The organism is Micromonospora sp. ATCC 39149 (genome assembly GCF_000158815.1).
Classification (GTDB): domain Bacteria; phylum Actinomycetota; class Actinomycetes; order Mycobacteriales; family Micromonosporaceae; genus Micromonospora.
In genome coordinates, this window is sequence record NZ_GG657738.1 from 3,524,912 (window position 1) to 3,581,453 (window position 56,542).

The 56,542-nt window shown below is 73.3% G+C and carries 48 protein-coding genes, 2 tRNA genes and 1 pseudogene (1 of these 51 only partly in view); 35 read left to right on the top strand and 16 right to left on the bottom strand.

Features of this window, described 5'->3' with window-relative positions; translation table 11 throughout:
* Positions 1 to 114: 114 nt before the first annotated feature.
* From dnaN to MCAG_RS14970, 4 genes and pseudogenes are all read left to right on the top strand, one after another.
* Positions 115 to 1,248, top strand: a complete 1,134-nt coding sequence (gene dnaN, locus MCAG_RS14955; protein ID WP_007073826.1) for a DNA polymerase III subunit beta — start codon at positions 115 to 117, stop codon at positions 1,246 to 1,248.
* 39 nt (positions 1,249 to 1,287) lie between these two features.
* Positions 1,288 to 2,160, top strand: coding sequence for a phosphogluconate dehydrogenase (NAD(+)-dependent, decarboxylating) (gnd, locus tag MCAG_RS14960; RefSeq protein WP_007073827.1), 873 nt, complete (start codon positions 1,288 to 1,290; stop codon positions 2,158 to 2,160).
* Between the two features lie 16 nt (positions 2,161 to 2,176).
* Entirely contained in the window at positions 2,177 to 3,310 is a 1,134-nt protein-coding gene (recF, locus tag MCAG_RS14965) for a DNA replication/repair protein RecF (RefSeq protein WP_007073828.1), read from the top strand.
* Between the two features lie 67 nt (positions 3,311 to 3,377).
* Positions 3,378 to 3,996, top strand: a pseudogene (locus MCAG_RS14970) (DUF721 domain-containing protein).
* A 47-nt stretch (positions 3,997 to 4,043) separates the two neighbouring features.
* Here the strand turns inward: MCAG_RS14970 and MCAG_RS14975 are convergent.
* The gene (locus MCAG_RS14975; RefSeq protein WP_007073830.1) at positions 4,044 to 4,598 is read right to left on the bottom strand and encodes a hypothetical protein; all 555 of its coding nucleotides are present in this window, start codon (positions 4,596 to 4,598) and stop codon (positions 4,044 to 4,046) included.
* Between the two features lie 520 nt (positions 4,599 to 5,118).
* On the opposite strand from MCAG_RS14975, the gene gyrB reads away from it, so the two are divergent.
* The 6 genes from gyrB to MCAG_RS15000 all read left to right on the top strand — a co-directional run bounded on the left by gyrB (position 5,119) and on the right by MCAG_RS15000 (position 11,169).
* Positions 5,119 to 7,065 (top strand): DNA topoisomerase (ATP-hydrolyzing) subunit B, encoded by a 1,947-nt coding sequence (gene gyrB, locus MCAG_RS14980; protein WP_007073831.1) that lies wholly within the window; start codon positions 5,119 to 5,121, stop codon positions 7,063 to 7,065.
* Positions 7,066 to 7,194: 129 nt separating this feature from the next.
* Positions 7,195 to 9,717 (top strand): DNA gyrase subunit A, encoded by a 2,523-nt coding sequence (gene gyrA, locus MCAG_RS14985; protein WP_007073832.1) that lies wholly within the window; start codon positions 7,195 to 7,197, stop codon positions 9,715 to 9,717.
* A 3-nt stretch (positions 9,718 to 9,720) separates the two neighbouring features.
* Positions 9,721 to 10,632 (top strand): DUF3566 domain-containing protein, encoded by a 912-nt coding sequence (locus tag MCAG_RS14990; protein WP_007073833.1) that lies wholly within the window; start codon positions 9,721 to 9,723, stop codon positions 10,630 to 10,632.
* Positions 10,633 to 10,804: 172 nt separating this feature from the next.
* Positions 10,805 to 10,878 (top strand) — tRNA-Ile (locus MCAG_RS14995).
* Between the two features lie 43 nt (positions 10,879 to 10,921).
* A complete protein-coding gene (locus MCAG_RS34840) occupies positions 10,922 to 11,050 on the top strand; it encodes a DLW-39 family protein (protein ID WP_232290182.1) in 129 nt (42 codons plus the stop codon).
* 43 nt (positions 11,051 to 11,093) lie between these two features.
* Positions 11,094 to 11,169: transfer RNA gene (locus MCAG_RS15000), tRNA-Ala, on the top strand.
* Positions 11,170 to 11,172: 3 nt separating this feature from the next.
* On the opposite strand, the gene MCAG_RS30850 is transcribed toward MCAG_RS15000, so the two are convergent.
* Entirely contained in the window at positions 11,173 to 11,433 is a 261-nt protein-coding gene (locus tag MCAG_RS30850; RefSeq protein ID WP_369751366.1) for a tyrosine-type recombinase/integrase, read from the bottom strand.
* 401 nt (positions 11,434 to 11,834) lie between these two features.
* Here MCAG_RS30850 and MCAG_RS33705 point away from each other — a divergent pair, with 401 nt between their 5' ends.
* Positions 11,835 to 12,518: a hypothetical protein gene (locus MCAG_RS33705; RefSeq protein ID WP_198141570.1), complete on the top strand. Its 684-nt coding sequence runs from the start codon at positions 11,835 to 11,837 to the stop codon at positions 12,516 to 12,518.
* Between the two features lie 170 nt (positions 12,519 to 12,688).
* The gene (locus MCAG_RS15010; protein ID WP_007073836.1) at positions 12,689 to 13,654 is read left to right on the top strand and encodes an L-threonylcarbamoyladenylate synthase; all 966 of its coding nucleotides are present in this window, start codon (positions 12,689 to 12,691) and stop codon (positions 13,652 to 13,654) included.
* Positions 13,655 to 14,017: 363 nt separating this feature from the next.
* On the opposite strand, the gene MCAG_RS15015 is transcribed toward MCAG_RS15010, so the two are convergent.
* Both MCAG_RS15015 and MCAG_RS15020 read right to left on the bottom strand, forming a co-directional pair.
* A complete protein-coding gene (locus tag MCAG_RS15015; RefSeq protein ID WP_007073837.1) occupies positions 14,018 to 14,854 on the bottom strand; it encodes an MBL fold metallo-hydrolase in 837 nt (278 codons plus the stop codon).
* A 142-nt stretch (positions 14,855 to 14,996) separates the two neighbouring features.
* The gene (locus tag MCAG_RS15020; RefSeq protein WP_007073838.1) at positions 14,997 to 19,475 is read right to left on the bottom strand and encodes a cation-translocating P-type ATPase; all 4,479 of its coding nucleotides are present in this window, start codon (positions 19,473 to 19,475) and stop codon (positions 14,997 to 14,999) included.
* A 253-nt stretch (positions 19,476 to 19,728) separates the two neighbouring features.
* Between MCAG_RS15020 and MCAG_RS15025 the strand changes: the two genes are divergently transcribed.
* The 4 genes from MCAG_RS15025 (at position 19,729) to MCAG_RS15040 (ending at position 23,130) form a co-directional block, all read left to right on the top strand.
* Entirely contained in the window at positions 19,729 to 19,989 is a 261-nt protein-coding gene (locus MCAG_RS15025) for a hypothetical protein (protein WP_036373530.1), read from the top strand.
* A gap of 318 nt (positions 19,990 to 20,307) precedes the next feature.
* Positions 20,308 to 21,738, top strand: a complete 1,431-nt coding sequence (locus tag MCAG_RS15030) for an MFS transporter (protein WP_157548516.1) — start codon at positions 20,308 to 20,310, stop codon at positions 21,736 to 21,738.
* Between the two features lie 302 nt (positions 21,739 to 22,040).
* Complete coding sequence (locus MCAG_RS15035; protein WP_007073842.1) at positions 22,041 to 22,235, top strand: hypothetical protein; 195 nt, start codon at positions 22,041 to 22,043, stop codon at positions 22,233 to 22,235.
* A 334-nt stretch (positions 22,236 to 22,569) separates the two neighbouring features.
* Positions 22,570 to 23,130, top strand: coding sequence for a YbaK/EbsC family protein (locus MCAG_RS15040; protein ID WP_007073843.1), 561 nt, complete (start codon positions 22,570 to 22,572; stop codon positions 23,128 to 23,130).
* Positions 23,131 to 23,198: 68 nt separating this feature from the next.
* Here MCAG_RS15040 and MCAG_RS15045 read toward each other — a convergent pair whose 3' ends face one another.
* The 4 genes from MCAG_RS15045 to MCAG_RS15060 all read right to left on the bottom strand — a co-directional run bounded on the left by MCAG_RS15045 (position 23,199) and on the right by MCAG_RS15060 (position 26,630).
* Entirely contained in the window at positions 23,199 to 23,825 is a 627-nt protein-coding gene (locus MCAG_RS15045; protein WP_036377217.1) for a DsbA family oxidoreductase, read from the bottom strand.
* 20 nt (positions 23,826 to 23,845) lie between these two features.
* Positions 23,846 to 24,274: a SufE family protein gene (locus tag MCAG_RS15050; protein ID WP_007073845.1), complete on the bottom strand. Its 429-nt coding sequence runs from the start codon at positions 24,272 to 24,274 to the stop codon at positions 23,846 to 23,848.
* A gap of 103 nt (positions 24,275 to 24,377) precedes the next feature.
* On the bottom strand, positions 24,378 to 24,803 hold the full coding sequence (locus MCAG_RS15055) for a CBS domain-containing protein (protein ID WP_007073846.1): 426 nt from the start codon (positions 24,801 to 24,803) through the stop codon (positions 24,378 to 24,380).
* A gap of 57 nt (positions 24,804 to 24,860) precedes the next feature.
* Positions 24,861 to 26,630 (bottom strand): proline--tRNA ligase, encoded by a 1,770-nt coding sequence (locus MCAG_RS15060; protein WP_036373536.1) that lies wholly within the window; start codon positions 26,628 to 26,630, stop codon positions 24,861 to 24,863.
* Positions 26,631 to 26,843: 213 nt separating this feature from the next.
* Here MCAG_RS15060 and MCAG_RS15065 point away from each other — a divergent pair, with 213 nt between their 5' ends.
* From MCAG_RS15065 to MCAG_RS15075, 3 genes are read left to right on the top strand one after another with little or no spacing between them, the layout of a single operon-like run.
* Positions 26,844 to 27,611, top strand: coding sequence for an SGNH/GDSL hydrolase family protein (locus MCAG_RS15065; RefSeq protein WP_007073848.1), 768 nt, complete (start codon positions 26,844 to 26,846; stop codon positions 27,609 to 27,611).
* Position 27,612: 1 nt separating this feature from the next.
* A complete protein-coding gene (locus MCAG_RS15070) occupies positions 27,613 to 28,059 on the top strand; it encodes a hypothetical protein (RefSeq protein WP_007073849.1) in 447 nt (148 codons plus the stop codon).
* 39 nt (positions 28,060 to 28,098) lie between these two features.
* A complete protein-coding gene (locus MCAG_RS15075; RefSeq protein WP_007073850.1) occupies positions 28,099 to 29,001 on the top strand; it encodes a sulfurtransferase in 903 nt (300 codons plus the stop codon).
* An 84-nt stretch (positions 29,002 to 29,085) separates the two neighbouring features.
* On the opposite strand, the gene MCAG_RS15080 is transcribed toward MCAG_RS15075, so the two are convergent.
* Positions 29,086 to 30,297: a hypothetical protein gene (locus MCAG_RS15080; RefSeq protein WP_007073851.1), complete on the bottom strand. Its 1,212-nt coding sequence runs from the start codon at positions 30,295 to 30,297 to the stop codon at positions 29,086 to 29,088.
* Positions 30,294 to 30,824, bottom strand: a complete 531-nt coding sequence (locus MCAG_RS15085) for a SigE family RNA polymerase sigma factor (protein ID WP_007073852.1) — start codon at positions 30,822 to 30,824, stop codon at positions 30,294 to 30,296. Before MCAG_RS15085 ends, MCAG_RS15080 begins: the two co-directional genes overlap by 4 nt.
* 168 nt (positions 30,825 to 30,992) lie before the next feature.
* On the opposite strand from MCAG_RS15085, the gene MCAG_RS15090 reads away from it, so the two are divergent.
* The 9 genes from MCAG_RS15090 to MCAG_RS15125 all read left to right on the top strand — a co-directional run bounded on the left by MCAG_RS15090 (position 30,993) and on the right by MCAG_RS15125 (position 44,845).
* Positions 30,993 to 32,780 carry an HSP90 family protein gene (locus tag MCAG_RS15090; RefSeq protein ID WP_036373540.1) on the top strand — a complete coding sequence of 596 codons (1,788 nt, stop codon included), beginning with the start codon at positions 30,993 to 30,995 and terminating at the stop codon, positions 32,778 to 32,780.
* Positions 32,781 to 32,789: 9 nt separating this feature from the next.
* Positions 32,790 to 35,342, top strand: a complete 2,553-nt coding sequence (locus MCAG_RS35925; protein ID WP_007073854.1) for a hypothetical protein — start codon at positions 32,790 to 32,792, stop codon at positions 35,340 to 35,342.
* Positions 35,269 to 35,628: a tetratricopeptide repeat protein gene (locus MCAG_RS34850; RefSeq protein WP_232290184.1), complete on the top strand. Its 360-nt coding sequence runs from the start codon at positions 35,269 to 35,271 to the stop codon at positions 35,626 to 35,628. The genes MCAG_RS35925 and MCAG_RS34850 overlap by 74 nt, the downstream gene beginning before the upstream one ends.
* A 101-nt stretch (positions 35,629 to 35,729) precedes the next feature.
* Positions 35,730 to 36,353, top strand: coding sequence for a TetR/AcrR family transcriptional regulator (locus MCAG_RS15100; RefSeq protein WP_036373542.1), 624 nt, complete (start codon positions 35,730 to 35,732; stop codon positions 36,351 to 36,353).
* A gap of 105 nt (positions 36,354 to 36,458) precedes the next feature.
* On the top strand, positions 36,459 to 37,796 hold the full coding sequence (locus tag MCAG_RS15105; protein ID WP_036373545.1) for an acetyl/propionyl/methylcrotonyl-CoA carboxylase subunit alpha: 1,338 nt from the start codon (positions 36,459 to 36,461) through the stop codon (positions 37,794 to 37,796).
* Positions 37,797 to 38,059: 263 nt separating this feature from the next.
* A complete protein-coding gene (locus MCAG_RS15110) occupies positions 38,060 to 38,962 on the top strand; it encodes a hydroxymethylglutaryl-CoA lyase (protein WP_165949791.1) in 903 nt (300 codons plus the stop codon).
* Positions 38,963 to 39,204: 242 nt separating this feature from the next.
* Positions 39,205 to 40,737, top strand: coding sequence for an acyl-CoA carboxylase subunit beta (locus MCAG_RS15115; RefSeq protein ID WP_007073859.1), 1,533 nt, complete (start codon positions 39,205 to 39,207; stop codon positions 40,735 to 40,737).
* A 160-nt stretch (positions 40,738 to 40,897) separates the two neighbouring features.
* The gene (locus MCAG_RS15120) at positions 40,898 to 42,052 is read left to right on the top strand and encodes an acyl-CoA dehydrogenase family protein (protein ID WP_007073860.1); all 1,155 of its coding nucleotides are present in this window, start codon (positions 40,898 to 40,900) and stop codon (positions 42,050 to 42,052) included.
* 159 nt (positions 42,053 to 42,211) lie between these two features.
* Positions 42,212 to 44,845, top strand: coding sequence for a helix-turn-helix domain-containing protein (locus tag MCAG_RS15125; RefSeq protein ID WP_007073861.1), 2,634 nt, complete (start codon positions 42,212 to 42,214; stop codon positions 44,843 to 44,845).
* A 218-nt stretch (positions 44,846 to 45,063) separates the two neighbouring features.
* Here MCAG_RS15125 and MCAG_RS15130 read toward each other — a convergent pair whose 3' ends face one another.
* On the bottom strand, positions 45,064 to 45,564 hold the full coding sequence (locus tag MCAG_RS15130) for a MarR family winged helix-turn-helix transcriptional regulator (RefSeq protein WP_007073862.1): 501 nt from the start codon (positions 45,562 to 45,564) through the stop codon (positions 45,064 to 45,066).
* A 101-nt stretch (positions 45,565 to 45,665) separates the two neighbouring features.
* Here MCAG_RS15130 and MCAG_RS15135 point away from each other — a divergent pair, with 101 nt between their 5' ends.
* Both MCAG_RS15135 and MCAG_RS15140 read left to right on the top strand, forming a co-directional pair.
* Complete coding sequence (locus tag MCAG_RS15135) at positions 45,666 to 46,247, top strand: YceI family protein (RefSeq protein WP_036373549.1); 582 nt, start codon at positions 45,666 to 45,668, stop codon at positions 46,245 to 46,247.
* Positions 46,248 to 46,664: 417 nt separating this feature from the next.
* Complete coding sequence (locus tag MCAG_RS15140; RefSeq protein WP_007073864.1) at positions 46,665 to 48,143, top strand: hypothetical protein; 1,479 nt, start codon at positions 46,665 to 46,667, stop codon at positions 48,141 to 48,143.
* Between the two features lie 155 nt (positions 48,144 to 48,298).
* On the opposite strand, the gene MCAG_RS15145 is transcribed toward MCAG_RS15140, so the two are convergent.
* Positions 48,299 to 49,762: a hypothetical protein gene (locus tag MCAG_RS15145; RefSeq protein WP_232290185.1), complete on the bottom strand. Its 1,464-nt coding sequence runs from the start codon at positions 49,760 to 49,762 to the stop codon at positions 48,299 to 48,301.
* Positions 49,763 to 49,871: 109 nt separating this feature from the next.
* Here MCAG_RS15145 and MCAG_RS15150 point away from each other — a divergent pair, with 109 nt between their 5' ends.
* Together MCAG_RS15150 and MCAG_RS15155 are read left to right on the top strand one after the other, a co-directional pair.
* Entirely contained in the window at positions 49,872 to 50,564 is a 693-nt protein-coding gene (locus MCAG_RS15150; protein ID WP_050777978.1) for a PASTA domain-containing protein, read from the top strand.
* A gap of 93 nt (positions 50,565 to 50,657) precedes the next feature.
* Entirely contained in the window at positions 50,658 to 51,407 is a 750-nt protein-coding gene (locus MCAG_RS15155) for a PASTA domain-containing protein (protein ID WP_036373552.1), read from the top strand.
* A 12-nt stretch (positions 51,408 to 51,419) separates the two neighbouring features.
* Here MCAG_RS15155 and MCAG_RS15160 read toward each other — a convergent pair whose 3' ends face one another.
* Together MCAG_RS15160 and MCAG_RS15165 are read right to left on the bottom strand one after the other, a co-directional pair.
* Positions 51,420 to 51,890 carry a hypothetical protein gene (locus MCAG_RS15160; RefSeq protein WP_007073867.1) on the bottom strand — a complete coding sequence of 157 codons (471 nt, stop codon included), beginning with the start codon at positions 51,888 to 51,890 and terminating at the stop codon, positions 51,420 to 51,422.
* Between the two features lie 101 nt (positions 51,891 to 51,991).
* Positions 51,992 to 52,294 (bottom strand): hypothetical protein, encoded by a 303-nt coding sequence (locus MCAG_RS15165; protein WP_036373555.1) that lies wholly within the window; start codon positions 52,292 to 52,294, stop codon positions 51,992 to 51,994.
* A gap of 631 nt (positions 52,295 to 52,925) precedes the next feature.
* On the opposite strand from MCAG_RS15165, the gene MCAG_RS15170 reads away from it, so the two are divergent.
* From MCAG_RS15170 to MCAG_RS30870, 3 genes are all read left to right on the top strand, one after another.
* Positions 52,926 to 53,807, top strand: a complete 882-nt coding sequence (locus MCAG_RS15170) for a helix-turn-helix transcriptional regulator (protein WP_007073869.1) — start codon at positions 52,926 to 52,928, stop codon at positions 53,805 to 53,807.
* Positions 53,777 to 53,998 carry a DUF397 domain-containing protein gene (locus MCAG_RS15175; protein WP_007073870.1) on the top strand — a complete coding sequence of 74 codons (222 nt, stop codon included), beginning with the start codon at positions 53,777 to 53,779 and terminating at the stop codon, positions 53,996 to 53,998. The genes MCAG_RS15170 and MCAG_RS15175 overlap by 31 nt, the downstream gene beginning before the upstream one ends.
* A gap of 265 nt (positions 53,999 to 54,263) precedes the next feature.
* Positions 54,264 to 54,680 (top strand): hypothetical protein, encoded by a 417-nt coding sequence (locus MCAG_RS30870; RefSeq protein WP_007073871.1) that lies wholly within the window; start codon positions 54,264 to 54,266, stop codon positions 54,678 to 54,680.
* A gap of 657 nt (positions 54,681 to 55,337) precedes the next feature.
* Here MCAG_RS30870 and MCAG_RS15185 read toward each other — a convergent pair.
* Positions 55,338 to 56,144, bottom strand: coding sequence for a WecB/TagA/CpsF family glycosyltransferase (locus tag MCAG_RS15185; RefSeq protein ID WP_007073872.1), 807 nt, complete (start codon positions 56,142 to 56,144; stop codon positions 55,338 to 55,340).
* Positions 56,141 to 56,542, bottom strand: partial view of an NAD-dependent epimerase/dehydratase family protein gene (locus MCAG_RS15190; protein ID WP_007073873.1) — the final stretch only. Its footprint extends 672 nt past the window's final position; 402 of the gene's 1,074 nt are visible here — the last part of the coding sequence; the start codon falls outside the window, past its right edge — the gene reads right to left on this strand; its stop codon occupies positions 56,141 to 56,143. Before MCAG_RS15190 ends, MCAG_RS15185 begins: the two co-directional genes overlap by 4 nt.

Genomic DNA, 56,542 nt, shown 5'->3' on the forward strand with positions numbered 1-56,542 from the left:
GCACAGCCGATGCCCGCGCGCCCTAAGGTGCGATGGGTACCCGCACGGTCGGGCGGGACTTTGGGCAGCGGTCGGCATGAGAGAGTTGTCGCTGACGTCGACGCGGAGGCATTGATGAAGTTCCGAGTGGAGCGCGACGCGCTCGCCGAGGCCGTGGCGTGGACCGCAAAGAGCCTGCCCAACCGGCCGTCCGTGCCGGTGCTCGCCGGGGTGATGCTGCGGGTGACCGACGGCAACCTGCAGGTCTCCGGCTTCGACTACGAGGTCTCCAGCCAGGTGACGGTCGAGGTGCAGGGTGATGCCGACGGGGCCGCCCTGGTTTCCGGCCGGTTGCTCGCCGAGATCACCAAGGCGCTCCCCGCGAAGCCGGTGGACATCGCCGCAGTCGGTGCGCACCTGGAGCTGGTCTGTGGAAGCGCGCGGTTCACCCTGCCCACCATGCCGGTGGAGGACTACCCGGCCCTGCCTGACATGCCGGAAAGCGCCGGCACGGTCGACGCCGCCGCGTTCGCCTCGGCCGTCGCCCAGGTCGCCGTGGCCGCCGGCCGGGACGAAACGCTGCCGATGATGACCGGCGTCCGCATCGAGCTGTCCGGCGGCAACCTGGCCATGCTCGCCACCGACCGGTACCGTCTCGCCCTGCGCGAGATGGAGTGGCACCCGGACGACCCCGAGGTGAGCATCAACGCCCTGGTGCCGGCCCGGACCCTGCACGACACCGCCAAGGCCCTCGGCCCGCTCGGCGGTCAGGTGACGATGGCGCTCTCGCAGGGCGCGGCGGGCGAAGGCATGATCGGCTTCTCCGGCGGTACCCGGCGCACCACCAGCCGGCTGCTCGACGGCGCCAACTACCCGCCGGTGCGCTCGCTCTTCCCCGCCAGCCACAACGCGGAGGCCCGCCTGGCGGTGAGCACCCTCATCGAGGTCGTGAAGCGGGTGGCGCTGGTCGCCGAGCGCACCACCCCCGTGCTGCTCAGCTTCAGCTCCGACGGCCTTGTCGTGGAGGCCGGCGGCACCGAGGAGGCGCGGGCCAGCGAGGCGATGGAGGCCACCTTCACCGGCGACCCGCTGACCATCGGCTTCAACCCGCAGTACCTCATCGACGGTCTGGCCAACCTCGGCGCCCAGTTCGCGCTGCTCTCGTTCGTCGACGCCTTCAAGCCGGCAGTGATTTCGCCCGCCGGCGAGGATGGCGAGGTAATCCCTGGGTACCGGTACCTCATCATGCCGATTCGCGTCTCCCGCTGATCGCGCATCCCGACCCAGACGCAGCGGAGGTAGGAACACATGCAGCTCGGCCTGGTAGGACTCGGCCGGATGGGCGGCAACATGCGCGAGCGGTTGCGCGCCGCCGGCCACGAGGTGATCGGCTACGACCGCAACGCCGACCGCAGTGACGTCGCGAGCATGGCTGAGCTGGCGGAGAAGCTCGACGCCCCACGGGCGATCTGGGTGATGGTTCCGGCCGGCGTCACCGACACCACCATCGACGCCCTCGCCGAGATGCTGGGTGCGGGCGACATCCTCATCGACGGCGGAAACTCGCGGTTCAGCGACGACGCCCCCCGGGCCGAACGGCTCGCCGAGCACGGCATCGGGTACCTCGACGTCGGTGTCTCCGGCGGCGTCTGGGGCAAGGAGAACGGGTACGGCCTGATGGTCGGCGGCGCGCAGGAGCACGTCGACCGACTGATGCCTATCTTCGAGGCGCTCAAGCCGGCCGGCGAGTTCGGCTTCGTGCACGCCGGCCCGGTCGGCGCAGGCCACTACGCCAAGATGGTGCACAACGGCATCGAGTACGGCCTCATGCACGCCTACGCCGAGGGCTACGAGCTGCTGACCAAGTCCGAGATGGTCACCAACGTGCCGGGCGTGTTCAAGTCCTGGCGCGAGGGCACCGTGGTCCAGTCCTGGCTGCTCGACCTGCTCGACCGGGCCCTGGACGAGGACCCGGACTTGTCCGACCTGAGCGGCTACACCGAGGACACCGGCGAGGGCCGGTGGACCGTCGACGAGGCCATTCGCCTGGCCGTGCCGCTGAACGTCATCGCGGCCTCGCTGTTCGCCCGGTTCACCTCCCGGCAGGACGACTCGCCCGCGATGAAGGCCGTCGCCGCGCTGCGCCAGCAGTTCGGTGGCCACGCCGTTCACAAGCGCTGAGCGGCGTTCGCAGCCCGTGTACGTCCGCCGGCTCGAACTGGTCGACTTCCGCTCCTACGAGCGGGTCGGCGTCGACCTTGAGCCCGGCCCCAACATCCTGATCGGCGCCAACGGCACCGGCAAGACCAACCTCGTCGAAGCGCTCGGCTACGTGGCGACCCTGGACTCGCACCGGGTCGCCACGGACGCCCCGCTGGTGCGGCTGGGCGCCACGTCCGCCGTGATCCGCTGCGCGGTGGTGCACGACGGCCGGGAACTGCTGGTCGAGCTGGAGATCGTCCCGGGCAAGGCCAACCGGGCCCGGCTGGGGCGCTCACCGGCCCGGCGGGCCCGCGACGTCCTCGGCGCGCTGCGGCTGGTGCTCTTCGCCCCGGAGGACCTGGAGCTCGTCCGTGGCGATCCGGCGGAACGCCGCCGCTACCTCGACGACCTGCTGGTCAGCCGGCAACCCCGGTACGCCGGGGTGCGCGCCGACTACGAGCGGGTGATCAAACAGCGCAACGCCCTGCTGCGCACCTCGTATCTGGCCCGCAAGACCGGCGGGACGCGCGGCGGGGACCTGTCGACCCTCGCCGTCTGGGACACCCACCTGGCCCGGCACGGGGCCGAACTGCTCGCCGGCAGGCTGGAGCTGGTCGCCGCGCTCGGCCCGCACGTCACCAAGGCGTACGACGCGGTCGCCGCCGGCAGGGGCGCGGCGGGGATCGCGTACCGACCGTCGGTGGAGCTGACCGACCCGGTAGCGGACCGGGCGGCGCTGGCCGAGGCGCTGCTCGCGGCACTGGCGGAGTCCCGGTCCGCCGAGGTGGAGCGCGGCACCACTCTGGTCGGCCCGCACCGCGACGACCTGGCCCTCACCCTCGGCCCGCTGCCCGCCAAGGGGTACGCCAGCCACGGCGAGTCCTGGTCGTTTGCCCTGGCCCTGCGGCTGGCCGGGTACGATCTGCTCCGCTCCGACGGTATCGAGCCGGTCCTGGTGCTCGACGACGTCTTCGCCGAGCTCGACGTGGGCCGCCGGGAGCGGCTGGCGGGGCTGGTCGGCGGGGCGAGCCAGCTGCTGGTGACCTGTGCCGTGGACGACGACGTGCCGGCCGCCCTGCGTGGCGTCCGGTACCAGGTGGGCGAGGGGGCGGTGCGCCGTGCCGGATGAGCGGGAGCTGCCGCCGGCCCGGCTCGGGCCCCGTACCCCCGCCGAGGGATCCGGCGGCCCTGCGGCCCTGCCTGGCGACGGCGCACGCAGCGGCGGAGGACGCGACGCCGGGCGGGCGGCCGACGGGGCCGGGCGGGCGGACGGCCCGGCCGCCGAGGGGGGCGGTGACCCGCCCACCGGGTCAGCCGGGCCGGAGCTGGCCCGGGCGGTACTGGACGCCGCGAAGGCCCGGCGCGCGGCGGCGACCAAGACCCGCCGGCGCAGCGTCGTCTCGGGCGACGGCGAGGGCGGCCGGCGGCTGCGCGGCTACTCCGGCCCCGGGCCGGACCCCCGCGACCCGCAGCCGCTGGGCGTCGTGCTGGGCCGGCTGATGAAGGCGCGCGGCCTGGGAGCAGCCGGCGGCCGAAGACGACGTCTTCGGCGCGTGGGAGCGGGTGGTCGGCCCCGAGGTCGCGCAGAACAGCCGCCCGGTGAAGCTGGAGAACGGCGAGCTGACCGTCGAAGCCCGGTCCACCGCGTGGGCGACGCAGCTGCGACTGCTCGCCGCCTCCCTGCTCCGGCAGATCGCCAGCGAGGTGGGCCACAACGTGGTGCGCAAGTTGCACATCCACGGTCCGGCCGCGCCGTCCTGGTCCCGGGGGCCGCGCCGGGTCCGGGGCCGAGGCCCCCGCGACACCTACGGCTGACCCGGGCCGCGCCGCCCGGGGGCTGGCCGCGCACAGCTTGGCCCCGGTCAGGCGTCGGCGTAGACGGCGAAGCCCCGGTCGGCGCAGCGGCGGTAGAAGGCTGCCAGCACGCCCAGTTCGGCGCAGGTGAAGTCCCACTGCGGCGGGTCGCCGTTCTCGTCGCGCAGCGCGTCCAGGCGGGTGTCGAGCCAGCGTAGCTGCTGCTCAGCGAGGCGGCCGTCGGCGAGCAGCCCGCGCAGCACGGCGCTGACCGAGTCGAAGGTGACGTTCTCCCCGTGCGGGCGATGCCCGGCCACGAAGCGTTCGATCCCACCGGCGATCCACGCGCAGCCGTCGGGGTCGATCACCGGGTCCTCGTCCTCGGCGGCGGCCTCCGTGGCGTAGAGCACATTCTCCAGCCCGAGCAGCAGGTCGACCAGTTCCGTGTAGGCGGTCGCCCGGACCGTGCCGGTCTTGGCGATGTGTTCCGCGAGGGCCGCCGTCGGCGCGGAGATCCGCGGCAGCTCGACGATCTCGCCGAAATCGACGAACTCGGCCGGTGCGACCGGGTCGTAGAAGCGGCCGGTCCGCGGCCAGTGCACCGCGACGTTGTCCAGCCCCATCTGGCGTCACCCCTTGAGAGCACGTGTCGAAGCGTTCGGGTCGATCGTCCGGTTCCGACCGGAAAAGATCAAGACCAGCCACGCTGGGCGCCGCAAACCTACGCCCACCCCCCGTCCCGCCGCGACCCCCACCCCTCGCGTCCCGGCGGCGGCGTCGCCACCCGATCCGGGCCTCGCCTGTAGGGGGAGTCGTAGGTGGCGCGGTTCGGCCGGCTACGGAGTTCTCAGCCGCCGCGAAGGGGTGCCGAGTGGCGGTTCTGTCGTCCGCGCACAGTAAGATTGAGGGCGAGACGAAGACCCGACAATGGTGCGACGGGCGCGGGCCCCCACAGGCCCGAGATCATTGTCCCACGTCGGGTCGAGCCGATCGCGATCCGCGGGCATCCGCGGCGACCGGCGCTTCGGCCCGTGCCCCGGTTCACGCCCGGTGCCGGTCCGCGCGCCGACGTCGCGTCCTGTCCGCCGAACCCGCGCCTGACTCGCCGCTTGCGGCGCTGGCGGCGCGAGAAAGTGGCCGAGGGTGGCAGCGCAGGACAAGCAGGAGTACGGCGCCGAGTCGATCACGGTCCTCGAAGGGCTGGAGGCGGTCCGCAAGCGGCCGGGCATGTACATCGGGTCGACCGGCGAGCGAGGTCTGCACCACCTGGTGTGGGAGGTCGTCGACAACGCGGTGGACGAGGCGCTGGCCGGCCACTGCGACACCATCGACGTGGTGCTGCTGGCCGACGGCGGGGTCCGGGTCACCGACAACGGGCGTGGCTTCCCTGTCGACCTGCACCCCAAGTTGAAGAAGCCCGGCGTCGAGGTGGCACTCACGGTGCTGCACGCCGGCGGCAAGTTCGACGGCAAGGCGTACGCCGTCTCCGGCGGTCTGCACGGCGTCGGCGTGTCCGTCGTCAATGCCCTCTCCACCAGGATGGCGGTGGAAATCCACAAGTCCGGCTTCGTCTGGCGGCAGCAGTACGCCAACTCCAAGCCGTCGCCGCTGGAGAAGGGCGAGGCCACCGACCGCACCGGCTCGGCTGTCACCTTCTGGCCCGACGCCGACGTCTTCGAGACCGTCAACTTCGACTTCCAGACCATCTACCGCCGCCTCCAGGAGATGGCCTTCCTCAACCGGGGCCTCACCATCCACCTGCTCGACGAGCGGGTCTCGGAGGGTGAGGAGGGCAAGCCCCGCGAGGTCACCTTCTGCTACAAGGGCGGCATCGCCGACTTCGTCCGGCACCTCAACGCCTCGAAGAACCCGATCCACAAGACGGTGGTCGAGTTCGGCGCCGAGGAGGAGGGCATGTCGGTCGAGATCGCCATGCAGTGGAACGAGTCGTACGGCGAGTCGGTCTACACCTTCGCGAACACGATCAACACGCACGAGGGCGGCACCCACGAGGAGGGCTTCCGCGCGGCGCTGACCAGCGTGGTCAACCGCTACGGCGCCGACAAGAAGCTGCTCAAGGGCGACGAGAAGCTCTCCGGAGAGGACATCCGCGAGGGCCTTGCCGCGATCATCTCGGTCAAGCTGGCGAACCCGCAGTTCGAGGGCCAGACCAAGACCAAGCTCGGCAACACCCCGGTGAAGAGCTTCGTGCAGCGGGTCTGCAACGAGTGGCTGGTCGACTGGTTCGACCGGAACCCGGCCGAGGCGAAGATCATCATCACCAAGGCGTCCCAGGCCGCCCGGGCCCGGATCGCCGCCCAGCAGGCGCGCAAGCTGGCCCGCCGTAAGTCGCTGCTGGAGTCCGGCTCGATGCCGGGCAAGCTGGCCGACTGCCAGTCGACCGACCCGCGCGAGTCCGAGGTGTTCATCGTCGAGGGCGACTCGGCCGGCGGCTCGGCCAAGCAGGGCCGTGACCCGCGTACCCAGGCGATCCTGCCGATCCGCGGCAAGATCCTCAACGTGGAGAAGGCCCGGATCGACCGGGTGCTGAAGAACAACGAGGTCCAGGCGCTGATCACCGCGCTGGGCACCGGCATCCACGACGACTTCGACATGGAGAAGCTGCGGTACCACAAGGTGGTGCTGATGGCCGACGCCGACGTCGACGGCCAGCACATCCAGACGCTGCTGCTCACCCTGCTGTTCCGCTTCATGCGTCCGTTGGTCGAGCTGGGGCACGTCTACCTGGCCGCCCCACCGCTCTACAAGATCAAGTGGAACAAGAAGGGCGACGACGCGCAGTACGCGTACTCCGACCGGGAACGCGACGGGCTGATCGCGCTGCGCCAGCAGAAGAAGCCCAACGCCAAGCCGGACGACATCCAGCGCTTCAAGGGCCTCGGCGAGATGAACTATCCCGAGCTCTGGGAGACCACGATGAACCCGGCGACCCGCACCCTGCGTCAGGTCACGCTCGACGACGCGGCGGTCGCGGACGAGTTGTTCAGTGTGCTGATGGGTGAGGACGTCGAGGCGCGCCGCTCGTTCATCCAGCGCAACGCCAAGGACGTCCGCTTCCTGGACATCTGACGGAGCCGGCGGGCCCGTCCGGCCGTCCACCGGCGGCCCGTCGATCCACAGAGTTATCCACAGCACGGCCGGTTTCCACAGCGGTTATCCACAGAACGAAACCGACTCTGATTCTGATAAGGGTTAACAGTGACCGATACCCCCGAGTCCACCCCGAGCGAGCCCGAGGTCCCCGAGACCCCCGCCGCCGCAGTCGTGGCGCACGATCGGATCGAGCCGGTCGGGCTCGAGGTGGAGATGCAGCGCTCCTACCTCGACTACGCCATGAGCGTCATCGTCGGGCGGGCACTGCCGGACGTCCGGGACGGGCTCAAGCCGGTCCACCGCAAGATCCTCTATGCCATGTTCGACTCCGGCTACCGGCCGGACCGAGGCTACGTGAAGTGCTCCCGGGTCGTCGGTGACGTGATGGGCCAGTTCCACCCGCACGGCGACTCGGCGATCTACGACGCCCTGGTCCGGATGGCGCAGCCCTGGTCGCTGCGGTACCCGCTGGTCGACGGCAACGGCAACTTCGGTTCGCCCGGTAACGATCCAGCCGCGGCGATGCGTTACACGGAGTGCAAGCTCGACCCGCTGGCGATGGAGATGCTGCGGGACATCGACGAGGACACCGTCGACCTGCAGGACAACTACGACGGCCGGGCCAAGGAGCCCACCATCCTGCCGTCGCGGATCCCGAACCTGCTGATCAACGGCTCCGAGGGCATCGCGGTCGGCATGGCCACCAAGATCCCGCCGCACAACCTGCGTGAGATCGGCGCGGCGGTGCAGTGGTGCCTGGAGAACCCGGACGTCGACGAGGCGACCACCCTCGACGCGCTCATCGAGATCGTCAAGGGCCCGGACTTCCCGACCCACGGCCTGATCGTGGGCACCCAGGCGATCCAGGACGCCTACCGGACGGGCCGTGGGTCGATCCGGATGCGGGCCGTGGTGGAGGTCGAGGAGGACAAGCGGGGCCGGCCCTGCCTGGTGGTCAGCGAGCTGCCGTACCAGGTGAACCCGGACAACCTGGCCGAGCGGATCGCGGAGCTGATCAAGGAGGGCAAGCTCGGTGGTATCGCCGACATCCGGGACGAGTCCTCCGGGCGTACGGGCATGCGGATCGTGCTCGTGCTCAAGCGCGACGCGGTCGCCAAGGTGGTGCTGAACAACCTCTACAAGCACACCCAGCTGCAGGAGACGTTCGGCGCGAACATGCTGGCGCTGGTCGACGGCGTGCCGCGGACGCTGAACCTGGCCCAGTTCATCCGCTACTACGTCGAGCACCAGATCGAGGTGATCCGGCGGCGGACGGCGTTCCGGCTGCGCAAGGCCGAGGAGCGGGCGCACATCCTGCGCGGTCTGTCGAAGGCGCTGGACGCCCTGGACGAGGTGATCGCCCTGATCCGGCGCTCGCCGACGGTGGAGGACGCCCGGCAGGGCCTGATCCGGCTGCTGGAGATCGACGAGATCCAGGCGACCGCGATCCTGGACATGCAGCTGCGCCGGCTCGCGGCCCTGGAGCGGCAGCGGATCCTCGACGACCTGGCCAAGCTGGAGGTGGAGATCGCCGATCTCAAGGACATCCTGGCCAAGCCGGAGCGGCAGCGGCGGATCGTTTCGGAGGAGCTGGGCGAGATCGTCGCGAAGTGGGGCGACGAGCGGCGTACGAAGATCGTGCCGTTCGACGGCGAGGTCTCGATGGAGGACCTGATCGCCCGCGAGGACGTGGTGGTCACGATCACCCGCACGGGGTACGCGAAGCGGACGAAGGTCGACCTGTACCGCTCGCAGCGGCGTGGCGGTAAGGGCGTCAGCGGGGCCACGCTGCGGCAGGACGACATCGTCAGCCACTTCTTCGTGTGCTCGACGCACGACTGGATGCTGTTCTTCACGAACAAGGGCCGGGTGTACCGGGCCAAGGCGTACGAGCTTCCGGAAGCCAGTAGGGTAGCCAAGGGCCAGCACGTGGCCAATCTGCTCGCGTTCCAAGCGGATGAGCAGATCGCGCAGATCATCGAAATCCCGAACTACCAGGTGGCCCCCTATCTGGTACTGGCCACGAAGAACGGCCTGGTGAAGAAGACGCGGCTCGAGGAGTTCGACTCCAACCGTTCCGGCGGAGTCATCGCGATCAACCTGCGCGATGAGGACGAGCTGGTGGGTGCTGCCCTCGTCGCGCCGTCCGACGATCTGCTGCTGGTTTCGAAGAACGCGCAGGCGATCCGCTTCAACGCCACGGACGAGGCGCTGCGGCCGATGGGTCGGGCCACGTCGGGTGTGATCGGCATGCGGTTCAGCGACGAGGACGTCCTGCTGGCCATGGAGGTGGTCCGCGAGGGGCTGGACGTCCTGGTGGCCACGAACGGGGGATACGCGAAACGCACCCCGATCGAGGAATACCCGGTGCAGGGCCGGGGAGGTAAGGGCGTGCTGACTGCGAAGATCACCGAGCGACGCGGTGGTCTGGTCGGCGCGGTGGTGATCCACCCGGACGACGAGCTGTTCGCGATCACCAGCAACGGTGGCGTCATCCGAACTCCGGTGAAGCCTGTACGCCGTACGCGTGACCGGAACACAATGGGGGTCAAGCTGATGGACCTCCCAGACGGCGTGACTATCGTGGCGATTGCTCGCAATGCCGACGAGCCTGACGAACAGGACTAGTTGATGACGGAGACACAGGCGAAGTCGGGGAACAAGGGGACCTCGGCCAACCCGGTCGACGAGGAGGCCGCCGCGAAGAGCGGCGCACCAGCGACCGGCCGCGCGGCCGTGGGCCGGGCAACCGTCCCCGCCGACGCGCCTGCCCCGAAGTTCACCCGGGCGCCCGGTATGGCGCCGCCGCCGGACTCCCCCGGCGACGACTCCGGTGCGAGCGACAAGACCGAGACATCCGGCATCGACGCGCCCACCTCCGCGGCGGCTCCGGCCGTGTCGGCGGGCAGCGCGGCCCGTCCGGCGACCACCCAGCCGATCAGGACCGGCGGCGGGCAGTCGGCGGCGGGCAGCGCCGTCACCGGCACCCTGCCACGCATCGGGGGTGGCACCACGGCGAAGCCGCAACCGGACGGCGCCCGGCCGGCCGGCACCGGCCGTCCCGTCAGCGGCGGCGGATTGCCGCCCGGGGTGGCCGGAGCGGCGGCAGTCGGGGCCGCCCGCGTGGGCGACGCGGTACGCGCCGCGCGTACCTCGGTCGGCTCGGCCGCGTCGCGCGGGCCCCGTCGGGCCCGGCTGAACCTCAAGCGGATCGACCCGTGGTCCGTGATGAAGTTCGCGTTCGCCGTCTCCGTGGTGCTCTTCATCGTGGTGGTCGTGGCCACGTCGGTGCTCTACCTGGCGTTGGACGCGATGGGCGTGTTCCAGAGTGTCAACGACAGCCTGACCGACCTGGTGGCCGCCGGCGGGCAGAGCAACAGCGGCTTCCAGATCACCGCCAAGGGTGTGATCCTGAGTTCCGCCCTGATCGGCCTGGTCAACGTCGTTCTGTTCACCGCGCTGGCCACCCTCGGCGCGTTCGTCTACAACGTCTGCGCCGACCTGGTCGGCGGGATCGAGCTGACGCTCGCCGAGCGGGACTGACCGCGTCCGAGCGGAACTGACCGCGTCCGACGCCGGGGCCGTGCCGCGTAAAGCGGTCGCCCCGGCGTCGTGCGTCCGGGTAGTTTCGGGGGTACGGCGGGGCGGGCGACGCTCGGCGGGCCCCGATTTGGGGCGCGGCGGGCGGATGCGTTAACCTTGGCCGTCGCTACGCGGGGCTATAGCTCAGTCGGTTAGAGCGCAGAGCTGATAACTCTGAGGTCGCTGGTTCGATTCCAGCTAGCCCCACCGCACATCGTTCCGACGGTTGTCGAGCGCAAGGGGTCGCCCCATGTTCAAGAAGCTTCTGATTCTGGCCGGCGTCGTCGGTGTGGCTGCCCTCGTCGTTCGAAAGGTCAAGGCTTCGAACGACGAGCGCGCACTGTGGCACGAGGCGACCACCGCTCCCGACCTGCGCTGACCGTCTCCCCGACGGCCAGCCCCGGGCGGTTCCGCCCGTCCTCGGGGCCCTAGCTCAACTGGCAGAGCACTGCCTTTGCAAGGCAGGGGTTAGGGGTTCGAGTCCCCTGGGCTCCACCAGCACTATCCTTGGTTGATCTCGACCCCGAGTGCAGCCATCCGTACAGCCAAGCTTCTTACGCCGTACCTTCCTCGCCGAGCACGCGACCGATGGCCGAGGCGGCCGGACGAGCCCGCGCCAGCAGGACGGTGCCCGTAGGTGTCGGCCGTCATCCGAATCGTGGAGTGCCCGAGCAGTTCCATGACCGTCCGCAGCTCCTCGCCCTGAACGAGGAGGAACGTGGCGAACGCGTGCCGCAGGTCGTGCAGGTGCAGCCACTCCAGACTGGCCCCCGAGCACCAGGTGCTTCGTGGCTGCCCATCGGTAGCGCGTCAGCGTTGAGCGCCGAGTACCCTCATGCGCTTTCACTTCGTGCAGCCGCTCTCTCAACCAGGCTTCCAGCGTCCGAGGCGGCGCGGTGGGGTCAACGCCCAGGCTAGTGGCCGTCGATGGACGGCCTCGTCGGCCCGGAAGCGCCGTCACCAAGCGCGGTTGCGGAGCGTAGGGCCATCCGTTCGGGCCGAATGCGACGTTTGGAATGTCTGAAAGCTTCTGTGGTGGTACTTAGTAGTTTGGGCCGATTCATGATGTCGGCTATTGCACTACGTACTTCCTACAGATCAAGGTGGTTTCTGTGCGGCTGCATACCCTAGTCCGTTTCGCCGGAGGGGCACTCCTGGCTTCCATGGTCGTGCTGCCGGTCGCCACACTGGCATCGGCCCAACTCAACACACATCAGATCTCCCTCAATGGCCGAATGGTGATTCCGGCACCACCGCCCCGATTGGTCCCAGGTAACGTCATGACCTGCGAGAGCGCCGGCCTGGCAGGCGAGATCATTCTGGGCAGCCCGGAGACCTCGGGCTCGGCGAGTTCTGAGGCAGGCACCGGGACCGTTACCGGCATGCAGACGCTGGACGTCACGCTCAACGAGGGCTTCACCGCTACCGGCATCGTGGTCAAGGGCGGCCCAGACACCAACGTGTACGATGGGCCGTTCGTCGGTCCGATCGAGGTCGAGGGCTTGACTTCGCCGACCAACCCGAACACCGGCGAACCATTCGACATCAGCTACTGGTTCGTGTGCGGCTTCGAGGAGCAGCCGACGCCGACGCCGACCGCGACGCCAACCCCGACCGCGACGCCAACCCCGACCGCGACGCCAACTCCGACCGTGACTCCGACCCCGACGCGGACGCCGACCGCGACTCCGACCCCGACCCCGACCCGGACGAAGCTGCCGGTCACCGGTGACTCGCTCGGCAGTTCGTCAATCGTCGTGCCGGCCGCGCTCGGCGGCAGCCTGCTCCTGCTCGGAAGCATGCTGATTGTTCTTATCCGACGCCGGAACGGCGAGACGCGCGGCTAACCTGAGCCACGGATAGCAGCTGAGTTCGTCCATGGGATCAGTACTGGGGCCGAAGGTGACTTCGGCCCCAGTACTCGCCTGCTCACGGACGGAAACGGAAAGGCCCACCGGCCGTGCCCCCGGTGCGGGCAGGCTAGCGTCGTGGGGTGAGCACCGGATCTCCGCGCGTCCTGCCCGCCGGGAGCGGCATTGCCGAGGCGGCCTCGGTCCTGCGGGCCGGGGGGCTGGTGGCGTTTCCCACCGAAACCGTCTACGGGCTGGGCGCGAACGCCCTCGACGCCCGCGCGGCGGCCCGGATCTTCGAGGCCAAGCAGCGGCCGAGCTTCGACCCGCTGATCACCCATCTGGCCGACGCGGCCGACCTGACCGCGCTGGTGGGGCCGGTGCCGGGGGCGGTGGCCGCGCTGGCCGAGCGGTTCTGGCCCGGGCCGTTGACGCTGATCGTGGACCGTCCCGCCGCCATCCCACCGATCGTCACCTCCGGGCTGGAGACGATGGCGGTGCGGGTGCCGGACGAGGCGTCCGCGCGGGCGCTGATCGCGGCGGCCGGTGTGCCGGTGGCCGCGCCGAGCGCCAACCGCTTCGGCCAGCTCAGCCCGACCCGCGCCGAGCACGTGGTGGCCGGGCTGGGCGGTGCGGTCGACGTGGTGCTCGATGGCGGGCCGACCCGGTGCGGCATCGAGTCGACCATCGTGGACGCCCGGGGCGGGCAGCCGGTGGTGCTGCGGCTCGGCGCGCTTGCGGTGGAGGCCCTGGAGGAGGCGGTCGGCCCGGTGACCGTACGCCCGGGCAGTTCCGGTCAGCCGGTGGCACCCGGGACGCTGGCCGCGCACTACGCTCCGCGTACCCCGTTGCGGGTAGTGGGCGGTGCGGAGCCGGCGGCCGGCGACGGCATCCGAAGGGGGCTGTTGGCCTTCCGGGAACGCCCGGTGGGCGGCGACTGGGCGGCGGTCGAGGTGCTGTCCCCCGGGGGTGACCTGACGGTGGCCGCGGCCCGGCTCTTCGACGCGCTGCACCGGCTCGACGCGGCCGGGGTGGCGGAGATCGTCGCGGAGCGGGTGCCGGACGTCGGCGTGGGCCGGGCGATCAACGACCGGCTGGGGCGGGCGGCGGCGACCTGGCGGCCGGGCGGCTGACCCGGGGCGCACGGGCCGGCGGGGCCGGGGTAGGAGAACCGGCAACGACCTCCGAAGTGAGGTGTGCGCCGATGCCGACCGCACGACCGCTGGCGAGCGGGCCCAGGGCCAGGCGGTGACCATCGGTGCCGACGACGTCGCGGAGATCCTGCGCACGATGGGCGAGCACAGGGTACGCCGGCTGTCGGTCATCGACGGGCACGATTTCGTCGGCATCATGGCCGTCCCCGTCGTGGACCGGTCGCTGCCGGAGCACCCGGCGGGTTATCTCGTCGAGGCGATCTCGGAGCGCGCCCGACTAGACGAGCGCGACCCGCCGGGGTGGGCCCTCGATCGGGTGGGTCGTCGTGGGCTGGGGTGTTGTCAGGCGGGCGGGGCGGGATTGGAGCCGTCGGTGACCGCCGCCGGGGCGAGGGGAAGGGTCTCGCCACGGCGGATGGTCCGGATCCGGTCGCCGAGGCCGCGTCGCCGGGCCTCGGCGAGGAAGTGGCCGAGGGGCGAGCGGAACACCGGGTAGTCGTCGTAGTGGATCGGCACGGTGAGCCGGGGCTGCACCAGTTCGGTCAGGTCGACGCCCTGTTTGGCGTCCATGGTGAGCAGGACGCCGGCGATCCGGGTGCCGCCGAGGTGGATAAGCATGGCGTCGATGTCCGGGTACCGCTGTGGGATCTCGGCGAGCAGCGGCCGGTTGAGTGTGTCGCCTGTCACGTAGAGCCGGAACCGGCGGGTGCCGTTGCGCTCCAGGTCGATCATCGTGCCCATCACGTCGGGCAGGAGCAGATCGACGGCGCCGGGTCCGTGCTTGCCGGGCATCGAGGTCAGCCGCAGGGTGCTGCCGTCGCGGCGCAGTTCCCGGGTACGCCACGTCGGCAGGCCCTCGGCCGCGCGGAATCCCCAGCGGCGCAGCTTGCGTTCGGCCGAGGGAGTGGTGACGATCGGCAGTTCCCTGTCGAGTTCCCGGCGGGCCACCCGGTCGAAGTGGTCGCCGTGCAGGTGGGACAGGACGACCGCGTCCAGCGCCGGCAGTTGGGCGATCTCCAGCGCCGGGTCGGTGCGCCGACGTGACCACAGTCCCCTGCCGAGGTACGCCCGCTGCCCGCGATGCAGGAAGTTCGGGTCGGTGAGCAGGGTGAACCCGCCGACCCGCAGCACCGTCGTCGCGGTGCCGACGAACGTGACCTCGGGCTGTTCCCTGATCATCAATGCCACCTCCAGCGCCTGTTCGCCCGTACCCCGCCGTGCGCGCCCCATGCGGCCCACCACCCCAGGGCCCCACGCCTACCCCCGCCGCCTGCGCCCCTTGTGCGCCGCCCCGCGCACTCGCTGGGCCGCTCCGCCCGGCTCAGGTGTGAGAGGGGGACCCTTCTCTACCGGAGGCGTTAACAAGGGGCCCTTCCTTACGGAGCAGGCGGGTGAGGGTGCCATTGGCTAGGGTCGCGCCGAGCGCCGAGCCGGCGGCGATGCTCCAGCCGACCGGCCCGAGCGGGGTGCAGCCGAAGAACTGGCTGACCCCCGGCGTCTGCACCACGAGCACCAGCACCCCGACCGAGGCGGCCGTCGACACGAGCACCGTCGGGCTGGTGCCACCGGCCAGCACGGTCTGCCCGAGCTGGGTGCCGACGAGCGAGGCGAGCGCGACCGTCCCGGCGCGGCGTCGTCGTCCGGTGTACCGGGCGAGCGTCCAGCCCACCGTCGCGCCCAGCGTGGTGGACGCCGCCCGCAGCGCTATCTCCCGGGTCAGAGTCTCGCCGAGCGAGCTGTCCGGGCCCTCCCTGAGCAGGTGGTCGGCGTGGCCGTCGCCGGGCGGCCGGACGGCGATGGCCAGCGCCGGCGCCAGGTCGGTGAGCAGGTTGACCAGGAGCAGTTGCCGTCCGTTGAGCGCGGACCGGCCGGTGCTGGCTGCGCTCAGCACGCTGAACGCGATTTCGCCGAGGTTGCCGCCGACCAGGATGCTCAGCGCGTGCCGGACGGACGACCACATGGCTCGCCCCTCGACCAGGGTGGCGATGATGGTTTCCAGTCGGTCGTCGGTCACCACCAGGTCGGCGGCGGCGCGGGCGGCGGGGGAGCCCCGCTGGCCGAGGGCGATGCCGACGTCGGCGAGCCGGATCGCCGGGGCGTCGTTGGCGCCGTCGCCGGTCATCGCCACGGTCCGCCCGTTCCGCTGTAGCGCCTGGATGATCCGTACCTTGTGGGTGGGGGTGCAGCGGGCCACCACGTCGGTGTGGGCCAGCCGTTCGGCGAGCGCGTCGTCGTCGAGCCGGTCCAGGTCGGTGGCGGTGGCCACGCGCTGCGCGCCGTGGTCGGGGCTGATGGTGGCGGCGATCGCCTCGGCCGTCGCCGGGTGGTCCCCGGTGATCATGATCGTGTGCACGCCGGCCTGCCGGATCCGGCGGACGGCGGGCGCGGCGGACTCGCGTACCCCGTCGGCGAGGGCCAGCAGGCCGACGAAGACGAGCTCCGTCACCCCGTCGTCGGTCACCGTGTCGCCGGTGACGCGGCGTTCGGCGACGGCCAGGACGCGATGCCCGGCGCGGGCCCGCTCGGCGAGCATCCGGTGCAACTCGTCCCGGCCGGCGTCGTCCAGCGGCTGGTCGTGGCCGTCGGCGGTGCGGCGGGCGGCGCAGCGCGGCAGCACCGTCTCCGGGGCACCCTTGACGCTGAGCAGCCGCCTGTCGCCGGCCCGGCCGACGGTGGCGTGGTAGCCCCGGGACGGCTCGAACGGCAGGCCGCCCGTCGCCCGCCAGCCGTCAGCGCCGGCCCGCTCGTCGACGCCGGCCGCCGTGGCGCCCCGGCGTACCGCCCGGTCGGTCTGCTGGGGTAGCTCGTCCGGGTCGCCCGCTGGGGTGGCGCGCAGCGCGGCGGCCAGGGTCAGCCGCAGCGGCTCGTCCAGCCGGTCCGGTGGGGCGTACCGGGTGCCGCTGCCGTCGCCGACGCCGGCGAGCAGCAGCTTGCCCTCGGTGAGGGTGCCGGTCTTGTCGAAGCACAACACGTCGACGCGGCCCAGCGCCTCGATGGTGCGCGGGTTGCGGACCAGCGCGCCGTGCTCGGCCAGCCGCCGGGCGGCGGCGAGTTGGGCGGCGCTGACCAGGAACGGCAGGCCCTCCGGCACCGACGCCACCGCCAGGTTCGCGGCGGTCGCCGCCGTCTGGGCCAGGGGTACGCCGTGCAGCAGTCCCGCCCCGGCCACCGCCACCGCCGACCCGGCGGCCAGTGGGACGGCCGCCCCGGTCAGCCTGCCGAGCCGGGCCTCCACCCCGCTGGTCGGGGGCGACTGCCGGGCCAGCGCCAGGCTGCGTCCGGCCTCGGTGTCCGCGCCGGTGGCGACCACGACGGCGGTACCGTGACCGGTGGCGATCGTGGTGCCCTCGTACAGCATGGAGTGCCGGTCGGCGATGGCGGCGGCGACCACCGGGTCGGCGGACTTGGCCACCGGCAGCGACTCGCCGGTCAGCGACGACTCGTCCGCCTCCAGCCCGTCGGTCGTGAGGACCCGGCAGTCCGCCGGTACGGCGTCGCCGGGACCGAGCACGATCACGTCACCCGGGACCAGTTCCTCGGCGGCGACAATCCGCTCCGCGCCGTCGCGGCGGGCCAGGGCGGTGACCGCCGAACGGGACAGCAACCCGGCCAGTGACCGCTCGGTGTTGCGCTGGTGGACCGCCCCGACCAGCGCGGACCCGCCGACGACCCCGCCGACGAGGGCCGCGTCGACCAGCGAGCCGAAGCTCGCGGAGAGCACCGCCCCGGCGGCGAGCACGGGGGTGAGCGGGTTGGCCAGTTCGTCGACGAACGCGCGGAGCAGGTTGGACGGTCCCGGCGCACCCCCGGCGCGGCTGCCCAGGCGGCGGTGCGCCTCGGCGCTGTCCAGGCCGTCCGCGCCGGTGCCGAGCTGGCGGAGCACCGCGTCGGCCGGCATCAGGTGCCAGGCGGTCGGTACGGGCGGCGGCGTATCCTCCCGGTCCGGCAGCCGGCCCGCCCGCCACATCCCGTGCAGGAAGGCCAGGGCGGCGGCCCCGTTGACGGCGGCCAGCGTCCGGCCCGGTAGCTGCCGGGGGTCGGCCGTGAACGCGCCGAGCGCCCCCAGCCCGGTGCCGGCCATCGACAGCCGGATGTTCTGCGCGGTCATCCGGCGGGCCACCCCGGCGGCCTCGATGATCAGGGCGGCGGTCCCCAGGTTGGTGCCGACCAGCAGGTGCGCGCCCCAGGGCGGCAGGTCGTCGGGGCCGGCCACCCCGAGCCCGCAGTCGGAGGCCCCCAGCGCCGCCCGGTCGGCGGAGAGCAGCAGCACCACCGCGCCGTCGCGTTGCAGCCGGCGTACGGTGTCGACGGTCTGTGGCCCGCCGGGCAGGACGGCGTCGGCGAAGGCGTACCGGCCGTCGTCGTCGCCGGCGACCACCAGCCGCAGGCCGGCCTGCCGAGCGGCGGTGGGCAGGGCGTCCACACCGGGGGCGGGTTCCGGCTCCACCCGGAGCAGGGCCACGAGGCGGTCCGCCTGGGCGAGGCCGAGCAGCCTGCCGCCGCTTTCGCGCAGCCGCCGGCTGCCGTCGGTGTCGCCCGGGTCGGTCGCGTCGACGGCGTCCAGCGGGCCGAGCCGCCATCCGTCGGCGTGCCGCACCCGATCCGGCGCGGCCGGGTCGAAGAGCGCGAAGGCGCGGGCGGCCACCTGCCCGGTGTCCGCCCCGGACAGCGGGGCGAGGTCGGCGAGCACCGCCCGCTGCGACCCGAGTACGGCGGCGTCCAGCACCACGGTGTCGATCCGGTCCAGTTCCCGCAGCACGCTGCGGTCCATGGCGATCACTCCGCGCCGGGCGAGCATCCGGCCGAGTTGGGCGGCGTACCCCTCGCGGCCACTGCCCGGCGCCTTGGGCAGGCTGGAGAGCCCGAGCGCGGCGGCCCGCTTGCCCCCGACCACCGGCACCGCCACCGCCCCGGCCGCCGCGCCCGCCGCCAGCATTCGGGTGACGAAGCGTTCGGCGGGGCCGTCCGGCTTCGGGTTCGGGCGTTTGGCTGTCGGCACCCGGGCGACGGCCCGGTCCGGGTCGCCGGTGAGCCGGGGCTCCGCTTTCGCCCAGGCGGTGAGCTGGGCTCGGGCCTCGCCCCACTGCACGACGCGCTGCGCGCCGTCCAGCACGATCCCGGCCCAGCCGCCGGTGAGGCCCTGCACGACCGCCTCGGCGAGCGGGAAGAGGACGTCGGCGCGCGGGTCGGCGCGCAGTCCCCGGTCGGCGAGGGCGTGCAGCCTCGGGTGCAGGTCGACGGCGGCGAGCAGGCCGGCCACCTCACCCGGAACCGGGGTGAACGGCAGGACCCGGGTGGCCGCCGAGATGGTCAGGCCGAGCGCGTCCGAGGCCAGCGCGCCGAGGGTACGGGGGGTGCGTGGCCCCTCCTCTGGCGGGTGCGGGGGCGGGATCTCCGGGTCGGGCTCGTGGTCGCAGGTGCGTTCGCAGCGGGCGATCGTGGTGATGAGGTCGCGCAGCCTCGGCTCCGGCTCCGCGACGGCCACGACCACCCGTCCGGACGGCGCGTTCACCCGGGCCCAGGCCACCCCCGGTAGCCGTTCGAGCGCCTTTTCCACCTGGCGGGCGAGCCGGTCCCCACCGTCCTGGCAGACGCCGTGCACCTCGATGTGGTGGCGGCCCGGCCGGGACCAGACCCGCCGACTGGTCAGGCCGGCCGCCCGGGCCAGCCGGGTCGCGGCGCTGCCGACGGTCCGGGAGGCGTCCCCCACCAGGTGCGGCACCGTCCGGGACGCGTCACCGACCAGGGGTATCGTCACCGACGGCAGGAGGCGGCCGGCCAACCGGCCCAGCGAGGTCATCAGGCGGTACGGCCGGAGCGCCGCCGGCCGGTTTGCCCGGTGCCGCCGCCGCTGCTCCCGCCATACGCCATCTCGCCTCCCGCGCTCGGTTCCGGCGTGCTGACTTCCCGCCCGCCCGGACGTCATGCCCCCTTCGTCGGGGAAGTTCTTCCGCTGCCATGGGCCAGGTTTGCCCGCCGCTGCGGGCATGGACGGGTCTGCTGGTGGAACGCGGCTCGGGTCATCGCCAGCGCGACGGACTGGGAGGCCGGGAATGAGCACGATCACGCGACACCTCAGCGGGGTGCACGAGACGGTACGGACGTACAGCCGCCGGATGGAGGTGCCGATGCTGGGGGAGGTAGCCGTGCCGCCGCCGGACAAGGTCGCCTACTACGCGGGCCTCGGGGTGCTCGCCGCGCTCCAGATCATCGAGTGGCCGCTCGCACTGGTCATCACCGCCGGTCACCTGCTCGCCGACCAGCACCTGTCCGGGCTGGCGAAGGGAATCGGGGAGGCGCTGGAATCGGCCTGATCGGCCGGCTCACGGCCGGTGCGCCCGCCGGCTCACGGCAGGGTGCCGTCGGCTGTTCGCCGGGCCCGGTGGGCGATCGCGCGGCGCGAGAGCCCCGTCACGACCGGCTTGACCTGAATGCGGGTTGAGGTCGCAGGCTGGCTGCATGCTGATCGAACTGCTGAGGGCCGAGGCGAGCCGGGAGCGACCGACCGGTGGGCGTCGCCGGGAGCGCCCGGCTCGGCCCCCGGCGTGGATGTTCCGTCCGATCGGCCGGCGGTGACCGCCGTCGCGCCCCCGGCCGTTCCGGGGCACCTGTTCGCTCCCAGGCTGCGCGCCATGACGGTGGGCGTGGTGGCCCTGGTGTCGCTGCTGGCCTTCGAGGCGCTGGCCGTAGGCACCGCCATGCCGACCGTCGCCCGCAGCCTCGACGGGCTACCGCTGTACGGGCTCGCGTTCGGCGGCACCTTCGCCTTCGGTGTGGTGGGGATGGTGGTCTCCGGGGTGTGGTGCGACGCTCGCGGCCCCCGGGCACCCGTATGGCACGGGGTGGGCTGGTTCGTGGCCGGGCTGCTCGTCGCCGGCACGGCGTCGACGATGGGCGTGCTGGTGGTGGGCCGGATGGTGCAGGGCTTCGGTTCGGGCCTGCTGTCGGTGGCGCTCTACGTCGTGGTGGGGCGGGCGTATCCGGAGGCGCTGCACCGGAGGATCTTCGCCGCGTTCGCGGCGGCGTGGGTCGTACCGTCACTGGTCGGCCCGGTGCTGGCCGGTCTGGTCGTCGAACACCTCGGCTGGCGGTGGGTCTTCCTGGCGGTGCCGGCGGTGGCGGTGCCGGCGGTGCTGCTCGTCCAGCCCGGCCTGCGGACCCTCGAACCGCCCGCGGCGACTCGTCCGTCGGCCGGCGCGGCGGCCCGCATCGGCTGGGCCTGCGGAGCGGCGGTGAGCGCCGCACTGCTGCACTACGGGGGGCAGCAGCGCGGCGCGCTCGCGGTCGGTCTGGTGGGTGGCGCGCTCGCCGGCCTGCTCTGCTGCGCTCCGCGCCTGCTGCCGGCCGGCTTCCTGCGGGCCGGCCGGGGACTACCGACGGTGGTCGGGCTGCGCGGGCTGGCCTCGGCCGCGTTCGCCGGTGCCGACGTGGTCATCCCGCTGATGCTCTCCCGGGAACGGGGGCTCCCGCCGACCGGCGCGGGCCTGGTCCTCACCGTCGGCGCGCTCTCCTGGTCGGTCGGATCCTGGTTGCAGGGCCGGCTACCCGCCCCCGGCTCGGTCGTACCGGACTCGGTCGCGCCCGGCACCGCACTTACCTTCCGCCGCCGTTTCGCGTCCGGCTTTCGGGGCGGTTCCGCATTCGGGCTCCTGGGCCGTTTCGCGCCCCGGTCCTCCGCGACGTTGGTTCGCGCCGGGCTCGCCTGCATCACCGGCGGTACTGCCACTGTGGCGCTCGCGGTGTGGCCGGCGGTGCCGCTGCCGGTGTGTGTGTTCGGCTGGGCTGCCACCGGGCTCGGGATGGGTCTGCTCTACCCGTCGCTGTCGGCGCTGACCCTGGAACTGTCCGCCCCCGGCGAGCAGGGCCGCAACAGTTCCTCCCTTCAACTGGGCGACTCGCTCTTCGCGGCGACCGTGCTGGCGTTGACCGGCGCGGTGCTCGCGGCGGGTACCGCTCCCGGCCAATCGAGCTACGCGGTGACCCTGGTGCTGGCGGCCGGCCTGGCGGGGCTGGGCGTCCTACTCGCCGGCCGGGTGGTTCCCGGCGGGCCGGCGGCGCGGTAGGGCTGGCCGGGTTGAGCGGGGTCGAGCCGCGTGGAGCCGCGTTGAGCCGCAATGTCGGCGAAATGGCGGTGTCCGGCCCTCACGATGGCGCAATGTCGGCGACATGGCGGCGGGTAACCGCCGCCCGCTGCCGCCGGCGCGCCTGCCGGGGCGGCTCGGACGGGCCCTGCGCGCGGGCGGCCTCACCACCACCGCGAACCCGACGGGCACCCGTACGTGGGCGGATTACCTCGCCGCCACGTACGGGGGACCCGGCGGTAGATGAGAAGTTTCCCCGTTCGACGTCTGCCTACCGTGACGCCATGTTGGTCCTCGTCTCCACCGTGATCCTCTACGTCGCCGGCTTCGTCTTCCTCTACGGGGTGATCCGGCTCGCCGTGCGGCACGCCCTCGAAGACCTGGAGGCGCGCCGGCCCGGCCTGCTACGCGCCCAGGAGGTCGCCGCCGCGCAGGACCGGACGTTCGTCCGGGAGAACCCGTTCGTCGCGAACGGCTGACCTGCCACCGGTCCCGCCGGGACCGGACCCGCCCCGGGCGGGGATGCACCGAGGGGCTGGCCCGGGCACGGGGCTGGGCCGGCCCCTCGGTGACGTCACCGGCCCGCCCGGCGGCGGCAGTCGGCGCGGCGCGGCGGCGGCAGCGGCAGCGGCAAGCGGCCCGGCCCCGGCAGGCGGCAAGCGGCCCGGCCCCGGCAGGCGGCAAGCGGCCCGGCCCCGGCAGGCGGCAGCCGGCCCGGTGGTAGGCGGCAGTCGGCCTTCCGAAGGCGCGGTCCGCTTCCCGGTGGCGTCACGCGAGCGGACGGCTGCGGGGGGTGCGAGGATCGCAGCCGTGATGGGAACGCTGAAGACCGAGCCCGCCCGGAGTCGACCGGACCTGCTGGCGCCCCCGGTGGCCGCCGCGATCGGGCGGTGGCCCGCCAGCGCGCCGGTGGACGTCGATCATGTGCTGGTCGCGCCGATCGACGCTGGCCTGGCGGACACCGCCGCGTTCTGTGCGGCGTACGAGGTGGGGCTGGACGTGTCGGCGAACTGCGTCGTGGTCGCCGGTAAACGCGAGGGCGAGACCCGGTACGCCGCCTGCGTCGTCCTCGCCACCACCCGCGCCGACGTCAACGGGGTGGCCCGCCGGGCGCTGGACGTACGCAAGGCGAGCTTCGCCCCGATGGCCGAGGCGGTCGAGCTGACGGGCATGGAGTACGGCGGGATCACCCCGATCGGGCTGCCCGAGGAGTGGCCGATCCTGGTCGACGCGCGGGTGGTCGCCACCCCGTACGTGATCGTCGGCTCCGGCGTGCGGCACGGCAAGATCGCACTGCCCGGGCCGGCGCTCGGTGCGCTCCCCGGTGCCCGGGTGGTGGAGGGGCTGGCCAGGTTCGCCCAGCCCACGACGTAGACCGATGTCGTTTCACGTGGAACGTGATCGACGTCGATCGTTCGCTCTCGGATCGCGACCCGGCGCGGTCAGGACTCCCGCTGTTCGACCTCGCGCAGGGCGGCGAGCAGGGTTTCCGGCTCCTGGGCGCCGGTGACGGCGTACTTCCCGGCCAGCACGAAGGTCGGCACGCTGGAGACGCCGAGCTCGCGCGCGGCGGCCAACTCGGCCGCCACCTCGCGGCGGCCGAGGTTCGACTCCAGGTACTCCCGAGCCTCGGTCTCGTCGAGGCCGACCTCGGTGGCCAGCTTGACCAGGGCGTCCCTCGCGCCGACGTCGATGCCGTCGGAGAAGTGCGCCCGGTAGAGCGCCTCCACCAGCTCGGCGGAGCGGCCCCGCTCGGCGGCGAACCGGATCAGCCGGTGCGCCTCGAAGGTGTTGGCGTGCACGGCGCGGTCGAAGCGCATGTCTAGCCCCACGCCGGCGGCGACCCCGGTCACCTGGGTAACCATTCCCTCGGCCCGCTGCCGGCCGCCGAACTTCGTGGCCAGCGCCTCCACCAGTGGCTTCGGCTCGGAAACCGGCGTCGGGTCGAGCTGGAACGGCCGGTACCGGACGGTCACCTCACCGTCGTACGACTCCAGCGCCTGTTCCAGCCGGCGCTTGCCGATCCAGCACCAGGGGCAGACGACGTCGGCGTAGATCTCGATCTCCATGACCACCGACAACCCGTTGATCAGGAGATCTGTTCCCGGACCTGGCGCTTGAGTCGGGCCAGGATGGCGGTGCCGCCCCGGACGCGCAGCGGGCTGATCGCCTGCGCCAGCCCCATCCGCTGGTAGAGGTCGTCCGGCACGGCGAGCGTCTCCTCGGCGCTCGCCCCGGCCAGCCCCTCGGCGAGGATGCCGGCGAAGGCGCGCGTGGTAGGCGCCTCCGGCGGGCAGTCGAACCAGGTGGCCACCGTCCGGTCCGGGTTCACCTCGGCGCGCAGGAAGAACGCCGTCTGGCACTCGGGGACCTGCTCCATGCCCTCCCGGCCGGCGAGTTCCTCGGGCAGCGGCGGGATGACGTCGGCGTACTCCAGCAGCATCTCCAGCACCAGCTCGCGGGGTGCTGCGGCGAACTCGTCGACGATCTCGGCGAGCTTGGTCGGCATCTCGGGCATCCCGTCAGGCTACCGGCGGTCGATCGGGTGCCCCGTCAGTCTGTCGCTGGTTAACAAGGGGCCCCTCCTCTATTGGAGGCGTTAAGAAGGGGCCCCTCCTTGCTCAACTCTGCGGGGCCTGCTCGCTGATGTCGCTGAGGGCGGAGTTGGGGTCGAGCTGCATGGCCAGGTCGCCGAGGGAGACGATGCCGACGAGCTTGCGCTCGCTGTCGCACACCAGGACGCGCCGGATACCGCGCTCCCGCATCAACGCGGCCGCCTCCCCGGCGGTCGAGTGTTGCTCGATCATCACCACCTCCCGGGTGACGATCGAGCCGATCGTGGTGGCGGCCGGATCGCTGCGCTCGGCCACCGCCCGGACCACGATGTCGCGGTCGGTCAGCATGCCGGCGAGGGTCGCGCCGTCGGTTACCACCACGTCGCCGATGTCCGACTCCTTCATCACCCTGGCCGCCTCGTCCAGAGTGGTTTCTGCGGGCAGGTAGACCACCTGCTTGGTCATCACGTCGCTGACCCGGTAACCGGTCATTGGGGCCTCCGAATACACCTGTGCCGATTCGGTAACCGGTACCCGGTGCGCCGCTCGCTACACCAGATCTCCCCGGGCGCGCAGTGCCTCGTCGCGCAGCCGGTCGACCAGCCCGGCCACCGGCAACTCCGTCCGCTCGCCGGTGGCCCGGTCGCGCAGCTCGACGTACCCGTCGGCGAGGCGGCGGCCGACCACGACGGCGCGCGGGAGGCCGATCAGCTCGGCGTCGGTGAATTTCACCCCGGCGGAGACGTGCGTGCGGTCGTCGACCAGCACCCGCAGGCCGGCAGCGGCGAGCCGCGTGCCGAGGTCCAGCGCCGCGTCGAGCTGCGGCCCCTTGCCGGCCGCCACCAGGTGTACGTCGCACGGCGCGACCGCCGCCGGCCACACCAGGCCCCGCTCGTCGTGGTGCTGTTCGGCGATCGCGGCGACCGCCCGGGACACCCCGATGCCGTAGCAGCCCATGGTGGGGCGGACCGGCTTGCCGGCCGGGCCGAGCACGTCGACGGTGAACGCGTCGGTGTAGCGGCGGCCGAGCTGGAAGATGTGCCCCACCTCGATCCCGCGCCGCATGGTCAGGGTGCCGACCCCGCAGGCGGAGCAGGGGTCACCCGGGCGCACCTCGGCCGCCTCGACGGTCCCGTCCGGGATGAAGTCCCGGCCGCAGACCACGTCGGTGGCGTGCCGACCCGGCTCGTTGGCACCGGTCAGCCAGGCTGTCCCGGTGACGACCCGGGGGTCGACGAGGTACCGGACGCCCAGCTTGGCCAGTAGCTGCGGCCCGATGTACCCGCGTACCAGCTCCGGGTGGGCGGCCCAGTCGTCGAAGACCGCCACGGTGGCCGGGGCGAGCGCCGCCCCGACCCGCTTCAGGTCCACCTCGCGGTCCCCGGGCAGGCCGACCACCAGCAGCTCGGGCTCGGCCGCGCCGGGCCGGCGTACGGTCAGCACGATGTTCTTCAGGGTGTCGGCGGCCGTCCAGTCGGCGCGGCCGGCAAGTCGGCGGGCGTTGGCCAGCTCGACCAGCGAGGCGATGGTCGGCGTCTCCGGGGTGTCGTGCACGGCCGACGCCGGGTGCGCGTCGGGGTCGCCGACCGCCAGGGCTCGGGTGACGACGGCCTCGGTGTTGGCGGCGTGATCGCAGGCGGTGCAGCCGACGAAGGTGTCCTCGCCGACCTGCGTGGCGGCCAGGAACTCCTCCGACGCCGACCCGCCCATCGCCCCGGACGTCGCGCGCACCACCGCGTACTCCAGCCCCAGCTGGTCGAAGATCCGCTGGTACGCCGCCCGGTGCCGCTCGTACGCGGCGGTCAGGCCAGCGTCGTCCAGGTCGAACGAGTACGCGTCCTTCATCAGGAACTCGCGCCCGCGCAGCAGCCCGGCCCGGGGGCGGGCCTCGTCGCGGAACTTCGTCTGCACCTGGAACAGCGTCACCGGGAAGTCCCGGTACGAGGTGAACAGGTCCTTCACCAGCAGCGCGGCCAGTTCCTCGTGGGTCGGGGCGAGCAGGTGCTCGGCACCCCGGCGGTCGGCCAGGGTGAAGATGTCGTCGCCGTACTCGGTCCACCGGCCGCTGGTCCGGTAGGGCTCGGCCGGCAGCAGCGCCGGGAAGTGCACCTCCTGGTCGCCGATGGCGGTCATCTCGCCCCGGACGACGTCGGTCACCCGGTCCAGCACCAGCTTGCCCAGCGGCAGCCAGGTGTAGCCGCCCGGCGCGGCGCGGCGGATGTACCCGGCACGCAGCAGCAGCCGGTGGCTCGGTACCTCCGCGTCCGCCGGGTCCTCGCGCAGGGTTCGGAGCAGCAGGGTCGACATGCGCAACAACATCAGCGCAGCGTACGGCCGGCGACACCGTGTCACGATCCGATTCGCCGGTCGCCGGCCGATCACCCAGGGGGACACCTGCGGGCTGCCGGTCCGGCCGGTTGCCGCGCGGGCGTGCCGATGACCACGGCCACCTTCGCCGGCGGGTGGCGGCGGGCGGGCATCGGCCGGTGACAAACTGGTCGCCGCAGGCAACGGAGGCGTGAGGGAGACGGCGTGCGCTGGCGCAGTTTCGTGGCGGTGGGGGACAGCTTCACCGAGGGCATGGACGACGCGTATCCGGACGGGACCTACCGGGGGTGGGCGGACCTGGTGGCCACCCGGCTCGCCGCCGGGGTCGGCCCCGACTTCCGGTACGCGAACCTGGCGATCCGGGGTCGACTCTTTCCCAACGTGGTGGCCGAGCAGGTGCCGGCCGCGCTGGCGATGAAGCCCGACCTGATCAGCTTCGCGGCCGGCGGCAACGACGTGCTGCGCCGCACGTTCGACCCGGACGCGTTGGCGGCCCGCTTCGACGACGTGGTGCGCAAGCTCCGCTCCGGCGGCGCGGACGTGCTGCTGTTCCGGTTCGCCGACGTGATGGCGCGGCTGCCCGGTCAGCGTCTCGTCGCTCCCCGGGTGCAGTTGCTCAACCGGGCTGTCGGGGAGACCGCCGAGCGGCACGGCGCGATCCTGGTCGACCTCTACGCCGACGACACCTTCCTCAACCCGATGCTGTGGAGCACCGACCGGCTGCACCTGTCGGCGGCCGGGCACCGGAGGGTCGCCGGGCAGGTGCTGACCGCGCTCGGGGTCGGCTGCGACGAGGAATGGCTGCTGGTTCCGCCGCACCCCGCGCCGACGCCGTGGCTGGCCGCCCGCGCCGCTGACCTGCGCTGGGCGGGCCGACACCTGGCTCCGTGGATCAAGCGCCGGCTGACCGGCCGGTCGTCCGGCGACACCGTCACCGCGAAGCGGCCGGTGCTCGGCTCGATTACCGACTGACGTGCGGACCATCCACGCCGCGCCGCTGCTCCGGCTCGCTCCCGGCGACCGGCCGGTCGCCGACGCGGCGGTGCTGGTGACCGGGGACCGGATCGAGGCGGTGGCGTCGCCGGACGAGCTGGCAGCCGCGTACCCCGGGGTGCGGGTGCGGCGGTGGCCGGGCGTGCTCGGGCCCGCGCTGGTGCACGACGGGCCGCTGCCACCCGCCGCCACCCCGCGCGAACGGGTGCACGCCCTGTTCCGGCTCGGGGCCGCCGCCGTGCTCGCCGCCCACGTGACCGACCCGGGGCTGCGCGCCGCCGCCGTCCGCAACGGGGTCGCGCTGCTCACGTCCGTACGCCCGGCCGCGCTGGTCACCGGCGGCCGGGCCGACCTGGCCGTCTTCGCCGAGGACGGGAGCTGCGTCGCCACGGTGGTGGCCGGCCGGCTCGTGCACCGCCGCGCCTGACCGTGCCCCGGCTGCCCGGCAGCGGCGTACCTTGGGGTCATGCCGGTGCCGAGTGATCCGAATCCCCGCCTCCAGTCGTACGCGGACCCGCGGCGGCTCGTCACCACCGAGTGGCTGGCCGAGCACCTGGGCGACGAGGGCCTCGTCGTGGTCGAGTCCGACGAGGACGTGCTGCTCTACGACACCGGGCACATTCCGGGCGCCGTGAAGGTCGACTGGCACACCGAGCTGAACGACCAGGTGAGCCGGGACTACCTGGACGCGGCGAGCTTCGCCGAGTTGTGCGCCGTCAAGGGCATCGGCCGTGACGACACCGTCGTCTTCTACGGCGACAACTTCAACTGGTGGGCGGCGTACGCGCTGTGGGTCTTCTCGCTCTTCGGGCACGCGGACGTGCGGCTGCTCGACGGCGGCCGGCAGAAGTGGGTCGCCGAGGGGCGGGAGCTGACCCGGGAGAAGGTCGCCCGGCCGCGTGCCGCGTACCCGGTGCCGGAGCGTAACGACGCGCCGATCCGGGCGTACCGGGAGCAGGTGATGGCGCACGTCGCCGCCGGCCGGCCGCTGGTGGACGTGCGCTCGCCGGGCGAATACACCGGTGAGATGCTGCACATGCCGGACTACCCGCAGGAGGGTGCGCTGCGTGGCGGGCACATCCCGGGCGCGGTGAACAAGCCGTGGAAGTCGGCCGCGAACGACGACGGCACCTTCCGTTCCGCCGACGAGCTGCGCGTCATCTACACCGACCAACTCGGGCTGAGCCCGTCCGACGACGTGGTGGCGTACTGCCGGATCGGCGAACGGTCCAGCCACACCTGGTTCGTGCTGCGCCACCTGCTCGGCTACCCGCAGGTGCGCAACTACGACGGCTCTTGGACCGAGTGGGGCAACCTGGTCCGGGCACCCGTCGTGAAGGGCGACCAGCCCGGCGGCCTGACCGGCTGACCCGCCCGACTGACCGGCTGACCCGCGCGGCTGACCCGCTGACCCGCGCGGCTGACCCGGCTCGCTGGCCTGCTGGCCCGTCGGTCAGCCGGCCAGCGAGATCACCCCGGTCAGCTTTCGGACCACCCCGGTGACCTCGCCGGTGTCGGGTCGCCAGCGGATCAGCCCGCCGGGCTGCGTCCGGAGCAGCACGGTCCCGTCGGATTCCCAGCCCTGCACCTCACAACAGCCCTTCCACCGGTCCCGGCCCAGGTCGAGCAGGTGGGTCACCGAGCCGGTCCGGCTGTCCAGCACGGCCACCCCCTCGATCCCGTCCGCGCCGCCGTTGGCGATCCAACCGGACCGGGCCACCCGGTCGCCCCGCTGCCAGCCACGGCCGTAGAACTCGACGATCTGGTACGGCAGCACCGGCTCCGCGCTGCGGACCGGGTGCTGCGTGCGTATCGTGCCGTCCGGCACCGACCTGGTGCGGAGGGTGAGGCGGTCCCGGACGCCGGTGACCTCGACGAGCATTCCGCCCGGGGCGGCGGGGTCCGGGGTCACCAGGCCCCAGGGCGAGACGGCGATCTGGTCGGCGGTGCCCGTACCGGGGTCGAGCAGGTAGGTGTTCCGGTCGTCGCCGACCAGCAGTCGGCCGCCCGACCAGACGACGTGTTCCAGGTAGCCGGCGAGCGGCAGTCTCCGGACGGCGGCGGTGGTCAGGTCGACCACCAGTACCGCGCCGGTCTGCGCGAACGCCGCGAACCGGCCGTCCGGGGAGAGGCTTCCGGTCTTGAGCGGCACCGCCTCGTTGCCGTCGGCGTCCCGGGTCGGGGCGAGGGTGACCACGTCGAGGGCGCGCACCGTGCCGTCGTCGCCGAGCACCCGGATCTGGCCTGCGACTCCGGTGTCCGGGTCGACCGGTTGCGCCAGCGCCAGCGCCCGGCGGACCGGGCGGCGGGAGAGCGGCACCGTGGCCGGGTCGCCGATCCGTCCGAGCGGGTCACCCGGGTAGGCCAGGTCGGCCGGCATCCGCCGCACGGGTGCGGTGTCCGGCACCGGAGTGACCGGGGCCGTCGGGCCAGGCGCGGCGGAGGCGGGGTCCGCCGGGGGCAGCCCGGCGGAGTGCCGCAGGGCCAGCAGTGTCCCGCCGGTGACCAGGGCGATGGCCAGGACGACGGCCAGGGCGACGGCACCGGCGGCGCGTCGGGCGCGCTGGGTCCGGCCGGCCCGCTGCCAGGCATCCATCGCAGTCCGGGTCGGCCGGATGTCCTCGGTGGCGACCGTCAGCAACCGGCGTAGCTGCTGCTCCTTCATCGATTCACCGCCAATCCGTCGTTAAGGTCGTCGTCCCGGCCGAGTTCCGGAGCCACCTCGCGTAACCGGCGTAGGGCCGCATGACACTGGCTCTTGACGGTGCCGACGGTGACGCCGAGCACCTCGGCCGTGCCCGCCTCGGTCAAGTCCTCGAAGTAGCGCAGCACGACGACCGCGCGCTGGCGGGGCGGCAACTGCCCCAGCGCGTCGTGCAGCGCGATTCGCAGCGCTCCGTCGCCGTCGAGGGCCACCTGCTCGGGCGGGTGTTCACTGGGTCGTTCCCGGCGGCCACGCCGCCACCACGACACCGCGTCGCGGTAGAGGATCACCCGGACGTACGCGGCCGGGTCGCCGTCGCGCACCGAGGGCCACCGCAGTGCGAGTTTGATCAGCGCGTCCTGGAGCAGGTCCTCGGCCTGGTGCCGGTTTCCGCAGATCAGGTACGCCGCGCGGAGCAACTGGTCCTGGTGGCGCTCGACGAAGGCGACGAAGCTGTCGCGTCTGTCGTCGGCTGTCGTCGGTCCCATGCGCTCCCCCCGGCCGGGGCGCCTGCGCCCGTCAATAGGCAGACGCCCGGCGACCCACAATTTGGTTGGGCGGTCCGGGCCTCGTTGTTCCCGGGGTGACGGGGGCAGCCACGCGTCGGTGATCACCGGTACGGTGAGCTGCCGGCATCGGACCGGGGAGCAGCAGCGTTGGACCGCACCTTCCAGGTCGACCTCCGAGGCGTGGTCGATCTACTCAGCCATCATCTGTACGGCAGCCCACGGGTCTACATCCGTGAGCTCATGCAGAACGCCGTGGACGCGATCACCGCGCGCCGGGCGAGCGAGCCTGACGCTCCGGCTCTGGTGCGCATCGAGCCGCCGGAGCTGACCGCCGACGGGACGCTGCGGGTGCACGACAGCGGCATCGGCCTCACCGAGGCCCAGGTGCACGAGCTGCTGGCCACCATCGGCCGCAGCTCCAAGCGGGACGAGCTGGGCTTCTCCCGGCACGAGTTCCTCGGTCAGTTCGGCATCGGGCTGCTCTCCTGCTTCCTGGTGGCCGACGAGATCCGCGTCGTCACCCGGCACGCCGGCGAGCCGACCGTCCTCTGGACGGGGTACGCCGACGGCCGGTACGCCGTCGAGGCCGCGCCGGCCGGGCAACAGCGCGTGGAGCCCGGGACGACCGTGACGCTGGTGCCGCGCCGCGCCGCCGACCAGTGGTTCGCCACCGCGACCGTCACCGAGCTGGCCCGGCTGTACGGGTCGCTGCTGCCGGTCACCGTCCGGGTCGGCGACGTGGTCACCACCACGGGCGAGCCGCCCTGGCCGACCGCCCCGGGTACGGGCCTCGACCGTCCGGCCCTGACCCGGTACGCCCGGCAGCTCCTCGGCGTCGAACCGTTCGACGTGGTGCCCCTGTCGGTGCCCGAGGCCGGCCTGACCGGCGTCGCGTTCATCCTGCCGACCCCGGTGAACCCGGCGGCGCGGGCCGGGCACCGGGTGTACCTCAAGCGGATGCTGCTCACCGAGCACGCCGACGGGCTGCTGCCCGACTGGGCGTTCTTCGCCCACTGCGTGGTGGACGCCAGCGAGCTGCGACCCACCGCCAGTCGCGAGGCGCTCTACGAGGACACCCTGCTCACCGCAACCCGGGACGCCATCGGCGAGCAGGTGCGCGGCTGGCTGGTCCGGCTGGCCCGGCACGACCCACGCCGGCTCGCCGAGTTCCTCCAGGTGCACCACCTCGGCGTGAAGGCGCTCGCCGTGCACGACGACGAGATGCTGCGCCTGGTCGACCAGTGGTGGCCGATGGAGACGAACGTGGGCACCCTCACCCTGGCCGAGTTCCGGCGGCGTCACGGACTGCTCCGGTACGCCGCCAGCCTGGACGAGTTCCGCCAGCTCGCCGCCGTCGCCGCCGCGCAGGACCTCGCGGTGGTCAACGCCGGGTACACGTACGACGCCGAGCTGATCGAGCGGTTGCCGACGGTGGACCGGTCGGTGCTCATCGAGCGGCTGGAGCCCAGCGACCTGACCACCCGCTTCGACGCCCTCGACCCGGCCGTGGAGCTGGCCCTGCGGCCGTTTCTCGCCGGGGCGCAGCGGGCGCTGGAACGGCTCGGCTGCGAGGTGGTGATGCGGGCGTACGACCCGGTGTCGCTGCCCGCGCTCTACCTGGTCAGCCGGTCGGCGGCGTTCAACGACCAGCTCGCCGCCACCCGGGACCGGGCCGACGAGCTGTGGGGCGGGGTGCTCGACGCGCTCGCCGCGTCCGCCCCGCCCGACCGCCCGCAACTGGTGCTCAACCACCGCAACCCGCTGGTCCGCCGGGTCACCACCCTCGACGACCCGGAGCTGGTCGGGCTCGCCGTCGAGGCGCTGTACGGGCAGGCCCTGCTACTCGGGCACCACCCCATCCGCGCGGCCGACGCCGCGCTGCTGAACAGTTCCTTCCTCGGCCTGCTCGGCCGGGCCGTACCGGGACGGGAGTGAGGGTCGCCGATGAGTGACGACGAACTGTGGCGGATGCTGCACGAGAGCACCGGCATGCCGTACGGCGTCGGGCGCACGGCCGCGCTGGAGCAACTGCTGCGCCGCGCAGACGGCGGTGACGACCGGCACTTGGCGTTCGCCGTCCGGATGCAGGCCACCACGGGGTACGTCTACGGCGGCGAGCCGGCCAAGTCCTTCGTCACCTTCTCCTGGTGCCTGGCCGAGTTCGACCGGGACCCGCAGCCCTACCACCAGCGCTACGCCCACCAGCTCCTCTGGCACTTCAAGTACATGGTCAACGCCATGCTGAAGTTTCCCGAGCTGCCGCTGGACCGCACGTACGCGGTGCTCGACGACATGGAGCGCCGGTACGCCGACGCGGGGCACAGCCTCCAGGCCGTGCACAAGCACCGCTACCTGGTGGCCGACCACGTGGGCGACGCCGAGGCCGCCGAGCGGTGGTACCGGGAGTGGCTGACCGCCCCGCGAGACGAGCTGTCCGACTGCGCCGGCTGCGACCCCACCACCCAGGTCGCCCACCTCGCCGACGTCGGCCGGCACGACGAGGCGGTGGCGCTGGCCGAGCCGGTCCTCGCCGGCCGGCTGACCTGTACGGAGCAGCCGCAGGCGATCCTCACCGCGCTGCTGGTGCCGTACCTGCGCACGGGTCGGGCCGATGCGGCGCGGGACGCGCACCGGGAGGCGTACCGGCGGCTGCGGGGCAACCTGTCGGACCTGTGGGACATCGGCGACCACGTCGAGTTCTGCACGCTGACCGGCAACGAGGCGCGGGCCGTGGAGATCGTCGAGCGGCACCTGGACTGGCTGGATCGCGCGCCCACCCCGGCCGCCGCGATGCACTTCGCGGCGGCGGCCTCGGCCGCGCTGGGCCGCGCGGCCGAGGCCGGCGACGTCGCCCTGCACCGGCGGGCGGCCGGCGACCGTCCGGCGGGCGAGGTGTCCGCCGCCGCGCTCGCCGCCGAGCTGGCCGCCACGGCTACCGCGCTGGCCGAGCGGTTCGACGCCCGCAACGGCACGGCCCACCAGTCGGAGTGGGTCGCCCGGCGGCTGGCCACCGGGCCCGGCGAGCACCTGCCGCTGTCGGCCAGCCTGCGCAATCGCCCGGCCCGGCCGCCGGAGCTGGCGGCGGCCCCGGCCCCGGCGGTGACCGTGCCGGCCGAGGCCACCGCCGACGAGCTGCTCGATCTGGCCGACGACTGCTGGCGTACGCACGACCGTGCGGGGTTCGCCGCCGCGCTGGCCGCCTACGACGGGCGGTTCGGCGCGAGCGGTCAGCCGGCCCGGACGGCGGCTCGGCGGCTGGAGCTGCGGGTCGGCGAGCTGACCGACGCCGACGGCCCGCAGGCGGCGCAGGAGGCGAACCGGGCGGCGCTGGCCGCGTACCGGGAGCTGTCGGACGAGGTCCGGGAGCAGGTGGTCGCCGGCCGGCTCGGGGTTCTGCTCTGCCTGACCGGCGACGGCGAGGAGGGGCTGGCGCTGGCGCGAGGCTCCGCGGACTTCCTTGCCGGGCACGGCGACGTCCGGGAGCGGGCTGCCGCGTACGACCGGCTCTCCCTCGCGCTGGCGCACCTACAGCGCTGGGAGGAGGCGCTGGTCGCCGCCGATCGGGCCGCAGCCGAGGCCGACGGCGACCCGTGGCTGGCCGCCCGGGTGGCGCTGCACCGCGCCCACGTGCTGGAGGAGTTGGAGCGGCCGGCGGAGTTCCGGGCGGCGGCCGAGCTGGCCCGCCGGCTTGCCCGGGAGGTGGGCGTGGGTGAGCTGGTCACCGCCGCCACCCTGGCGTACGCGCGGGCGACGGACGACCCGGCCGAGCGGGTGGCCGCCTGCGACGAGGCATTGGAGACGGCCCCGGCGCAGGCCCGGTTGCCGGTGCGGGTGTTCCGGGCGCGGGCCCTGCTGGGCGCGGACCGGGCGGCCGAGGCGGTGGAGGACTTCGCCGAGGCGGTGACCCTCTGCGTGGAGCAGGGCGCCGACGGGGACGCCTTCCTTCGCTGGGAGCTGGCGAACGCGTACCGGGTTGCCGGGCGGGCGGCGGAGGCGGCCGAGGTGGCGGAGGAGGCGGTGCTCGGGCTGGACCGGCTCGGGGCGCAGGCCGAGGCGGACCGCTGCCGGCACCTGCTGGCCGGGATCTACGTCGACCTCGGGGAACTGGACCCGGCGTTGGTTCTGCTCGACCAGCTCGCCCGCAACCTCGACGGGCCGGACAACCTGCCGCACCGGGCGCAGGTGCTGGAGGAGGCCGGCGGCCTGCTCTACGACGCCGACCGGGACGCGCTGGCCGCGCAGCGGTTCGCCGAGGCGGCTGCCGCGTACCGGCTGGCCGGGGCGCTTGGTCGACGAGCTGCGCGCCCGCCGCCGGGAGGCGGAGGCCCTGAACTGGTCCGGGGACGTGCCGGCGGCGGTCCGCGCCGTCGAGGTGGTGGACGGGCTCGCCGCCGCGCTGACCGGTCGGCCGGAGCAGCCGCCGGTGGTGACGTACGAGGTGGGGCTCGCGGCCGAGGCCGGGGCCCGGGTGCTGGCCTCCGACGACCGGCCGGCTGAAGGGCTGGACCGGCTGGCCGGGGTGCCGGCCCGGCTGCGGTCGATCGAGGCGTTCGGCGAGGCGGCCCGGGTGGAGCTGCTCGGCTGCGAACTGCTGGTGCGCGCCGGCCGGCCGGGCGAGGCGGAGCCGCTGCTGCGGGAGGTGCTCGGCGGCCTGCCCCCGGGCTCCCGTCCGGCGGCCCAGGCCGCGTGGCTGCTCGCCCGGGTGCTCGACGAACTGGGCCGTCCGGACGAGGCGGCGGCGGTCCGTGCGGAGCACGGCCTGGCCGGCGACGACGACGACTGACGGCGGCCCGACCGGCGGTGGTGCCCGGCCGGGCGGCCGGTGGGGCGACCGACGGGTAACCGAGGCGACGTCCCGAACCGCGCCAGGTCTACGCTTGCCCGGTGACGGTGGAACAGCGGGCACGGGGGTCGGCGGGCGGCGTGGCTGGCAGTGGGCGACGGCGGTCGCGACGGGACGAGATCCTGGAGATCGCGGTCGGGCTCTTCGCCGCGCGGGGCTACCACGGCGTGTCGATGGACGACATCGGCGCGGCGGCGGGCGTCACCGGCCCGGCCCTCTACCACCACTTCGCCGGCAAGGAGGCGATGCTGGCCGCCGCGCTGATTCCGGTCAGCGAGGGGCTGCTCGACGGCGGGCGGGAGCGCGCCGCCGGCCACCCCGACGACCCGCGCGGCGCGCTGGAGTCGCTGATCGACTTCCACGTCGAGTTCGCGCTGGCCAACCCGGCCGTGATTGCCCTGCACCTGCACGAGCTGGACCGGCTGCCGGACGAGCCGCGTCGCCGGATCCGTCGGCTCCAGCGGCTCTACGTGGAGCAGTGGGTGACGGTGCTGACCGCGCTGCACCCGAGCCTGCCCGACGGCGAGGCGCGGGTGTTGGCGCACGCCGCCTTCGGCCTGATGAACTCGACGCCGTTCCTCGGCGGCGAGGTGGACCGGCAGCGGCGGGCCGCCCTGCTGCGCGCCGCCACCCTGGCCGCCCTGCTCGCCGAGGCCGACGCCTGAGCCGCTGGCCCGACACCTGAGCCGATAGCCGAGGCTTGACTCGTGGACGACCCGTCACCCATGGTTCCCTGGCATCGTCCCCACCCCTGGACGCTGGAGGAGAACATGATCGAATCGCTGCTGGTGGCCAACCGCGGCGAGATCGCCCGTCGGATCATCCGAACCGCGAACCGGCTCGGAATCCGCGCGATCGCGGTCCACTCGGAGGCCGACGCCGGCCTGCCGTTCGTGACCGAGGCCGACGAGGCGGTCTGCGTGGGCCCGGCCAACCCGGCCCAGAGCTACCGGAACGTCGAGGCCATTCTCGCCGCCGCCAAAGCGACCGGCGCGCAGGCGATCCATCCCGGGTACGGCTTCCTGTCGGAGAACGCCGACTTCGCCCGTACCGTCGAGCGCAGCGGGCTGATCTGGGTCGGACCCGGCGCGGACGCGATCACCGCGATGGGCGACAAGATCAACGCCCGGAACCTGATGGCGGCGGCCGGGGTGCCGGTCGCAGCCGGCACCACCGAGCCGGCCGCCGACCTCGACGCGGCGGTCGCCGCAGCCGCCGGGATCGGTTACCCGGTGATGGTCAAGGCCGCGGCGGGCGGCGGCGGCATGGGCATGGGCGTGGCCGCCGACGAGGCCGCGCTGCGCACCGAGTACGACAAGGTGCGCGCGTTCGCCGAGCGGATGTTCGGCGACGGATCGGTGCTGATCGAGCGGTACTTTCCCCGGGTACGCCACGTCGAGGTGCAGATCCTCGGCCTGGCCGACGGCCGGGTGGTGGCGCTCGGCGAACGCGAGTGCTCGGTGCAGCGGCGCAACCAGAAGCTCGTCGAGGAGTCCCCGTCTCCGGCGGTGTCGCCGGAGCTGCGGGCGCGGTTCCTGGCCGCCGCCGTGCGGGCCGGCGAGGCGGTCGGCTACCGCAACGCGGGCACGGTCGAGTGCCTGCTCGATCCCGCCACGCAGGAGTTCTTCTTTCTGGAGATGAACACCCGGCTCCAGGTCGAGCATCCGGTCACCGAGCTGGTCTACGGCGTGGACCTGGTCGAGGAGCAGCTACGGGTCGCCGCCGGCCTTCCGCCGACGTTCGACCCGGACGCGCTCGCCCCGCGCGGCCACGCCATCGAGCTGCGGATCAACGCCGAGGACCCGAAGCGCTTCCTGCCCGGCCCCGGCGCGATCACGACGTGGCGCGAGCCGGGCGGCGAGGGCGTCCGGGTCGACTCCGGCTACGTCGCCGGCAACACCGTGACCCCGTTCTACGACAGCCTGCTGGCCAAGTTGATCGTCAACGGCAGGGACCGGGCGGAGGCCGTCGAGCGGGCCCGCGCGGCGGTCGCCGCGTTCGAGGTGGCCGGCCCGAAGTGCAACCTCCCCTTCTTCGCGGAACTGCTGGAGAACGAGGAGTTCCTTTCGGGCGACTACGACACGGGCATCGTCGGCCGGATGCGCTGACCGCCCCGACGCGTAGGTGATCAAGAGGTTCGCCCTGGCGTGAACCCGCGACGTCGACGCAAGTCTCTCGATCAACCTCGCTGGGTGGGCGGGCCGGGCTCGATCCAGTAGGTGAGGGACCTTGCGGCCCTGACCCCCAGGTGTTCTGGTTCCCTGGAGGGACCACCGGCCGTCCGGCGTCGCCCGTCGGCCGTCCCCACGAGGGGCGGCGGCGCGACGACACCCCGGCGGCCCGATGTCACAGCGAGGTGACCATGAGCCAGATGCCAGCGGCGGTGTCGATCCGGGAGGTCGGGCCGCGCGACGGGCTCCAGAACGAGGAGCCGATCCCGACCGACGCCAAGGTGCGGCTGATCGACGCGCTCTCCGCCACCGGCGTGCGCCGTATCGAGGCGGTGTCGTTCGTGCACCCGAAGGCGATCCCGCAGATGGCCGACGCGGACGAGGTGTGGCGGCGGGTCGCGAGGGCCGACGGGGTGCGGTACTCGGCGCTGGTGCCCAACACCCGGGGTGCGCAGCGGGCCCTGGCCGCGGGGTTCACCGAGATCGAGGTGGTCGTCTCGGCGAGCGACACGCACAACCGGCGTAACGTCAACCGGTCCACCGAGGAGTCGCTCGACGACATCGCCGAGCTGATCGACCTGCTGCACGGGGCCGGCGCGACCGTCGAGGTGATCGTGGCGACCAGCTTCGGCTGCCCGTATGAAGGGGACGTCGACCCGGCGCGGGTCGCCGGCATCGTCGACCGGGTGGTCCGCGACGGCGCGGACCGGGTCGCCTTCGGCGACACCACGGGCATGGGCACGCCGCGCCGCGTCCGCGAGCTGCTGACCGCGGTACGCGACCGCGACGCGCGCGTCCCCGTGCTGCTGCACTTCCACAACACCCGGGGCACCGCGCTGGCGAACCTGCTGACCGCCCTGGAGCTGGGGGTGACCGAGTTCGACGCCAGCGTCGGCGGCCTCGGCGGCTGCCCGTACGCGCCGGGGGCCAGCGGCAACCTGGCCACCGAGGAGGCGGTGCACATGCTGCACGACATGGGCATCGACACCGGCATCGACCTGGCCGCCCTCATCGAGGCGGCGGAGCTGGCCGAGCAGCTGCTCGGCAAGAAGCTCCCCTCCGGAGTCCTGCGCGCCGGCCCGCGCACCCGCCTGGCCGGTTGACCGGTGCGCAGGGGCGTGGTCGCCCCTGCGCACCGGTGCCGCTCAGCCCGCGGCCACAACGCCCGGTTCTGGGCGCTGGTCGGGCGCCCCGGCGCTCGGCCTCGCCGAGCCCGACGGTGGTGTCTTCCCACTCGCCCCGGGGGTCGCCGACCGGGCGCCGGATGAGCTACCCTAACGATCGTTCAGGGCGGTCGGTGTGCCCGCGCGGCGGCCGGCACGGGTGGCGGCAATGGGGAGTCGGCGTGACGCTCGACGGTGAGGCACTGGAACAGCTGCGCAAGCGCGCCGGGGCCGGCGGTGCGGACAAGTACCACGCGGCGAACGCCGCCAAGGGCAAGCTCTTCGCCCGCGAGCGGGTGGCGCTCTTGGTCGACGAGGGCTCGTTCGTCGAGGACGGCCTCTACGCCAACGCGCTGGCCGAGGGTCTGCCGGCCGACGGGGTGGTCACCGGCACCGCCACCATCGACGGCCGGCCGGTCTGCCTGATGGCCAACGACTCCACGGTCAAGGCGGGCAGTTGGGGCGCGCGTACCGTGGAGAAGATCATCCGGATCATCGAGCGGGCGTACTCGACCGGCGTCCCGATGGTCTACCTGGTCGACTCGGCCGGCGCGCGGATCACCGACCAGGTCGACCTGTTCCCCGGCCGGCGCGGGGCCGGCAAGATCTTCTGGAACCAGGTCCGCGCCTCCGGCTCGATCCCGCAGGTGTGCGCCCTGTTCGGGCCGAGCGCGGCCGGCGGCGCGTACATTCCAGCGTTCTGCGACGTGGTGGCGATGGTCGACGGCAACGCGAGCATGTATCTCGGCTCCGACCGGATGGTCGAGATGGTGACCGGCGAGAAGACCACCCTGGAGGCGATGGGCGGGGCGCGGGTGCACTGCGCCGAGTCCGGCGTCGGGCACTTCCTGTGCAAGACCGAGGCCGAGGCGCTCGACGTGGTCCGGCGCTACCTGTCGTACCTGCCGGCGAACTGGACCCAGCCGCCGCCGGCCGTCGAGGCGATCCCCGCGCCGGCCAAGGTCGACCTGGCCGCGCTCGTGCCGGCCAGCGAGCGGCAGGCGTTCGACATGCGCCGGTACGTCAAGGGCCTGCTCGACGACGGCAGCTTCTTCGAGATCCAGGCGCTCTGGGCCAAGGAGCTGACCATCGGCTTCGGTCGGCTCGACGGCGAGGTCGTCGGCGTCGTCGGCAACAACTCGATGTTCAAGGGCGGGGTGCTCTTCGTCGACTCGGCCGACAAGGCGACCCGGTTCGTGCAGCTCTGCGACGCGTTCAACGTGCCGCTGCTGTTCCTGTCCGACGTGCCCGGGTTCATGGTGGGCAGCGCGGTGGAGAAGCAGGGCATCATCCGGCACGGGGCCAAGATGATCACGGCGATCTCCGAGGCGACCGTGCCGAAGATCTGCGTGGTGGTGCGCAAGGCGTACGGCGCGGGCCTCTACGCGATGGCCGGTCCCGGCTTCGAGCCCGACGCGACGATCGCCCTGCCCACCGCGAAGATCGCGGTGATGGGGGCGGAGGCGGCCGTCAACGCCGTCTACGCCAACAAGATCGCCGCCATCGCCGACGAGACGGAGCGGGCCGCCTTCGTCGCCGCCAGGCGCGCCGAGTACGAGCGGGACATCGACGTCGTCCGCCTCGCGAGCGAGCTGGTGGTCGACACGATCGTCGAGCCGCGCGACCTGCGCACCGAGCTGGTCCGCCGCTACGCCGCCGCCCGCACCAAGGACCGGCACTTCTCCCGCCGCCGGCACGGCGTCACCCCGGTCTGACCCTCCGTCGCGCCCGGGGCCCGCACCACCACCGCGACGCGCCACACCACCGCGACCGCCCGCACCACCCCGCGACCGCCCGCACCATCCCGCGACCCAGGACCACCCCATCCGCCGGTGTCACGAGCGTCCGGCGGAGGACCCCGTACAGGAGGAACCGATGGACTTCCGGCTCACTGAGGAGCAAGAGGCGCTGCGGTCCAGCGTGCGGGACTTCGCCCGCGAGATCGTCGCCCCGGTCGTCGCCGAGCACTACGAGAAGCGCACCTTCCCGTACGAGGTGATCCGGCAGATGGGCAAGATGGGCCTGTTCGGCCTGCCCTTCCCCGAGGAGTACGGCGGCATGGGCGGCGACTACTTCGCGCTCTGCCTCGCCCTGGAGGAACTGGCGCGGGTCGACTCCAGCGTGGCGATCACCCTGGAGGCTGCGGTCTCCCTCGGTGCGATGCCGATCTTCCGCTTCGGCACGGTCGAGCAGAAGGAGCGGTGGCTGCCGAGGCTGGTCAGCGGGGAGGCACTCGCGGGCTTCGGCCTTACCGAGCCTGGCACCGGCTCGGACGCCGGCGGCACCCGGACCAGGGCCGTCCTGGACCCCTCGACCGACGAATGGGTGATCAACGGCTCGAAGGCGTTCATCACCAACTCGGGCACCGACATCACCGCCCTGGTCACGGTCACCGCCGTCACCGGCACCCGCCCGGACGGGTCGAAGGAGCTGTCCACCATCATCGTCCCCTCCGGTACCCCCGGCTTCACGGTCGCCCCCGGCTACTCCAAGGTCGGCTGGAACGCCTCGGACACCCACGAGCTGACCTTCGACGACTGTCGGGTTCCGGCGGCCAACCTGCTCGGCGAGCGCGGCCGGGGCTTCGCCCAGTTCCTGCGCATCCTCGACGAGGGCCGCATCGCCATCGCCGCCCTGGCCGTCGGCCTCGCCCAGGGCTGCGTCGACGAGTCGATCAAGTACGCCAGCCAGCGCCAGGCGTTCGGCCAGCCGATCGGCAACTACCAGGCCATCCAGTTCAAGATCGCCGACATGGAGCTGAAGGCGCACACCGCCCGCCTCGCGTACTACGACGCGGCGGCCCGGATGCTAACCGGCGAGCCGTTCAAGCGGCAGGCGGCGATCGCCAAGCTGCACGCCAGCACGATCGCCGTGGACAACGCCCGCGAGGCGACCCAGATCCACGGCGGCTACGGCTTCATGAACGAGTACCCGGTGGCCCGGTTCTGGCGGGACTCGAAGATCCTGGAGATCGGCGAGGGCACCAGTGAGGTCCAGCGCATGATCATCGCCCGCGACCTTGGGCTGTGAAAGGAAGGGCCCCCTACTAACGCCTGAGGTAGAGAAGGGTCCCCTTCTCACGCCGCACCCCACCCCACCGGCGGCGGTGTCGGATATCCGCGCCGCCCAGCGTCGGCAGGGCGACGATTGGCTGCCGACCGTCACACCCGATCCGTACCCTTCCTGCCCATGGCTCCCGATCATGGCCGTCCGCCGGGCACGGACGGTCGTACCGGACTGTCGGACCTGCTGCGCACGCACCGGCACGCCGCCGGCCTCACCCAGGCCGAGCTGGCGTCCCGCGCGGGAGTGGGGGTGCGGACGGTCCGGGACCTGGAGCGGGGCCGGTCCGCGCGGCCGCAGCGGACCACCGTCGACCTGCTGGCCGGCGCGCTCGGCCTCGCCGGGCCGGCGCGGGCGGCCTTCGTCGCGGTCGCCCGGGGGACGGCCCCGGCCGACCCGGCCCGCGCAGCCGCCGAGCCACCCTCCCCCACCGCGCCGCCGCCGGGGAGCCCTCAGCCGGTCGGCGCCGGGCCGCCGCCGACCACCCACCCCGGGGGTACGCCGATCGCGCTCCCGCCCCCGGTCGAGCTGATCGGCCGGGAGCGGGACGTGGCCGAGCTCGTCGAGCTGCTCACCGCCGACCACGGTCAACCGGTGGTCAGCCTGGTCGGGCTGGCTGGGGTGGGCAAGACGGCGCTGGCCCTGGCGGTCGCCCACGCCGTCGCCGCACGGGCCCCGGGCGGTGCCGCCGGAGTGCTTGTCGGGGAGGGCTCGGACGCCGCGGACGTGCTCTCCGCAGCGGCGGCGGTCTTCGGCGCGGCCCGCCCGCCCGACCTCGCGGTTCGGCTCGCCGGCCGCCCGGCACTGCTGCTGATCGACGCGGTGGAGCGGGCACCCGACCCGGTGGCCGAGGCGCTGCACCGGCTCGCCGGGGCGGTGCCCACGCTGCGGGTCCTGGTCACCGGGCGGCACCCGGTCGGCGCGCCGGGGGAACGGGTCTGGCCCGTACCGCCGCTGGACGTGCCCCCGCCCGAACTCGACCCGGCCGACCCGGACGTCCTGGCCGGCTACCCGGCGGTGGCGCTGTTCACGACGCGGCTGGCCCGGGTGCGGCGGGAGCCGCCGGACCCGGCCGAGCTGCCGGCCCTCGCCGCGCTGGCCCGCCGGCTGGGCGGGCTGCCCCTCGCCATCGAGCTGATGGCCGCCCGGGGGCGCATCCTCGACCTCAACGAGCTGCTCGACCGGTACGGCGATCGCGTCCTGGACCTCGCCACGTCACCGGTCCGGCCGCCCGGGTCGGGATGGGCGGCGGGAGGCGGGGCGACGGTCACCCTGCGGGACGCGGTGGCGGCCAGCTACCGCCTCCTCGCGCCGGACGAGCGGGCCGCCCTGCGCCGGCTTTCCGCGTTCCGCAACCGCTGGTCGGTGGAGCTGGCCGAGGAGATGCTGGCCGACGACGCCGACCCGGAGGGCACGGTCGCGGTCGACCCGGTGCCGTTGCTGGACCGGTTGCTCCAGCTCGGGCTGCTGAGCGTCCGGGGCACCGGGCCGTTCCGGTTCCGGCTGCTCGACGCGGTCCGGGAGTTCGCCGCCGAACAGGCCATCGGTGCCGGCGAGCAGTGCGTCGTCCGGCGGCGGCACGCCGAGGTGTTCGCGCGGCTGGTAGCCCGGACGGCCCCCGAGCTGGCCGGCCCGCAACTGGCCTCGGCCGTGCGCCGGCTGGACGAGGCGACCGGCGACATCACCGCGGCGCTGGCCCACGCCGCCGTCGACGACCCGTCGACCGCGCTGCGGCTGGCCGTCGGGCTGGCCCGCTGGTGGCGGTTCCGGGGGCGGGACGTCGTCGGGCGGCAGTGGCTGCGCCGGCTGCTGGCCGACCCGCGTACCGCCGACGCCGATCCGGGGCTGCGCGCCCGGGCGGCGCTCGGCGCGGCCCGGCTGGCCGTCGAGCACGGCGCGGCGGAGCAGGAACTGCCGACGGCGCGGGACGCCTGGGCCGTCCTCCACCGGGCCGGCGACGTGGCCGGGGAACTGGAGGCGCGGACGGTGCTCTGCGCGCTGCTGGTCGCGACCGGCGGGCACGACGAGGCGCGCGACCAGGCCGCCGCCGTCCTCGCCCTGGCGACCCGGAACGGGTGGTTGCGTGACATGGCCGTGGCCCAGAACAGCCTCGCCTGGCACGACATCCGGGTGGGTGACCTGGCCGGGGCCCGCCGCCGGCTGGCCGCGATGGACCGGCTTTCCGCCCAGGCCGGTGAGCGGCGGCTGCGCATACTGGCCCGGGCCAACCTCGCCGAGGTGACCCGGCTGGAGGGCCGGTACGCCGATGCCGTGGAGCAGGGCCGTCGGGTGGTCGCCGGGTTGGTGGAACTCGGCGACCCGGGGGACCGGCGGCGGGCCGTCGGCACGATCGGGTTGGCACTGGCCCAGGACGGGCGTCCCGACGAGGCGGCCGAGGTACTGGCCAGTCTCCGTACCCGCGCGGCCGATGACGCGGTCCTCGGTGCCGAGCCGCCGCGCGGCCGGCCGGGAGAGTGGCGGTTCGAGGACGGGATCTGCGCGCTCATCGAGGCGAACATCGCCCTGCACCGGGCCGACCGGGAGCTGGCGGCCGAGTGGTTCGCCGCTGCGGCGGAGGCGGCCGTCGCCGGCCAGGACCGGCGGGACGCGGTGGAGGCTCTCGTCGGGCTCGCGGCCATCACCCGCGACGCGGGCGTGCTCGACCGCCTCGACCGGGCCTGCCGGGAGAGCGGGATCAGTCTGCTGCCCCGGGAGATCGCACTCCTGGCGGCGGTGCGTCCGGGCACGGCGCTGGCCTGAGGGCCGTGCCCGGGGTGGTTGACGCGGGGGCGGCGCGAGCGAAGAAGCCCCCTGGTTTTACCCCTCGCTCATCGCTCGCGCCGGCACCCCCCGGTGCCCCCCCGCTGAAAGCACAGTAACCACCGCCGATGGACATCTTCGTCCGATTCACCCCGATAGCTGGCGCTGGGCGGGGTGGTTCTGCCGGTCTTTCTGCCGGTGCGCTGCCGTGGCGCGGATCAGGATCGGGCGTCCTCCTCCGGGACCGGCTCGGTGCTGCCCGCGGTCGCGCCCGGGTGCACCGCGTCGCGTACGCGCCGGAGGCCGTCGAGGACGGCGCGCAGTTCCTCCGGCTCGAGCTGGCCGGTGAACCACTGCTCGATGATCCGTAGGTGCCCTGGGAGAGTCTGGTCGAGCCGCTGCAGACCGGCGGTGGTGACCACCGCGTACGAGCTGCGCCGATCGGACGGGCAGGCCCGCCGGCAGAGCAGGCCGTCGCGCTCCATCCGGTCCACCACCCGGGTCACCCCGCTGGTGGAGAGCGAGGTCTGCGCAGCCAGGTCGGTCATCCGAAGCTGGTTGCCGGGCGATCGGGCGAGGCGGGTGAGCACCTCGAATTCGACCGGGGAGAGCCCGTGCTCCTCGAACTGGGCGGCGAACCGGGCCGACAGCCCGGCGTGCGCCTCGACGAGGAGACCGACGGCGGTGATCCGGGGGTCGTCGAACACGTTCTGGTTCACGGGTTCATCATAGCAATACTTGACACGAGGAATATTGCCATGGCTATAGTTGCTCCATCAGTCGTTTGATTGCTGAACAATCTTCTTTGGAGGACAGCACCATGACCAGCAGCACCGGATCGGTTACCCGCGAGTGGGATGGCCTCACGATCCCGGCGGCCGGCACCTACCTGCTGGACGTCGCCCACAAGCGGGTCGGGTTCGTCGCCCGGCACATGATGGTCAGCAAGGTTCGCGGTGAGTTCGCCGACGCGACCGCCACGATCACCATCGCCGAGGACCCGATGCAGTCCTCGGTCTCCGCCACCATCCAGGCCGCCAGCATCAGCACCGCCCAGGCCGACCGGGACGCCCACCTGCGCAGCCCCGAATTCCTGGACGTCGAGACCTTCCCGACCCTGGAGTACCGCAGCACGGGCGTGAAGTCCCGCAGCGGCAACGAGTTCGTCCTCTCCGGTGAGCTCACCCTCAAGGGCGTGACGCGCCCGGTGGAGCTGGAGGTCGAGTTCGAGGGCGTCGGCCGCAGCCCGTTCGGCCAGGACATCTTCGGCTTCTCCGCCAGCACCGAGATCGACCGCGAGGACTTCGGCCTGACCTGGAACGTGGCCCTGGAAACCGGCGGCGTGCTGGTCGGCAAGAAGATCAAGATCGAGATCGAGGGCGAGGGCGTCCGGCAGGCCTGATCCCCCCGCTCCACCAGGACCCCGGGCCCGCGTCGCACCAGTCGACGCGGGCCCGCGGCCATCCACCCGGCCCGGGGCGCTGTTGTCCGCCCGGCGCGCGGACGGACCGCGCGGTGTCCCGGACCGGGCGCGAGCCGAGGAGGGGTCCCCCGGCGCAGACGGGCTGCGCGCCGGCGTGCCGGCCCGACGGGAGCGTGCGAATTGTCACGGCCTGTTCCTCGGCGTGGACGGTGGCGGGCGTTGCCGCCTGGGTAGAAAGCCCAATCGGAAGCGCGTTCCAGCCCGGTCGCGGTCGCTGCTGCGGTGATCGCCCGGCGTCGGCCTCTGGCCCGGCGCGGGGGGTGCTTTTACCGTAGAAGGTTCACAATGTGCGCTGCGGGGCGGCATGCCCCTTCGCGCCTCGCGCCGGGAGGACACATGGGCAGGGACGTCGAGCAGGGCGCCTTCTCCCGAGAGGACAGGGTCCGCTACCGGCAGAAGGTCCGGAGGTGCCTGGACGTCTTCGCGTTGATGCTGGACGACTTCGGCTTCGACGCCGACCGGCCGATGACCGGGCTGGAGATCGAACTCAACCTGATGGACCCGGCCGCCGAGCCGGCGATGCGCAACGACCAGATTCTCGCCGACATCGCAGACCCGCTCTTCCAGACCGAGTTGGGACGCTTCAACCTGGAGCTGAACGCCCAGCCCAGGCTCATCGAGGGCATCGGCTTCGCCGACTACGAGCGCGACCTGCGCAGCAGCCTGACCCGGGCCGACGAGCGGGCGGCCCACTCCGACGCGCGGATCGTCCTGGTCGGCATCCTGCCCACCCTGACCGAGCGGCACCTGGTGGCCGACAACCTCTCCACCGCCGCGCGGTACCGGGTGCTCAACGACCAGATCGTCGGCGCCCGGGGCGAGGACATCGAGCTGGACATCCGCGGCGTCGAGCGGCTGAAGACGCACACCGACTCCATCGCCCCGGAGGCCGCCTGCACGAGCCTGCAATTCCATCTCCAGGTCGCCCCGGACAGCTTCGCCGACTACTGGAACGCCTCCCAGGCCATCGCGGGAGTCCAGGTGGCGGTCGGGGCGAACTCCCCCTTCCTGTACGGCCGGCAGCTCTGGGCGGAGACCCGGATCGCCCTGTTCCAGCAGGCCACCGACACCCGCCCCGACGAGCTGAAGGCCCAGGGCGTACGGCCCCGGGTCTGGTTCGGCGAACGCTGGATCACCTCGATCTTCGACCTGTTCGAGGAGAACGTCCGCTACTTTCCGCCTCTGCTGCCGATCTGCGAGGAAGAGGACCCGGTCGAGGTCCTGCACGCCGGGGGAGTGCCCGAGTTGGCGGAGCTCCGGCTGCACAACGGGACGGTCTACCGCTGGAACCGGCCGGTCTACGACATCATGAACGGCCGCCCGCACCTGCGGGTGGAGAACCGGGTGCTGCCGGCCGGACCGACGGTGGTCGACATGCTCGCGAACGCCGCCCTCTACTTCGGCCTGGCGCGGGGCCTGGCCGAGGCGGACCGGCCGATCTGGAGCCAACTGACCTTCAGCTCGGCGGAGGAGAACTTCCACGCCGCCGCCCGGCGCGGGATGGACGCCGTTCTGCACTGGCCGCGCCTCGGGGAGGTGCCGGTGACCAAGCTGGTGCTCGACACCCTGCTGCCGACGGCGGCCACCGGGCTGGACCGCTTCGGCGTCGCCCCGGCCGAGCGGGACCGCCTGCTCGGCATCATCGAGCAGCGCTGCCGTACCGGCCGCAACGGCGCGGTCTGGCAGACGGAGACGGTCTGGGCCGCCGAGCGCCACCGGGGCATGGAACGCGACGCGGCCCTGCACTACATGGTGCAGCGCTACGCCGAGCTACAGCGGGACAACGAGCCGGTGCACACCTGGCCGGTCGACTGACCGCCGACCGGGGCGGGTTGCTGGCCTCGTTCAGGGGCAGCTCCGTGTGTCGGCGCGGCGTCAGCGCGGACGGCGCGGGCCGGCCGGCACGTCATGTCGTCGACGTGGTGGTAACCGGCGGGCGGGACACCGCCATGTCGCCGACCTGGAGTTGATCACGCCTGCCGATGGGGCGGCTCGCCCTCCCCCATCGGCGGCGGGCTCTCCGGGGCGGCCGGCCCCGCCGTGGCCCGCGACTGCGAGGCCGTGGCCGACCCGGACCGGGCCGTCCGGCGCGTCCCCGGCTTCGTACCCGGACTCGGCCGCGCCACGGTCGTCTCGCCGGAGGCGGATGCCGTGCCGGGTTCCGCCGAGACGGAACCGGGCTCCGGCGTGCCGGGGTCGTCCGTGCCGACTGGTCGGGCCGCCCCGGGGCCGGTCGTCTCGGTCGCCTTCCCGGCCGCGCCGGAGCGCTGCCTGGGCACCACCGCCGGCGCGGCGGAGCCGGAACCTGCCGTCTGCCCGCCGAGGCCCCGCCCAGCGGCTCGGCGGGTCGCAGCCCGCTGGGCGAGCGCGGTGGTCAGCACCGAGCCGGCGAAACCCAGCACGACGGCGTACGGGGCGACGAGGTGCGCCGACACCTGCTCCCGACCGAGTGTGGTCAATCCCGGCACAGCCAGCAGGTACGCCAGCGCGACGAGAAGCGGGCCGGCCCCGCCCGAGGCCGCCGCCCCGAGCCGGCTCGCCGCCGACCGGGCGGCACGTCGCGCGGCCAGTGCCCCGATCAGCAGCGCCGAGCCGAGCGCCAGCAGCGCGCCGGGCCAGTAGAACCAGCCCCGGACCCAGAAGTCGGCCCGGTCGGCGCTGAGCTGCCAGATGCCGAGTTGGGCGGTGGTCAGCCCTCGCCCGGCGAGCACTCCGTCGACCACGGCGACCACGGCGAGCAGCCAGAGCCAGCCGCCGGTGGCGATCACGTTGGCCACCGTGGCCGGCGAGCGCAGCGCCCAGACCGCCACCAGCAGCCCGATCAGCACGCCCGCCCCGGCGTATCCGGCGGCCACGGTCTGCGGGGCGGTGACGCCGGACACCTCCGCCACCCGTGCCGGCACTGCCACCAGCAGCACGGTGACCAGGGCGCCGACCGCACCGGCCAGCGCCAGCGTGATCGCCCCGGGCCCTCGGAGGGAATTGGCCGACCCCGGGTCGGTGACCGGGTCGGCGGCGTCGACCGCCACCGGGGCCGAGACGGCGGTCGAATCCGGATCGGGCGCGGTCTGCCCCGGGTCGATCGCCATCGGGCCCGAGGCGGCGGTCGGGTCCGAGGCGATCTCGGCCGGGCTTGAGGCGGTGGCGGCCGGGTCGGCTCGGCCGGGAGCGTCGGCGGGAACGACCGGGCCGCCTTCCCGGCCGTCGGGTAGCCGTAGCCGCTGAGCGCAGACCGCGCCGGCGATCGTCGAGGTGGCCGCGATCCAGGTCGCCCAGGCGATGCTCGCCACCCATGCCGCCTCGCCCGCGCCGACGCCCGCCGCCGACCAGTTGATGATGCCGAGGCCGTAGCCGAAGCCCAGTTGGGCCGCGCCCGCGCCGGCAGCGACGCCGATCGCGGTGGCGATCGATCCTCCCCAGCCCCGTCTGGCCATGCCGGGGAGCGTAACGTCCCAAGGTCGGACCGGCGAGCCGTGGCGTGGAGCCCGGCCCGGAAACGCCTGGCGCGACCCCGGTACGGTCGCCGGTGAGGTGGTGAGCGCGATGACGGACGGTAACACCGGGTGGGAGGCGTACCCCGACGACGCCGGCGCGACCGGCTCGGGCCGTTCGGCGAAGATGTTGGGCGGCGGCCTGGCCGTCGCGCTTTTCGCCATGATCGGCGCGGCCGGTGGTTGGCTGCTGGCCGGGGAGGACGGCGCGTCGCCGGGGCTCCCGGCCGCGGAGTCCGACGTCTCGTCCTCAGCGGCCCCCTCCGGCGTCCCGTCGCCGACGGCCCGGACGACCGCGCCGACGGCTCGGACCAGCGGACCCGCCCGCGCCACCGGGTTGACCGTCCCGCCCGTCGTGGGCACGGACTTCGAACAGGCGCGGGACGAGCTGCGGGACCTGCGGCTGAGCTGGCGGCTGGTCTTCGGCACCGAGTCGGGGCGGGACGTGCGGCGCACCGTCCCGCCGGTCGGGTCCCCCGTGCAGCGGGGCACAACCGTCGCGCTGTACGTCGCCGGGCCCGCCCCCTCGCTCAGCGCCCCGGACCTGGTCGGCGACGACTGCGCCGACGCCGCCGAGGACCTGGTCGAGGAGGGGCTCTATCCGCGCTACCCGACCGGGCGGACCGGCACGGTCACGGCGCAGTCACCGGAAGCCGGCAGCACGGTGCACTGGAACGACGAGGTGGCCCTGACCTGCGGCGAGGAACCGGACGAGCCGAGCGCGGAGGCACCGCCCACCCCGTGACGGCGGCTCGCGCGCCGGTTCCGCCCGGGATGGCCGGCAGCGGCTAGCGTGGATGCGAGGGCCAGCCGCCCGCCCGGTGGGAGAGGACGTGCCATGAGCGACGACCGCCAGGATCCGCTCCCCGACGACGCAGGTGACGAGACCCGCCCGCTGCCGAAAGCCGGTGACGAGACCCGCCCCCTGCCGGAGCCGGCTGGCGGGACGCCCCGCGCGGAGCCGGTGGACCCGACCCGGGCGCTGCCCCGGTCCGGGGGCACCGCCGGCCAGCAGCCGGCCGGCGGGCAGGTGTGGTCCGGGCGGGCCGGGGTGCCGCCGCCCCGGTCGGCGGAGTACCGGGACCCGGCCGGCGAGTGGTACGGCGATGAGCAGCCCGGCCGGCGGTGGTGGACGCCGATCCTGCTCGGTGTCGTGGCGCTGCTGCTGCTCGGCCTGCTCGGTGCCGGCCTCTGGCTGGCACTGTCGGCCGACGACGGCACCGGCCCCAGGGAGTCACCGTCGGTGCGGCCGACCTCGGCGCCGGCGACGACCGGGGCGCCGACGACGGAGGCGACGTCAGGTGAGCCGTCCACGACGCCGCCGTCCACCACCCCGGCCGGGGTGCCGATGCCGCCGCTGGTGGGGCTGCCCAGGGCGACGGCCGAGCGGATTCTGGACCGGATCGGCGTCGACCACCGGGTGGAGACGCGGGATTCCGACCGACCGGCCGGCACGGTGCTGGAAACCGATCCGGAGGCGGGCGCGCTGGTGCCGGCCGGCGCGGAGGTCACCCTGGTGGTGGCGGTGGCCCCGACGCCCACGACCAGCACGGCGGAGCCGACGACCACGGCGACCGCGACGCCCTGACGACGCCGCCCGTCACCACATCCGGCGTCTGGTCCCGACCAGGCCCAGCCCGGCCAGGGAGATGGCCAGCCCGAGGACGCCGGACCAGAACAGGGAGCGGCTCGTCGCGTCCCGCCGGGAGGTGGGCTTCGCGGGGGCCCGCCCGGCCTCGACCAGTGTGTCCGTTCCGACGCCGGCCCCCGCGCCGGCCGGTGTGTCTGCCGGTGTGTCTGCCGCGTCGGCCCGGGCCACCGCGCCGATCGGGCCCGGCCCTGGCACGGCCGGCGGGTCCGCGGAGCCGGCCGAGCCGGGCTCGGGCTCCTCGCCGACGACGGTGATCTCCGGTGCGGGGACCGGCGCGGCCAGCTCGGTGGTCGAGAGGGCGGGGTAGCGGATCACCACCCCGAGGGTGGTGGCGACGCCGAGGAGCGCCAGCAGCCCGAAGGCGTAGACGGTACGGGACCTGTGGTGCCGCCGCGCGGCGGGCATTATGACCATGACCATCCCAGGTTCAGGGTCCGGGACGCGCGGGGTGGAGACGTTCGCCGGGGTGGGCGTACTGATTCTATGGCGGCGGCACGCCCACCGGGACGAGTTTCGGCGGGTCAGCCGACCCGGGCCGGCGTGCGAACCATCGGGCGGCGCGGGCGGACGGGAACGGGGACGGGGATGGTGCGCTGCCGGGGCTGCGCGGCGATCGGGAGCTGGCGCAGCCCGGCGGCCTGCACGTAGATCGAACGCCGGCTGACCGCGTCCCCCGCCGCGTTCAGCTCGTAGCCTTCGAGCCAGACCCAACCGTCGTACGTGGGCCAGTCGAGCACCCGGATTACGCGAAACATGATCGGTTTGAGGAACTGGACACTCGCCGCGCGCGTCACGTGCAGTACGTCACCTGAGCGGGGAAGCACAGAGGGCTCCTGGGGAGATCGGCCGGCGGGCACGCCGGTGGAGGGTGTTCGGGGGATGTCTTGCCCGGTGACGGGGTTGTGCCTCGTGAACCGGCGGCGCTGGGTGGTGCTGGTCGGTTCGTGCGCGCTGGTGGCGCGCCGACCCCCGACCAGCACCCCGCCGCTTCGGGTCGTCGCGCCCGCCGCCGCAGTCAACTGGCGTGCAGCAGCGGGGTTCTCGGCCCGGAGCGGATCTGTCGTGCGGTATGGGCTGGCATCCCTCGACCGGGCACCCCACCCGGTGGTGGAGCGCCTTCTCCGACGGCCGACCGGAACGGTGAGTGATCCAGCCCCTACCGACAGATTGCATCAGTGGCGTGTTTCATGCAAGTTGCATGTCGACTTTTGCCGATACGTGAGCGGCTCGCGGAAATAGACGCTTGATGCCGCTGTCCCCGGGACGGCACACTGGACGCCGGTTTCGCCCGCTGCGGCCGGTCGACGACCGGCACCATCACCCCTGCCGCGAACACTCGCCCGCCGTTTCGACTCGCGCCCCCGGCGGGCGTCGACTCCGGGCGCGATCGACCGGAGGTAACCGGGTGAGGGCGAGCAGCGAGCGATTCGGTCCAGTGGGCCGCAGGGGGATGTCGTGAGCGAGCGGCGCGGCCCGACCATCCGCCGTCGGCGACTCGGCGCCGAACTGCGCCGGCACCGCGAGGCCGCGCGCATCACCATCGAGGCGGTGGCCGAGCGGTTGGAGTGCTCCGCGTCGAAGATCTCCCGCATCGAGACCGGCCACACCACCGCCACCCCGCGCGACGTCCGGGACATGCTGCTGATCTACGGAGTGTCCGGCGCGGAGAGCGACGAGCTGGTGCAGATAGCCCGGGAGGCCCGGCAGAAGGGCTGGTGGCACCCGTACAGCACGGTGCTGGTCGGGGCGTACGTCGGCCTGGAGTCGGCCGCCAGCAAGATCCGGCAGTACGAACAGCAGGTCGTCCCGGGCCTGCTGGAGACCGAGGAGTACGCCTCGGCGATGATCCGCGCCGCCCGCCCGGACTTCACCGCCGAACAGGTTCAGCAACGGGTGCGTGTCCGACTGGACCGTCAGTCGTTGTTGACCCAGGACGATCCGGTCGATCTGTGGGTGGTGCTCGATGAGGCGGTGCTGTGTCGGCCGGTGGGCGGCGACGCGGTGATGCGTGGTCAGCTCAAGCGGCTGGTGGAGGTGGCGGAGCTGCCGAACGTGACGCTTCAGATCCTGCCGTTCTCGGTTGGGGCGCACGCCGGCATGGACGGCACCTTCACCATCCTCAGCTTCCCTGAAGCGAATGATCCGGATGTCGTGTACGCGGAGAACGCCACGGGTGGGCTCTTCCTGGAGAAGAGCGACGAGCTACAGAAGTACAGCTTCATCTTCGATCATGTTCGAGCAGCAGCCATACGCCCGGAGGAATCCATCGCACAAATCGTAAAACTGGCAGAGGAGCCGTTGTGGAAATGGCGACCAAGGGGTTCCGTGGGGACCTGACGCGGGCGGCATGGTTCAAGAGCTCGAAGAGCGGGCCGAACTGTGACAACTGCGTCGAGGTGGCATACGTGACCGGGGCGGTCGGGGTACGGGACTCGAAGGACAAGAGTGGTCCCAACCTGATCTTCGCTCCGGCGGGCTGGCACGCCTTCGTCGCAGGCGCCAGGGACGGCGCGTTCGTCTGTGACTGATCGCTAACCCCATACACGACGGGCGTGGCCCCTCCGGCAGCGTGGCCGGAGCGGGTCGCGCCCGTCGCGTCTTCACCACCACCACCCCCTCGGCGGCATCCGCCGCGCGACGTGCGGCACGGGATCGGTGCCGCACCCGTCGCCACGGCCGTCCCGGGTCGTTGAACCCGTCGGGACGGCGCCGGTCGACGACCCGCCGCACGAATGGGTGGCACGGATCGGCAACGGCTACACGGAGCGGCAACCGAGCGAGGCAGGCGAGACGATGACGACGATCGGTTCAGAGAACCTCACCAACGGTCCGGGCAAGCCGGAGCGGTTCGGCGGCAAGTACCGCGGGGCCCGCCGGGACACCGTCCTGACGGAGGTCGTCTCCACCGACAGCGAGATCGGCGCCCGGGACGGCGGATCGGCGGCCATCGACCAGGCCGGCCCGCCGCTGTCGCTGCCGTCGCTGGATCCGAACCCGCTCACCGAGCCGTCGTTCCCGCCGTCGGGCTGGTCGACCGGATCGTCGGCCACCGACTCCCTGGTCGACCATCCGTTGCTGCGCGGGCTGCTGCTGGAGTTGCCCCCCAAGGGCAGCGTGCCGCCACCCGGCTGGCTGGACCGCTGGTTCGAGGCCACCCGAGCGATCCTGGAACTGCTGTACGTGCAGGGCGGCGCTGGCCGCTCGCGCTGACCCGGGGCGCGGGGTCACCGTGCGTTCGACCAGCCGGCTGTGGCGTAGCGCGTGCCGTACCCCGATCGCGGCGATGCCCAGCGCGGCGACGGTGATGGCGGTGCCGGTGGTGCCGGGTCCGGCGAAGAGGTCCAAATTACTGGCCGACAGCACGCCCGGGACCGTGGCCAGGCCGGTGACCTGGAGCGGCAGGCCGACCAGCGGATGTGCGGCGGCGGCCCGCAGCCCGGGCGGGGCCGGGGTCTCCGGCGCGGCGGCGAACGCTCCGGCACCGGTCCGCAGCCAGCGGACCCGGCGGGCGGTGACGACCGTCACCAGCAGCGCGGGGGTGGCCGCCAAGGCCAGTCCGGCGGCGGCCCGGTCGATCGTCCCGGTGCCGGCGCTGGTCAGCCCGGCGGCGAGCACGGCCGCGGTCAGGGCGAGGCCGGTCAGGGTCAGGGCGAGCAACCATCCGGTACGCCGCCGCAGCGCGCTGGCGAGGTGCGGCCGGGGCAGCCGGTCGGCGAGGAGCCCCGCGGCCAGCCAGACGCCCGCGATCGGCAACAGCACGATGAGATGCCCGTCCATGGCATCAGCCTTGCCCAGTTCGACGCCCGCCGAATCCGGCCCGGCCCCCGGTTCGTCCCGTAGCCCGATCCCGTAGGGGGCGAGGAGGGGTCAGACGGCGAAGGTGGCAGGGCGCTCGGTGGCCGGGGTGGGCGGCTTCGCCTTCCACAGGCCGGTCTTCTGCGCCGCCAGCCGGGCCAGGTACGCCGGGTTGAGGATGACGTACCGACGCCAGAGTCGCTTCGGCTCCAGGCCGAGCCGCCAGAACCACTCCAGGCCGGCCCGCTGCATCCACGGTGGTGGGTTGCGCAGCAGCCCCGCGTGGTAGTCGAAGGCCGCGCCGACGGCCATCATCGGCATGTCCAGCAGCGGACGCATCGCGTACGTGAAGACCTCCTGGCGGGGGCAGCCGAGCCCGACCAGGACGAGCCGGGCCCCGCTGGACCTGATCCGGTCGGCGATCTCGACGTCCTCGCCCGGCTGCACGGCGCGGAACTTCGACGGCTCCACCCCGGCGATCTTCAGCGCCGGGAACATCCGCTCCAGCGCCGGGATCAGCCGGGACAGCGTCTCCTCCGTCGAGCCGTACAGGTAGACCGGCAGGCCCTCCTCGGCAAACCGCCGCAGCACGTGCAGGGTCAGCAGCGGGCCGTAGACGCGGTCGGCCAGGCCGGCGTGGTGCAGCACGTTCAGCGCCCAGCGCACCGGCTGACCGTCCGGGGTGACCACGTCGAACGAGTTGAGCCGGGCGTTGTGGGCCGGGTCGAGCACCCCGGTCATCACCCCGTGCACGGCGAGCGCGGTGAGCGCCAGCGGCCGGCGCTCGTGCGCCGCCGCCACCACCCGCTCGGTCGCGGTGGCGTAGTCGGTGGCGTCGACGAGGACGCCGAGAACGTTGCGCTTGCTGCCGTCGGTCATGACGCCGGAACCCACTTGTCCACGTTGGCCTCGTAGATCTCGCGCATGATCATCGGTACGTCGTAGACCTGTTTCCAGCCCGGGTAGTCGGCCTGGAACGCCTCGTTCGAGCCGATCCACCACTTGTGGTCGCCGATCCGGTTCGCCTCGACGTAATCGGTGATCATCTCCTGGCCGGTGATCTGCTCGGCCAGGGCGAACGCCTCGCGGTTGGAGGTGTTGGAGTGCCGGCCGCCGCCGAGGTTGTAGACGGCCGCCGAGCGGGGCTCGCGGAAGAACGCCTCGAACGCCGACACCACGTCCGAGCTGTGGATCGCGTCCCGGACCTGCTTGCCCTGGTACCCGAAGATCTTGTACGTCCGGCGTTCCATGTTGGCGCGCATCACGTACCCGAGGAA

What these genes read in the sequence shown, in the direction of transcription:
- dnaN (WP_007073826.1), top strand. Translation starts at nt 115, where the DNA reads ATGAAGTTCCGAGTGGAGCGCGACGCGCTCGCCGAGGCCGTGGCGTGG.
- gnd (WP_007073827.1), top strand. Translation starts at nt 1,288, where the DNA reads ATGCAGCTCGGCCTGGTAGGACTCGGCCGGATGGGCGGCAACATGCGC.
- MCAG_RS14975 (WP_007073830.1), bottom strand. Translation starts at nt 4,598, where the DNA reads ATGGGGCTGGACAACGTCGCGGTGCACTGGCCGCGGACCGGCCGCTTC.
- MCAG_RS14990 (WP_007073833.1), top strand. Translation starts at nt 9,721, where the DNA reads ATGACGGAGACACAGGCGAAGTCGGGGAACAAGGGGACCTCGGCCAAC.
- MCAG_RS34840 (WP_232290182.1), top strand. Translation starts at nt 10,922, where the DNA reads ATGTTCAAGAAGCTTCTGATTCTGGCCGGCGTCGTCGGTGTGGCTGCC.
- MCAG_RS33705 (WP_198141570.1), top strand. Translation starts at nt 11,835, where the DNA reads ATGGTCGTGCTGCCGGTCGCCACACTGGCATCGGCCCAACTCAACACA.
- MCAG_RS15015 (WP_007073837.1), bottom strand. Translation starts at nt 14,854, where the DNA reads ATGATCAGGGAACAGCCCGAGGTCACGTTCGTCGGCACCGCGACGACG.
- MCAG_RS15020 (WP_007073838.1), bottom strand. Translation starts at nt 19,475, where the DNA reads ATGACCTCGCTGGGCCGGTTGGCCGGCCGCCTCCTGCCGTCGGTGACG.
- MCAG_RS15025 (WP_036373530.1), top strand. Translation starts at nt 19,729, where the DNA reads ATGAGCACGATCACGCGACACCTCAGCGGGGTGCACGAGACGGTACGG.
- MCAG_RS15030 (WP_157548516.1), top strand. Translation starts at nt 20,308, where the DNA reads ATGACGGTGGGCGTGGTGGCCCTGGTGTCGCTGCTGGCCTTCGAGGCG.
- MCAG_RS15035 (WP_007073842.1), top strand. Translation starts at nt 22,041, where the DNA reads ATGTTGGTCCTCGTCTCCACCGTGATCCTCTACGTCGCCGGCTTCGTC.
- MCAG_RS15040 (WP_007073843.1), top strand. Translation starts at nt 22,570, where the DNA reads ATGGGAACGCTGAAGACCGAGCCCGCCCGGAGTCGACCGGACCTGCTG.
- MCAG_RS15045 (WP_036377217.1), bottom strand. Translation starts at nt 23,825, where the DNA reads ATGGAGATCGAGATCTACGCCGACGTCGTCTGCCCCTGGTGCTGGATC.
- MCAG_RS15050 (WP_007073845.1), bottom strand. Translation starts at nt 24,274, where the DNA reads ATGCCCGAGATGCCGACCAAGCTCGCCGAGATCGTCGACGAGTTCGCC.
- MCAG_RS15055 (WP_007073846.1), bottom strand. Translation starts at nt 24,803, where the DNA reads ATGACCGGTTACCGGGTCAGCGACGTGATGACCAAGCAGGTGGTCTAC.
- MCAG_RS15060 (WP_036373536.1), bottom strand. Translation starts at nt 26,630, where the DNA reads ATGTTGTTGCGCATGTCGACCCTGCTGCTCCGAACCCTGCGCGAGGAC.
- MCAG_RS15075 (WP_007073850.1), top strand. Translation starts at nt 28,099, where the DNA reads ATGCCGGTGCCGAGTGATCCGAATCCCCGCCTCCAGTCGTACGCGGAC.
- MCAG_RS15080 (WP_007073851.1), bottom strand. Translation starts at nt 30,297, where the DNA reads ATGAAGGAGCAGCAGCTACGCCGGTTGCTGACGGTCGCCACCGAGGAC.
- MCAG_RS15085 (WP_007073852.1), bottom strand. Translation starts at nt 30,824, where the DNA reads ATGGGACCGACGACAGCCGACGACAGACGCGACAGCTTCGTCGCCTTC.
- MCAG_RS35925 (WP_007073854.1), top strand. Translation starts at nt 32,790, where the DNA reads ATGAGTGACGACGAACTGTGGCGGATGCTGCACGAGAGCACCGGCATG.
- MCAG_RS15105 (WP_036373545.1), top strand. Translation starts at nt 36,459, where the DNA reads ATGATCGAATCGCTGCTGGTGGCCAACCGCGGCGAGATCGCCCGTCGG.
- MCAG_RS15110 (WP_165949791.1), top strand. Translation starts at nt 38,060, where the DNA reads ATGCCAGCGGCGGTGTCGATCCGGGAGGTCGGGCCGCGCGACGGGCTC.
- MCAG_RS15120 (WP_007073860.1), top strand. Translation starts at nt 40,898, where the DNA reads ATGGACTTCCGGCTCACTGAGGAGCAAGAGGCGCTGCGGTCCAGCGTG.
- MCAG_RS15125 (WP_007073861.1), top strand. Translation starts at nt 42,212, where the DNA reads ATGGCTCCCGATCATGGCCGTCCGCCGGGCACGGACGGTCGTACCGGA.
- MCAG_RS15135 (WP_036373549.1), top strand. Translation starts at nt 45,666, where the DNA reads ATGACCAGCAGCACCGGATCGGTTACCCGCGAGTGGGATGGCCTCACG.
- MCAG_RS15140 (WP_007073864.1), top strand. Translation starts at nt 46,665, where the DNA reads ATGGGCAGGGACGTCGAGCAGGGCGCCTTCTCCCGAGAGGACAGGGTC.
- MCAG_RS15145 (WP_232290185.1), bottom strand. Translation starts at nt 49,762, where the DNA reads ATGGCCAGACGGGGCTGGGGAGGATCGATCGCCACCGCGATCGGCGTC.
- MCAG_RS15150 (WP_050777978.1), top strand. Translation starts at nt 49,872, where the DNA reads ATGACGGACGGTAACACCGGGTGGGAGGCGTACCCCGACGACGCCGGC.
- MCAG_RS15155 (WP_036373552.1), top strand. Translation starts at nt 50,658, where the DNA reads ATGAGCGACGACCGCCAGGATCCGCTCCCCGACGACGCAGGTGACGAG.
- MCAG_RS15160 (WP_007073867.1), bottom strand. Translation starts at nt 51,890, where the DNA reads ATGGTCATGGTCATAATGCCCGCCGCGCGGCGGCACCACAGGTCCCGT.
- MCAG_RS15175 (WP_007073870.1), top strand. Translation starts at nt 53,777, where the DNA reads ATGGCGACCAAGGGGTTCCGTGGGGACCTGACGCGGGCGGCATGGTTC.
- MCAG_RS30870 (WP_007073871.1), top strand. Translation starts at nt 54,264, where the DNA reads ATGACGACGATCGGTTCAGAGAACCTCACCAACGGTCCGGGCAAGCCG.
- MCAG_RS15185 (WP_007073872.1), bottom strand. Translation starts at nt 56,144, where the DNA reads ATGACCGACGGCAGCAAGCGCAACGTTCTCGGCGTCCTCGTCGACGCC.